This window comes from Xanthomonas sontii, assembly GCF_040529055.1.
GTDB lineage: Bacteria > Pseudomonadota > Gammaproteobacteria > Xanthomonadales > Xanthomonadaceae > Xanthomonas_A > Xanthomonas_A sontii.
In genome coordinates this window covers 4,451,769-4,506,736 of record NZ_CP132342.1, presented here as the reverse complement: position 1 = coordinate 4,506,736, position 54,968 = coordinate 4,451,769, and the positions used below count along the sequence as shown (strand labels likewise).

General features: G+C 68.9%; 58 protein-coding genes and 1 tRNA gene (2 of these 59 cut by a window edge). 27 read left to right on the top strand and 32 right to left on the bottom strand.

The window, feature by feature from the left end; genetic code table 11:
- The 3 genes in view from minD to RAB70_RS18965 are tightly spaced (at most 36 nt apart) and all read right to left on the bottom strand, a layout consistent with a single transcriptional unit that may run on beyond the window.
- Positions 1–180: the 5' end (the start) of a septum site-determining protein MinD gene (gene minD, locus RAB70_RS18975; protein ID WP_010340244.1), read on the bottom strand. 630 nt of this gene lie to the left of the window's left edge; the window shows 180 of its 810 coding nt (coding positions 1–180); the start codon lies at positions 178–180; the stop codon falls past the left edge of the window.
- Positions 181–216: 36 nt separating this feature from the next.
- Positions 217–978, bottom strand: coding sequence for a septum site-determining protein MinC (gene minC / locus RAB70_RS18970; protein WP_148828815.1), 762 nt, complete (start codon positions 976–978; stop codon positions 217–219).
- A gap of 2 nt (positions 979–980) precedes the next feature.
- Entirely contained in the window at positions 981–1,574 is a 594-nt protein-coding gene (locus tag RAB70_RS18965; RefSeq protein WP_010341204.1) for a GNAT family N-acetyltransferase, read from the bottom strand.
- 140 nt (positions 1,575–1,714) lie between these two features.
- Here RAB70_RS18965 and RAB70_RS18960 point away from each other — a divergent pair, with 140 nt between their 5' ends.
- The 4 genes from RAB70_RS18960 to RAB70_RS18945 all read left to right on the top strand — a co-directional run bounded on the left by RAB70_RS18960 (position 1,715) and on the right by RAB70_RS18945 (position 5,643).
- Positions 1,715–2,905 carry a sensor histidine kinase gene (locus RAB70_RS18960; protein WP_017916337.1) on the top strand — a complete coding sequence of 397 codons (1,191 nt, stop codon included), beginning with the start codon at positions 1,715–1,717 and terminating at the stop codon, positions 2,903–2,905.
- Positions 2,905–3,546 carry a response regulator transcription factor gene (locus RAB70_RS18955; protein ID WP_017907693.1) on the top strand — a complete coding sequence of 214 codons (642 nt, stop codon included), beginning with the start codon at positions 2,905–2,907 and terminating at the stop codon, positions 3,544–3,546. The genes RAB70_RS18960 and RAB70_RS18955 overlap by 1 nt, the downstream gene beginning before the upstream one ends.
- A 457-nt stretch (positions 3,547–4,003) precedes the next feature.
- Complete coding sequence (locus RAB70_RS18950) at positions 4,004–5,170, top strand: polyketide cyclase (RefSeq protein ID WP_017907694.1); 1,167 nt, start codon at positions 4,004–4,006, stop codon at positions 5,168–5,170.
- Positions 5,171–5,271: 101 nt separating this feature from the next.
- Positions 5,272–5,643 carry a DUF423 domain-containing protein gene (locus RAB70_RS18945; RefSeq protein WP_017907695.1) on the top strand — a complete coding sequence of 124 codons (372 nt, stop codon included), beginning with the start codon at positions 5,272–5,274 and terminating at the stop codon, positions 5,641–5,643.
- A gap of 125 nt (positions 5,644–5,768) precedes the next feature.
- Here the strand turns inward: RAB70_RS18945 and RAB70_RS18940 are convergent, their stop codons facing one another.
- The 12 genes from RAB70_RS18940 to RAB70_RS18885 form a co-directional block, all read right to left on the bottom strand.
- On the bottom strand, positions 5,769–6,299 hold the full coding sequence (locus RAB70_RS18940; protein ID WP_148828816.1) for a hypothetical protein: 531 nt from the start codon (positions 6,297–6,299) through the stop codon (positions 5,769–5,771).
- Positions 6,300–6,427: 128 nt separating this feature from the next.
- Positions 6,428–7,024, bottom strand: a complete 597-nt coding sequence (locus RAB70_RS18935) for a hypothetical protein (protein ID WP_148828817.1) — start codon at positions 7,022–7,024, stop codon at positions 6,428–6,430.
- Positions 7,021–7,830, bottom strand: a complete 810-nt coding sequence (locus RAB70_RS18930) for a M15 family metallopeptidase (protein WP_148828818.1) — start codon at positions 7,828–7,830, stop codon at positions 7,021–7,023. Before RAB70_RS18930 ends, RAB70_RS18935 begins: the two co-directional genes overlap by 4 nt.
- Before the next feature lie 82 nt (positions 7,831–7,912).
- Positions 7,913–8,731, bottom strand: coding sequence for an APH(3') family aminoglycoside O-phosphotransferase (locus tag RAB70_RS18925; RefSeq protein ID WP_148828819.1), 819 nt, complete (start codon positions 8,729–8,731; stop codon positions 7,913–7,915).
- Between the two features lie 249 nt (positions 8,732–8,980).
- Positions 8,981–9,574, bottom strand: a complete 594-nt coding sequence (locus tag RAB70_RS18920) for a hypothetical protein (protein WP_225851630.1) — start codon at positions 9,572–9,574, stop codon at positions 8,981–8,983.
- The gene (locus tag RAB70_RS18915; protein WP_148828820.1) at positions 9,571–10,896 is read right to left on the bottom strand and encodes an alpha/beta fold hydrolase; all 1,326 of its coding nucleotides are present in this window, start codon (positions 10,894–10,896) and stop codon (positions 9,571–9,573) included. Before RAB70_RS18915 ends, RAB70_RS18920 begins: the two co-directional genes overlap by 4 nt.
- 1 nt (position 10,897) lies before the next feature.
- Positions 10,898–11,074, bottom strand: a complete 177-nt coding sequence (locus RAB70_RS18910; protein WP_082143501.1) for a DUF4177 domain-containing protein — start codon at positions 11,072–11,074, stop codon at positions 10,898–10,900.
- Positions 11,071–11,250 carry an Arc family DNA binding domain-containing protein gene (locus RAB70_RS18905; protein WP_148828821.1) on the bottom strand — a complete coding sequence of 60 codons (180 nt, stop codon included), beginning with the start codon at positions 11,248–11,250 and terminating at the stop codon, positions 11,071–11,073. The genes RAB70_RS18910 and RAB70_RS18905 overlap by 4 nt, the downstream gene beginning before the upstream one ends.
- Complete coding sequence (locus RAB70_RS18900) at positions 11,247–11,537, bottom strand: hypothetical protein (RefSeq protein ID WP_148828828.1); 291 nt, start codon at positions 11,535–11,537, stop codon at positions 11,247–11,249. The genes RAB70_RS18905 and RAB70_RS18900 overlap by 4 nt, the downstream gene beginning before the upstream one ends.
- Before the next feature lie 13 nt (positions 11,538–11,550).
- On the bottom strand, positions 11,551–12,423 hold the full coding sequence (locus RAB70_RS18895) for an SPFH domain-containing protein (RefSeq protein ID WP_148828822.1): 873 nt from the start codon (positions 12,421–12,423) through the stop codon (positions 11,551–11,553).
- A gap of 342 nt (positions 12,424–12,765) precedes the next feature.
- Positions 12,766–13,392, bottom strand: coding sequence for a DapH/DapD/GlmU-related protein (locus RAB70_RS18890; RefSeq protein ID WP_148830050.1), 627 nt, complete (start codon positions 13,390–13,392; stop codon positions 12,766–12,768).
- Positions 13,382–14,533, bottom strand: coding sequence for an aromatic ring-hydroxylating dioxygenase subunit alpha (locus tag RAB70_RS18885; RefSeq protein WP_148830051.1), 1,152 nt, complete (start codon positions 14,531–14,533; stop codon positions 13,382–13,384). Before RAB70_RS18885 ends, RAB70_RS18890 begins: the two co-directional genes overlap by 11 nt.
- A gap of 194 nt (positions 14,534–14,727) precedes the next feature.
- On the opposite strand from RAB70_RS18885, the gene purT reads away from it, so the two are divergent.
- On the top strand, positions 14,728–15,915 hold the full coding sequence (purT, locus tag RAB70_RS18880; RefSeq protein ID WP_148830052.1) for a formate-dependent phosphoribosylglycinamide formyltransferase: 1,188 nt from the start codon (positions 14,728–14,730) through the stop codon (positions 15,913–15,915).
- Between the two features lie 79 nt (positions 15,916–15,994).
- Here the strand turns inward: purT and RAB70_RS18875 are convergent, their stop codons facing one another.
- The 7 genes from RAB70_RS18875 to RAB70_RS18845 form a co-directional block, all read right to left on the bottom strand.
- Complete coding sequence (locus RAB70_RS18875; protein ID WP_017912407.1) at positions 15,995–16,630, bottom strand: hypothetical protein; 636 nt, start codon at positions 16,628–16,630, stop codon at positions 15,995–15,997.
- A complete protein-coding gene (locus RAB70_RS18870; RefSeq protein WP_223875685.1) occupies positions 16,627–17,268 on the bottom strand; it encodes a hypothetical protein in 642 nt (213 codons plus the stop codon). The genes RAB70_RS18875 and RAB70_RS18870 overlap by 4 nt, the downstream gene beginning before the upstream one ends.
- 7 nt (positions 17,269–17,275) lie before the next feature.
- The gene (locus RAB70_RS18865; RefSeq protein ID WP_148830053.1) at positions 17,276–18,031 is read right to left on the bottom strand and encodes a PhnD/SsuA/transferrin family substrate-binding protein; all 756 of its coding nucleotides are present in this window, start codon (positions 18,029–18,031) and stop codon (positions 17,276–17,278) included.
- Positions 18,028–18,528, bottom strand: coding sequence for a PAS domain-containing protein (locus RAB70_RS18860; RefSeq protein ID WP_148830054.1), 501 nt, complete (start codon positions 18,526–18,528; stop codon positions 18,028–18,030). The genes RAB70_RS18865 and RAB70_RS18860 overlap by 4 nt, the downstream gene beginning before the upstream one ends.
- A gap of 10 nt (positions 18,529–18,538) precedes the next feature.
- Entirely contained in the window at positions 18,539–18,922 is a 384-nt protein-coding gene (locus RAB70_RS18855) for a roadblock/LC7 domain-containing protein (RefSeq protein WP_017909884.1), read from the bottom strand.
- A 292-nt stretch (positions 18,923–19,214) separates the two neighbouring features.
- The gene (locus tag RAB70_RS18850) at positions 19,215–20,447 is read right to left on the bottom strand and encodes an endonuclease/exonuclease/phosphatase family protein (RefSeq protein ID WP_148830055.1); all 1,233 of its coding nucleotides are present in this window, start codon (positions 20,445–20,447) and stop codon (positions 19,215–19,217) included.
- A 91-nt stretch (positions 20,448–20,538) separates the two neighbouring features.
- On the bottom strand, positions 20,539–21,300 hold the full coding sequence (locus tag RAB70_RS18845; protein ID WP_148830056.1) for an arginyltransferase: 762 nt from the start codon (positions 21,298–21,300) through the stop codon (positions 20,539–20,541).
- A 200-nt stretch (positions 21,301–21,500) separates the two neighbouring features.
- Between RAB70_RS18845 and RAB70_RS18840 the strand changes: the two genes are divergently transcribed.
- Complete coding sequence (locus tag RAB70_RS18840) at positions 21,501–22,106, top strand: EF-hand domain-containing protein (protein WP_148830488.1); 606 nt, start codon at positions 21,501–21,503, stop codon at positions 22,104–22,106.
- A gap of 366 nt (positions 22,107–22,472) precedes the next feature.
- Here the strand turns inward: RAB70_RS18840 and RAB70_RS18835 are convergent, their stop codons facing one another.
- The 3 genes from RAB70_RS18835 to RAB70_RS18825 form a co-directional block, all read right to left on the bottom strand.
- Entirely contained in the window at positions 22,473–22,994 is a 522-nt protein-coding gene (locus RAB70_RS18835; protein ID WP_148830490.1) for a putative signal transducing protein, read from the bottom strand.
- Positions 22,995–23,004: 10 nt separating this feature from the next.
- A complete protein-coding gene (tesB, locus tag RAB70_RS18830; protein ID WP_017908864.1) occupies positions 23,005–23,913 on the bottom strand; it encodes an acyl-CoA thioesterase II in 909 nt (302 codons plus the stop codon).
- 72 nt (positions 23,914–23,985) lie between these two features.
- Complete coding sequence (locus tag RAB70_RS18825; protein WP_148830493.1) at positions 23,986–24,765, bottom strand: enoyl-CoA hydratase/isomerase family protein; 780 nt, start codon at positions 24,763–24,765, stop codon at positions 23,986–23,988.
- A 34-nt stretch (positions 24,766–24,799) separates the two neighbouring features.
- Between RAB70_RS18825 and RAB70_RS18820 the strand changes: the two genes are divergently transcribed.
- A complete protein-coding gene (locus RAB70_RS18820; RefSeq protein WP_148830496.1) occupies positions 24,800–25,246 on the top strand; it encodes a copper chaperone PCu(A)C in 447 nt (148 codons plus the stop codon).
- A 217-nt stretch (positions 25,247–25,463) separates the two neighbouring features.
- Here RAB70_RS18820 and RAB70_RS18815 read toward each other — a convergent pair whose 3' ends face one another.
- Positions 25,464–25,871, bottom strand: a complete 408-nt coding sequence (locus RAB70_RS18815) for a thioesterase family protein (protein WP_017912417.1) — start codon at positions 25,869–25,871, stop codon at positions 25,464–25,466.
- Positions 25,871–28,870 carry an excinuclease ABC subunit UvrA gene (gene uvrA / locus RAB70_RS18810; RefSeq protein ID WP_148830495.1) on the bottom strand — a complete coding sequence of 1,000 codons (3,000 nt, stop codon included), beginning with the start codon at positions 28,868–28,870 and terminating at the stop codon, positions 25,871–25,873. The genes RAB70_RS18815 and uvrA overlap by 1 nt, the downstream gene beginning before the upstream one ends.
- A gap of 296 nt (positions 28,871–29,166) precedes the next feature.
- On the opposite strand from uvrA, the gene rplU reads away from it, so the two are divergent.
- The 3 genes from rplU to cgtA all read left to right on the top strand — a co-directional run bounded on the left by rplU (position 29,167) and on the right by cgtA (position 31,082).
- Complete coding sequence (rplU, locus tag RAB70_RS18805; RefSeq protein ID WP_010341170.1) at positions 29,167–29,487, top strand: 50S ribosomal protein L21; 321 nt, start codon at positions 29,167–29,169, stop codon at positions 29,485–29,487.
- A 12-nt stretch (positions 29,488–29,499) separates the two neighbouring features.
- A complete protein-coding gene (gene rpmA, locus RAB70_RS18800; RefSeq protein WP_010341169.1) occupies positions 29,500–29,760 on the top strand; it encodes a 50S ribosomal protein L27 in 261 nt (86 codons plus the stop codon).
- A gap of 266 nt (positions 29,761–30,026) precedes the next feature.
- Positions 30,027–31,082: an Obg family GTPase CgtA gene (gene cgtA / locus RAB70_RS18795; RefSeq protein WP_148830069.1), complete on the top strand. Its 1,056-nt coding sequence runs from the start codon at positions 30,027–30,029 to the stop codon at positions 31,080–31,082.
- Between the two features lie 121 nt (positions 31,083–31,203).
- On the opposite strand, the gene rpsT is transcribed toward cgtA, so the two are convergent.
- Entirely contained in the window at positions 31,204–31,476 is a 273-nt protein-coding gene (gene rpsT, locus RAB70_RS18790) for a 30S ribosomal protein S20 (protein ID WP_010341167.1), read from the bottom strand.
- A 116-nt stretch (positions 31,477–31,592) separates the two neighbouring features.
- On the opposite strand from rpsT, the gene murJ reads away from it, so the two are divergent.
- The 5 genes from murJ (at position 31,593) to ispH (ending at position 39,098) form a co-directional block, all read left to right on the top strand.
- Positions 31,593–33,185, top strand: coding sequence for a murein biosynthesis integral membrane protein MurJ (murJ, locus tag RAB70_RS18785; protein ID WP_148830070.1), 1,593 nt, complete (start codon positions 31,593–31,595; stop codon positions 33,183–33,185).
- 455 nt (positions 33,186–33,640) lie between these two features.
- Complete coding sequence (locus RAB70_RS18780; RefSeq protein WP_265530680.1) at positions 33,641–34,639, top strand: bifunctional riboflavin kinase/FAD synthetase; 999 nt, start codon at positions 33,641–33,643, stop codon at positions 34,637–34,639.
- 6 nt (positions 34,640–34,645) lie between these two features.
- Entirely contained in the window at positions 34,646–37,477 is a 2,832-nt protein-coding gene (gene ileS, locus RAB70_RS18775) for an isoleucine--tRNA ligase (RefSeq protein ID WP_148830073.1), read from the top strand.
- Positions 37,478–37,586: 109 nt separating this feature from the next.
- Positions 37,587–38,090 (top strand): signal peptidase II, encoded by a 504-nt coding sequence (gene lspA / locus RAB70_RS18770; RefSeq protein ID WP_017907394.1) that lies wholly within the window; start codon positions 37,587–37,589, stop codon positions 38,088–38,090.
- A 57-nt stretch (positions 38,091–38,147) separates the two neighbouring features.
- Positions 38,148–39,098: a 4-hydroxy-3-methylbut-2-enyl diphosphate reductase gene (gene ispH / locus RAB70_RS18765; RefSeq protein ID WP_017907393.1), complete on the top strand. Its 951-nt coding sequence runs from the start codon at positions 38,148–38,150 to the stop codon at positions 39,096–39,098.
- A gap of 185 nt (positions 39,099–39,283) precedes the next feature.
- On the opposite strand, the gene RAB70_RS18760 is transcribed toward ispH, so the two are convergent.
- Positions 39,284–39,985, bottom strand: coding sequence for a hypothetical protein (locus tag RAB70_RS18760; protein WP_148830074.1), 702 nt, complete (start codon positions 39,983–39,985; stop codon positions 39,284–39,286).
- Positions 39,982–40,938, bottom strand: coding sequence for a hypothetical protein (locus tag RAB70_RS18755; RefSeq protein WP_148830075.1), 957 nt, complete (start codon positions 40,936–40,938; stop codon positions 39,982–39,984). Before RAB70_RS18755 ends, RAB70_RS18760 begins: the two co-directional genes overlap by 4 nt.
- A gap of 120 nt (positions 40,939–41,058) precedes the next feature.
- On the opposite strand from RAB70_RS18755, the gene RAB70_RS18750 reads away from it, so the two are divergent.
- The 7 genes from RAB70_RS18750 (at position 41,059) to cyoD (ending at position 47,835) form a co-directional block, all read left to right on the top strand.
- A tRNA-Thr gene (locus RAB70_RS18750) sits at positions 41,059–41,134 on the top strand.
- Positions 41,135–41,389: 255 nt separating this feature from the next.
- Positions 41,390–42,208, top strand: a complete 819-nt coding sequence (locus RAB70_RS18745) for an HNH endonuclease (RefSeq protein ID WP_148829213.1) — start codon at positions 41,390–41,392, stop codon at positions 42,206–42,208.
- A 582-nt stretch (positions 42,209–42,790) separates the two neighbouring features.
- Entirely contained in the window at positions 42,791–43,144 is a 354-nt protein-coding gene (locus RAB70_RS18740) for a hypothetical protein (RefSeq protein ID WP_148829214.1), read from the top strand.
- A gap of 781 nt (positions 43,145–43,925) precedes the next feature.
- Positions 43,926–44,867, top strand: coding sequence for a ubiquinol oxidase subunit II (cyoA, locus tag RAB70_RS18735; RefSeq protein ID WP_010341159.1), 942 nt, complete (start codon positions 43,926–43,928; stop codon positions 44,865–44,867).
- Complete coding sequence (gene cyoB / locus RAB70_RS18730) at positions 44,867–46,867, top strand: cytochrome o ubiquinol oxidase subunit I (RefSeq protein WP_148829215.1); 2,001 nt, start codon at positions 44,867–44,869, stop codon at positions 46,865–46,867. The genes cyoA and cyoB overlap by 1 nt, the downstream gene beginning before the upstream one ends.
- Positions 46,868–46,870: 3 nt before the next feature.
- Positions 46,871–47,497, top strand: coding sequence for a cytochrome o ubiquinol oxidase subunit III (cyoC, locus tag RAB70_RS18725; RefSeq protein ID WP_148829216.1), 627 nt, complete (start codon positions 46,871–46,873; stop codon positions 47,495–47,497).
- Entirely contained in the window at positions 47,497–47,835 is a 339-nt protein-coding gene (gene cyoD, locus RAB70_RS18720) for a cytochrome o ubiquinol oxidase subunit IV (protein ID WP_010341155.1), read from the top strand. Before cyoC ends, cyoD begins: the two co-directional genes overlap by 1 nt.
- A 109-nt stretch (positions 47,836–47,944) precedes the next feature.
- Here the strand turns inward: cyoD and RAB70_RS18715 are convergent, their stop codons facing one another.
- Positions 47,945–48,400, bottom strand: coding sequence for a MarR family winged helix-turn-helix transcriptional regulator (locus RAB70_RS18715; protein ID WP_225851660.1), 456 nt, complete (start codon positions 48,398–48,400; stop codon positions 47,945–47,947).
- 126 nt (positions 48,401–48,526) lie between these two features.
- Between RAB70_RS18715 and RAB70_RS18710 the strand changes: the two genes are divergently transcribed.
- Positions 48,527–49,297 (top strand): SDR family NAD(P)-dependent oxidoreductase, encoded by a 771-nt coding sequence (locus RAB70_RS18710; protein ID WP_225851661.1) that lies wholly within the window; start codon positions 48,527–48,529, stop codon positions 49,295–49,297.
- 42 nt (positions 49,298–49,339) lie between these two features.
- Here the strand turns inward: RAB70_RS18710 and RAB70_RS18705 are convergent, their stop codons facing one another.
- Positions 49,340–50,158, bottom strand: coding sequence for a sigma-70 family RNA polymerase sigma factor (locus RAB70_RS18705; RefSeq protein WP_148829217.1), 819 nt, complete (start codon positions 50,156–50,158; stop codon positions 49,340–49,342).
- Positions 50,159–50,213: 55 nt separating this feature from the next.
- Between RAB70_RS18705 and RAB70_RS18700 the strand changes: the two genes are divergently transcribed.
- The 4 genes from RAB70_RS18700 to radA all read left to right on the top strand — a co-directional run.
- The gene (locus RAB70_RS18700; RefSeq protein ID WP_148829218.1) at positions 50,214–50,816 is read left to right on the top strand and encodes an ATP-dependent Clp protease proteolytic subunit; all 603 of its coding nucleotides are present in this window, start codon (positions 50,214–50,216) and stop codon (positions 50,814–50,816) included.
- Between the two features lie 133 nt (positions 50,817–50,949).
- Positions 50,950–52,839, top strand: coding sequence for a M61 family metallopeptidase (locus tag RAB70_RS18695; RefSeq protein WP_408068845.1), 1,890 nt, complete (start codon positions 50,950–50,952; stop codon positions 52,837–52,839).
- Between the two features lie 225 nt (positions 52,840–53,064).
- On the top strand, positions 53,065–53,601 hold the full coding sequence (locus RAB70_RS18690) for an adenylate kinase (protein WP_148829219.1): 537 nt from the start codon (positions 53,065–53,067) through the stop codon (positions 53,599–53,601).
- Between the two features lie 306 nt (positions 53,602–53,907).
- Positions 53,908–54,968, top strand: partial view of a DNA repair protein RadA gene (gene radA, locus RAB70_RS18685; RefSeq protein WP_017914782.1) — the 5' portion only. The gene runs 325 nt beyond the window's last position; the window shows 1,061 of its 1,386 coding nt (coding positions 1–1,061); its start codon is at positions 53,908–53,910; the stop codon falls past the right edge of the window.

Below are 54,968 nucleotides of genomic sequence, written 5' to 3'. Positions count from 1 at the left end.
GAAGTCGTACACCACGCGGCGCTCGCAGCCCATGATCAGGTCGAGGTTGCGCAGGCCCACGTCGAAGTCGATCACGGCGACCTTCTTGCCGCGTCGCGCCAGCCCGCAGGCCAGGCTCGCGCTGGTGGTGGTCTTGCCGACGCCGCCCTTGCCGGAGGTGACAACGATAATTTCAGCCAAAGGACTATCTCCTGATACGTTCGAGGTTGGGCCGCGTCAGTCTTGCGCGGCGATCATGATCTGGTCCTGCTCCAGCCAGACCTGGACGGCCTTGCCACGCAGTTCCTTGGGAATATCGTCCAGCACCTTGTAGTGGCCGGCAATGGCGACCAGTTCGGCGTGGAAATCGCGGCAGAAGATCCGCGCCTCGGTGTTGCCCTGGGCGCCGGCCAGCGCACGGCCGCGCAGCGTGCCGTAGATGTGGATGCTGCCGTCGGAGATCACCTCGGCGCCGGCGCCGACGGTGGCCACCACGGTCAGGTCGCAGTTCTCCGCATACAGCTGTTGTCCGGAGCGCACCGCGCTCTTCTGCATGCGCCCGGGTTGCGGCCGCGCCGCCGGAGCGGGCGGTGGCGGAGGCGGGGGCGGCGGCGAGACCGGTGCCGCTGCGGCGGCGGGCGCGCCGCCATCGAAGCGCTCGTACTGCGCACGGAACTTGGCCAGCAGCGGCAGACCCAGCGCCACCGACAGCTCCTCGATCTCGCGGGTGCCGTAGGCCAGCGCCACCGGCAGCACGCCGGCGTCGCGCAGCCCGTCCAGCAGCGCCTGCGCGGTGGCCACGTCCGGGGTCTGCGCCAGGCCGCCGAAATCGATGATCACCGCGGCACGGCCGAACAGCTTGGGCGCGCGCTGCACGCGCTCGCGCATCTCCTGGCTCAGCCGCGCCACGTCCAGCGTGCGCACGCGCAGGTTGGCGATGCCGACCTGGCCGATCTTCAGTTCGCCGGCCTGCTCGAAATCCAGATTCACCGACGACACGCTCAGGTCCCGGTCGGGCGCTGCGCCCGCTGCAGACGATGGGCGTGGCCGGCCCAGGGCAGGTCGGGCAGGGTGTCGCCGTAGGTTTCGCGCACCCAGGCGTAACTGCACAGATCCTTCAACAGCATGCTCGCACGCACCTCCACTTCGTTCATCGTGTTCTGGCCCACTTCGCGGAAACCGAAGCTGCCATGGAACAGCAGCGCCGCATCGGCGCCGTGATCCAGGAAAACCTCGCACGCCAGTTGCGGGTAGCGCAACTCGGCGTAGCTCTGCACGTCGGCGTAGAACGCCCGGCCGACGCCGCCGCCGCGGCGGCGGCTGGCCACCACGATGCGGTCGATATAGAAAAACTGCGGATAGCGCTCGCGGAACCAGGCGAAGTTGCTGCTGTCGTGGTCGCTGTCGCTGCCGAAGCCGACCAGGAAGCCGGCCAGGTTGCCGTCGCGCTCGGCGACGCGGAAGTACTCTGCGGTTTCGTAGAAGCGGTGCAGCTTGGCCGAATCCAGCGGCAGGATCGCCAGTCCGGCGTTGTTGTTCAGGGCCAGGACCGAATCGAGCTCGTGCTCGCGCACGTCGCGGATGACGATCGACATTGAGACTCCATTGCTGATGCGCGCGCGGCCCCGTGCGGACCGCAGGGGCGGATTATCGCACGCGCGACCCGGGGCGGCGAGCCGCCCCGGCATGACTTCCGTGGGAGTGCAATGCGCGCCGTTCATCCTAAGATGGCTGCATGTTGGGATATCTCAGCCATACCCGCGTCCTGCGCTATGCCGGCCTGTTCACCTGGGCCGTCATCTGCATGCCGTTGCTGTACCTGTACTGGGAGCCGGTCGAGGAATCGGGACGGATGCCCAGCGGCGAGGTGTGGCTGCTGCTGACCAGCTACCTGGGCTTCGGCGTGGTCTATTTCCTGCTGACCCGGCGCCTGCACAGCGGCGACGGCGTGCGTTGGTACGACCGCGGCATGCTGGTGCTGCTGACCATCTGCGCGCTGGCGGTCGGCTACCTGCACCGCTCGGGGCTGGGCAGCATCCTGATGATGGTCGCGGCCGGGGTGATCCCCTGGCTGCTGCCGGTGCGCGCCGGCGTGGCCTGGCTGCTGCTGAGCCAGCTGGCGGTGCTGCCGGTGTACCTGACCATCGGCTTCCCGCCGTTCGAGGCGCTGATGCAGTCGCTGCTGTACGGCGGCTTCTCCATGTTCATCTTCGTCACCAGCCTGGTCGCGCGCCAGCAGACCCAGGCGCGCGAGGAGCAGCGCCAGCTCAACGCCGAGTTGCGCGCCACCCGCGCGCTGCTGGCCGAAAGTGCCCGGGTCAACGAGCGCACGCGGATCTCGCGCGAACTGCACGACCTGCTCGGCCACCACCTGACCGCGCTCAGCCTGAACCTGGAAGTGGCCGGCCACATCACCGAGGGCCGCGCGCAGGAGCACGTGCAGCAGGCGCATACCCTGGCCAAGCTGCTGCTGACCGATGTGCGCGAGGCGGTCAGCCAGTTGCGCGACAGCGGCGCGATCGACCTGGCGGCGGCGCTGCGGCCGCTGGCCGAGCGGGTGCCGTCGCTGCAGATCCATCTGCAGGTGGAGGAGCCGCTGACCGTGGAGGATCCCGAGCGCGCGCACGTGTTGCTGCGCTGCACCCAGGAAATCATCACCAACGCGGTGCGCCACGCCCAGGCCGACAATCTGTGGATCGAGGTGCGCCGCGACGGCCCGCAGGTGGTGATCCAGGCGCGCGACGACGGCCGCGGTTGCGAGACCCTGGCCCCCGGCAACGGCCTGCGCGGCATGCGCGAGCGCCTGAGCCAGTACGGCGGCAGCCTGGACGTGGTGGCCGCGCCAGGTGCCGGCTTCCGCCTGCGCGCCGCGGTCCCCGGCGCCGCCACCCTGCTGCCGCCCGCCGTTCCCCAAGGAGTGTTGTGATGATCCGTGTGTGTCTGGTCGACGATCAAACCCTGGTGCGGCAGGGCATCCGCTCGCTGCTGGCGCTGGACGGCGGCATCGAGGTGGTGGCCGAGGCCAGCGACGGCCGCCAGGCGGTGGAGCTGATCCCGCAGGTGCTGCCCGACGTGGTGCTGATGGACATGCGCATGCCGTCGATGTCAGGGCTGGAGGCGCTGCAGACGCTGTCGCGCGCCGCCGCGCTGCCGCCGACCATCATCCTGACCACCTTCGATGACGACCAGTTGGTGCTGGCCGGGCTCAAGGCCGGGGCCAAGGGCTATCTGCTCAAGGACGTGTCGCTGGAGCAACTGGTCGGCGCGATCCGCACCGTGGCCGCGGGCGGCTCGCTGGTGCAGCCGGCGGTGACCCAGCGCCTGCTGTCCGGCCTGGAGCACATGCGCAACGACTTCGTCAGCCTGGACCGGCCCGACCCGCTGACCGACCGCGAGACCGAGATCCTGCGGCTGATGGCCAGCGGCTTCTCCAACAAGGAGATCGCCAACTCGCTGGGCGTGGCCGAGGGCACGATCAAGAATCACGTCTCCAACATTCTCTCCAAGCTCGGCGTGCGCGACCGGACCCGTGCGGTGCTGAAGGCGTTCGAGCTGCAGCTGGTCTGACCGAGCAGGATGCCCCCGCCCGGCGCCGCAGGTGGTCTGAACGAGACAGGATGACGGCCGGCGGAGGCGGATCGCGCGCACGCCGGCCGGGTCCCGTGTCACCGGAGGCCATGCAAACCGTGCCGGCATGACGTTGTCGGGCCTGTCGCACGCAGGCAAGTGGTCTGGCCTCGGCTAGGCGTGGCCCGGACACGTCCGGCTGTCCGAGAGTGCCGCCGTTGCTCGATTCGATGCGGGCAGGTCCTGAGTGCGCCCGCCTGTCCGCCGCCGCCGCCGGGACAATGGTCTGGTCGTCCCTGGCGCCGCGCACACCGGCGCTGCCGGCACCGCGCAAGGCCGTTGCGGCGCGGGGCGAAGCGGCATTCCGTGATGTGCTGACCACGGACAGCGAAGCCTGCTAGGATGGGCGCTTCGCTTCATCAACCCGGCCGTGGGATCGGCCCCGGAGACCTCCTGAATGACCCGTATTATCGAGTTCCTGATCGCCCTGGGGATCGTGGCTGGCCTGTTCGTCATTGTCGGCGTGGTGCTGCCCTCGGAGCGTCACATGTCCGAAAGCGTCGAGACCAATCGGCGCATGACCATCGTCTATGACACGGTCAACAGCCTGCGTCGGTTCAAGGACTGGAACCCCCTGGTGCTGCGCGACCCGCGCATCGAGCTGAAGCTCTCCGGCCCGGAATCCGGTGTCGGCGCGCGCCTGGACTACAGCTCCAAGGAGGGCTACATCGGCAAGGGTAGCTGGACCATCACCTCGACCGAGAAGAACAAGGACGTGGTCATCGCCATCGAGGACGAGACCAAGGGCAAGGACAAGACCACCACCTTCAAGCTCGAGTCGACCGGCAAGAACGGCCGCAACGTGAAGATCACCCAGGACTACACCGTCAAGTACGGTTGGGACCTGCTGGGTCGTTACGCCGGCCTGTACGTCAGCCGCCACGTCGGCGACGACATCAAGCTGGGTCTGTCGCGCCTGAGCAACGTGTTGGCCACCGTGCCGAACGTGGACTACCGCTCCGACGACACCCCGCTGAAGGATCTGAAGGTCGTCGACGTCCCGGCCGAGGACCTGCTGGTGGTCAACGCCGGCAACATCGACCGCGACAACGACTCCATCAAGAAGTCCATCAAGGACAACCAGGAGTGGATCAAGCGGGTGATGGACGCCAACGGCCTGGAAGCGGCCGGTCCGGTGCGCATCGTCACCACCGACTTCGGCTCGGACAAGTACGCGTTCGACGTCGCCCAGCCGGTCCGCAAGCGTGCCGGTGGCGCGCCGAAGGACGACGCCAAGAAGGATGAGAAGAAGGACGACAAGAAGGACGACGTGGCCGCCGCGCCGGTCGATGCCACCCCGGTTGCCGCCTCCGGCGAGCCGCTGAAGGTGACCATCCCGCAGGGCGCCCCGGTGACCTACCTGCGTACCGAAGCGCACCGTTCCGCCTTCGCCAGCTACACCGGCCACATGGCGGGTCTGGATGCGGCGCGCAATGCGCTGCGCGCCTGGGCCGCGACCAGCGGCTACGACGTGACCGACCGTCCGTACGAAGCCTGGAAGGGCGGCGTGGACAAGTCGTTCACGCCGGAAGGCACCTACGACATCTACTGGGCGATCAAGTAAGTCCTGCCCTGGTGGACGAGTGAACCGGAACGCGCCGCATCTTGCGGCGCGTTCTGTTTATGGGGCCGGCAAACGCTGCCGCGCTCCCGGAGGAAACCCTCATGCTGACGTTCGATCGCCGTACGCGCGGGCCGTTCTGGCTGTGCAGTGCCGGCGCGCTGCTGGCGGCCGTGTCCATCGGCCTGTCCGCCTATGCCTCGCACGGGGTGGCCGAGCCCCTGGCGCAATCGCACCTGCAGACCGCGGCGCTGTACGCCTTCGGCCACGGCGTGGCGCTGGCGGCGCTGGGACGCCGCAGCGAGCGCCTGCTCGGGCGCCTGGCGCTGTGTCTGTTGCTGCTAGGCACCGTGCTGTTCTCCGGCAGCCTGGCCGGCAACGCGCTGGCGCAGTGGCCGACGCGTCTGGCGCCGATCGGTGGCACCACGCTGATGCTGGGCTGGCTGCTGTGGGCGGTGGACGCGCTGCGGCGCTGAACTCAGGGCGGGCTTAAACTCGCAGTCCGGATCAGGCAACTGATGGCGGCGGTCGGGTGTGCGCCAGCACGCATCCTGGCGTCGCGCTGCCGCCCGTGGGCCTGGCGGCGGCGCTATGTGTCGCTTCAGTGTGCTGGCGGCACGGGTACGTCCGTGATGGCTGCTTCAGCGGTCGTGGACTCAGGTGGACGTATGCGGAACAACGGGTCGTCACTGAGCCTTGGCCGTTGCGACGACGGGAAGCGTCGCTCCTGCTGCAGCCAACGGTGGTACTGGAAGGTGCCTCGCGCGGCACTTAAGTAGACCAGCAGGATGATCACGCCCAGCACCATCCCATTGAGATTGCCGGACGCCAGCAAGATCAGTCGCGCCAGAATGCAGTACCCCACCAGCAGAAGCGCGGCGATCCTACTATGGCGATGCAGGCCGTAGGCGCACACCCCGATCAGCACGACGTCGATGCTGAAGAGGATGCCGCCGCCAACGCTGCCATTCGCGAATTGCATGATCGCGAAGATGAGGCTGATCGCAGCGCTCAGCCAGGCAACAATACAACCGACCGCGATCTTGCGTGTGATGGTATCGGGTGCTTTCGCCAGAGGTGGTGCGCTTTGTGCGCTCTGCGCTTGCGGCGTGGCATAGGGGTTTTCCGGCACGAGGCGACATCCTTGCGTTGGGCGAGACATCGTTATCGGCCAGCGCCGCAAAAAACTTCATTGTTGCAAAGTGTGCCGGTGCATCTCGATAGGGCTGAGTCGGCCGCAGTGCTCCTACGCCGCGGCTATTACTGGTCGCCGACCAGGTCCACCTGCGCCTTCAACCGCACCCACGCGTCCTGGCTGGGATCGTTGACCGTGACCTGCACGGTGTAGGTACCGAGCGGGTCGCTGTCCTCGAAACGCAGTTGCACCGACAGCGGCGCCAGTTCCAGCAGGCCGGCGGCGGCCGGTGGGCCGCCCATGCCCAGCGGCCGCATCGGGTCCTGCAGGGTGGTGTTGCCGTCGGGGCCGAGCACGCGCAGGCTCATCTGCGCATCGCAGGCGCCACCGTTGTTGGGGCTGGGCGCGCAGCCGGCGTACAGCAGCGCCACGCGCAGCAACTGGCCGCGCTGCACGCGCGCGATCGTGCGCAGGTTCGGCGCATGCGCGGCCTCGGTCTGCCCCCACTCCTGCGCGAACGCGCTGAAGTCGGCGTCGTCGGCGATCTGCAGTGCGGCGGCGAAGGCCTTGTCGTGGCCGCGCTCGGCGCTGTCCGGCAGCGCCTGGCCCTGCCGGTCGTGCCATTGCGCGGCGGCGCAGGTGGGCAGGGCCAGGGCCAGCAGGGTCAAGGCCCGCCAGGCGGCGGTGCCGGCGCGCGGCCGGCGGGTGTCGGAACGGGTCATGCGCAAGCGGCCTCCTGCCAGCACCAGTGCCAGGGTTCGTAGACGATGCCATGCGGGTTGTCGCGCGGATAGCTCATGCGGTAGCCGAAGGCGCCGGCGTGGTCGCGCAGCCAGGCGAAGGCCGGCGTGCGCTCGAAACTTTCCTCGGCCGGCGGCTCGCCGGGTGTGCCGATGTCCAGGGCGTGCCCGCTGTGGTGCTCGCTGAAGCCCGGCGCGGCATTGACCGCGAGGATCTGCTCCAGGGACTGCCCGCGGACGAACTTGCGGGCAAAAATGCCCAGCTGATACGCGTGGCTGCGATAGCCGGAGATCGCCTCCAGCACCACGCCATCGCGCGCGGCGGCATGGCGCAGCGCGTGCCAGGCGCGTGCGGCGCCGGCGCTCAGCCACAGCGGGCGTCGGTAGCGGTCGTCGCCGGCCGCGTGCAGGGTGGCCGGTTCCGGCTGCAGCGGCAGGCCGGTGCGTTGCGCGTAGGCGTCGGCGGCCAGGCCCAACTGGTCCAGTTGGGCCTGCAGCGCGTGCAGCGGCAACCAGGTCTCATCAGCCGCCATCGTGCCGCGTGCGGGCAGCGCGTCGAGGCGATCCAGGGCCGCGTCGATGCCGGGTTCGTGCATCAGTCGCGGCACCAGCGCGTGCAGTCCGTGTGCGTTCGCGGTCGCCAGGTAGCGCCCGTCGTGCTTGCGCCGCAGCAGCCAGGTCGCCTGCGCGAGCTGGCGCGCGTCGGCGTTGCTGCGCGCGCGCAGTCGCGCGGCCGGCAGCAGTTCAATGGTCTCGGTGTTGAGCAGCAGGCTGGGGACGGTGCGCATCGGCACAGGGTAGGGCCAAGCAGCGCGGGCGGCCAGTCGCGGGGCGATCCTGCCGCGTTGCACACGACGCGGCAGACGCGGCTCAGAAGAACTCGTCGAGCAACTGGTGGAACTGCAGCCGCGTGAGGTCCGGCGTGGCGATGCCGTACGCGGCGAAGAAGCGATCGGCGAGCGCCGGGTCGAATTCGTCCAGGCAACTGGCCAGGATCGCCAGGTCCTGGTACGGGTCGGCGACGCCGGCGCGGCCGAGGTCGATCACGCCGACCACGTGGTCCGGCGCGTCGAGCAGGATGTTGTCCAGCGAGTAGTCGCCGTGGCTCAGCACGCGTTCGTTGTCCAGCGGCAGCAACGCGGTCATCGCCTGCCACACCGCCTCCGCCGACCAGCCGGCACGCGCGGCGTTGAAGTCCTCGGTGTCGACCAGGCCCGCCTGCAGCCGGCGGTGCGCAGCGGCCAGGCGCAGCGGGTGAGTGGCGTTGAACGGACAGCTGTCGATCGGCGTGGCGTGGAAGCGGCGCAGGAACTCGGCCAGCGCCTGCGCGATGCGTTGCGCCTGCGCGGGCGCGTCCTGCAGCCATTGGTAGGCGGTCCTGCCCGGCAGCGCTTCGCTCAGCAGCCAGGCGCCGGCGGCGTCGGCCTCGAAATGCAGCACGCGCGGCACGCAGCCCGTTCCGCGCAGCCAGTGCAGCCGCGCGAACTCGTCCACCACGTCGTCGTGCGAGGCGCCGGTGCCGCGCTTGAGGTACAGGTCCGGCGTGCCGGTGCCGCCGAGCCGATAGACCATGGCGCCGGCTTCGCCGACCAGATTGCGGTGCCAGTGCAGGCCGTGCAGCCGCGCCGACAGCGTCGGCGGCAGCGCCGGTGCGGTGGCGGGAGTCTCGCGGGGCGCGGTGTGGTCCATCGGACCGATCCTTGAGGCGTCATGTGGAGGCGGCGGCGTCGTCGCCGTCGTCGCGACGCGCGCGGCTGGCGACGAAGACGCGCGTGGCTGGTGGCCCAGCATATATCGCTTCGCGTACGCCAGAACGCTCGACGCGGTGTGCTCCACGGATCGGGCGCGTCGCGCGGCGAGACCTTGCCGCAGCGCGCAGCATGTCGTGTCCTGCGCGGCAGGTCGCAGTAGCGGCCGACGCGGCGAGGTGCGCCGGACTCAGGCCATGCGGCGCGCCGTGCCGCGCGTGTCTTCGCCGCCGTGTGCTTGCGCCGCGAGCGTCTGCCATTCCTGCAGCACCTGCCTGGGGTGTTCGACGCTGAGCAGCAGCCAGCCGCCGGCGTGCAGCGGAACGGCCAGGACGCGATCGCTGGTGATCAGGCAGAACGCCTTGTGCCCGTCGCGGGTGCGGTAGTGGCCGGCATGGAAACCGGGGTAGCCGAAACCGAGCAGCTTCAAGGCCGGCTTGAAGCCGGTGTGCTCGGACAGCGCGATCACGCGCGCGTCCCCCAGGCGCAGCGCGGCCAGCGGTACGCGCTTGGTCAGGAACGTCGCACGCACTTCCACCAGGCCCTCGTGCAGCAGCACGCGCTGCCGCGCGAAGGTGGCGGTGCCGGCCACGCCGATCAGCGCCAGCAGCCCGAAATGCCACCACAGCGCACCGGGTCGCGCGGCGTGCAGCGCGAAGGCAGCGATCACGGCGGCGACGAGCAGCAGCGGCAGCCACAGCCACAAGGCCAGGCCCAGCCGATGCGCCGGCGCCACCGGATACCGCCGCGCCGGGGAGGGCGACGTGGATCGCAGCCGGCTCATGGTGCGGCGCCGTGGCTGGCGGGCAGGGCGCGCACCCAGGCGGCGACATCGGCGATCAGGGCCGGGTCGACGTGGCCGGGCGTGGCGTACTCGGCCGGTCCGGGGGCGCCGCTGCCGGCGATGCCCAGGTGGTTCAGCGCGGCGTAGCGGTGCAGGGTGGCATGCGGATCGTCGGCCAGCGCCTGTTGCCACCGTTGCCAGTCCGGCGCGGTGACCTGGAAATCGCGCTCGCCCTGCAGCCACAGCACCGGCATCGGCCCGAGCGCGCGGACGTCGGCGACCGGATCGACCTGTTCGATCGCGCGCCAATAGGTGGCGGGTACGTCCAATGGCGAATCGCTGCGCGCGACCTCGCCACTGCCGCGGACCTTGGCCACGCGGCGCTCGAGCTCGGCCAGCGCCACCTGCCGCTGCGGCGACGGTGGATGTTCCTGGCTCAGCAGGTAGCGGTTCTGCTCGATCAACAGGTCCAGCAGCGGTCGCGCCGGCGCCGCCCACAGCACGATGCCGGCGGTCTTGCCGGAGCGGCGTGCGATGCGGGCGGCGAGCATGCCGCCCTGACTGTGGCCCATCACCACGATGCGCGCAGGGTCGATGCCGGGCGTGCGCGCCAGCGCCGCCACCGCGGCGACGGCGTCGTCGGTGGTCTCGTCGTCCATGGTGAACCCCTGGTTGATGCGCCCGGCAAAGCTCTCCGGCAAGGCGAAGGTGCGCTTGTCGTAGCGCAGCACCGCGATGCCCTGCGTGGCAAGCCCGCGGGCGACGTCGAGGAACGGACGGTTCGGGCCGATGGTCTCGTCGCGGTCCTGCGGGCCCGAGCCGTGCACCAGGACCACCGCCGGGAACGGACCCTTGCCTGCCGGCAGGGCCAGCGTGCCCGGCAGCGGACCGACCGCAAACGCCTGTTCGCTGAAGCCGGCGTCGGCGGCGGGCGGCGTCGGTGCCGGCGGTGGTGCGGGAGTGAACAGCAGGCCGGCGATCCTGCCGTCCGCGTCGATCGACACATGCGCCAGCAGTGCGCCACGCTCGAACTGCAGGCGCTGTTCGATCACGCGCAGCCCGTGCTGCTCGCGTTCGCTGGCCGGGCCGCGCTGCTGCAGCGCGCCCAGTTGCGTGGACAGCGTGCGCCAGGCCTGGGCCAGCTTTTCGGGTGGCACCGCCTTGGCCATCGCCGGGGTGAACTCGGCCTCGACCGCGGCCAGGTCGCCGGCCTGCAGGCGATCCAGCAGCGCGCTGGCAGTCTGCTGCGGCGTCGCGGCCAGCACCGTGAGCGGAGCGAACAGCGCCGTCAGCACAGCCGCGAGGACCCGATGCCGGCGCATGTCAGCCCTCCCGCTTGAACAGCAGCAGCGGCTTGGTGCCCGGTAGTGCGATGACGTTGACCAGTTCCCAGCCGAGCTTGCCGTGCTTGTTCAGGTCGGCCTGCAGTTCGTCCAGTTTCAGACCCAGCATCAGCGTGGTCTTGGCCTCGACGGTGAGGTACTCCCAGCGCTTGCTCATGAGGTGCGTTCCTTGTCGTCGCCGGGCTTGGGCAGCCGGCCCGCCTTGCGCAGCGCGTCGCGCAACACGTATTCGATCTGCGCGTTGAGGCTGCGCAGTTCGTCGTCGGCCCAGCGCTGCGCCGCCGCCAGCACGTCGGCGTTGATGCGCAGCGGATAGGCCTTCTTCTCGCTCATGACCGCTCCCGCCGCGCGGCGTCGCTGCGTCGCAGGTGCAGCAGCATCGACACGATCAGCGCGTTCACCGTCAGCAGCAGTGCGATCGCCACCGCATAGACGCCGGCGCGCTGGCCGCCGGTCCAGTACAGCGCCGCCGCGCCGAGCAGGATCGCCAGGCCGATCAGCGCCCAGCGCAGGCCCAGCCCGCGCGCGCGGTCGTCGCCCTTGCCGCCGACCCAGGCGGCGATGACCAGGGCCGGCAGGCCGGAGAGGGCGAGCGCCAGCGGCGCGATGGCGGCGTGCATGGACATCGGCACCTCAGTACAGCGAGCCGGCGTTGACGATCGGCTGGGTGCCGCGGTCCGAGCACAGCACGGTCAGCAGGTTGCTGACCATGTGCGCCTTGCGCTCCTCGTCCAGCGCGACCACGCCGTTCTTCTGCAGTTCCGCCAGGGCCATCTCGACCATGCCCACCGCGCCGGCGACGATGCGCGTGCGCGCGGCGATCACCGCATTGGCCTGCTGCCGCTGCAGCATCGCCTGGGCGATCTCCGGGGCGTAGGCGAGGTGGCTGATGCGCGCCTCGATCACGTCCACGCCGGCCTGGGTCAGGCGTTCGTCGAGGTGGCGCTTGAGCTGTTCGCTGATCTCGTTGGGATGGCTGCGCAGCGAGATCTGCCCGTCCTCGTGCTGGTCGTAGGGATAGCTGGTGGCCATCGCGCGCAGTGCCGCCTCGGACTGGATGTGCACGAAGCTCTCGTAGTCGTCGACGTTGTAGACCGCCTCGGAGGCATCCATCACCTGCCACACGATCACCGCAGCGATCTCGATCGGGCTGCCGTCCAGCTCGTTGACCTTGAGCCGCCCGCTCTCGAAGTTGCGCACGCGCTGGCTGACCTTGCGCTTGCTGAAGAAGGGGTTGTTCCAGCGCAGGCCCGGGTCCTTGACCGTGCCCACGTAGCGGCCGAACAGGCTCAGCACCGCGGCCTGGTTCGGTTCCAGTGCGTACAGGCCGACCACCAGGAACAGCGCGACGGTCAGCACCGGGATCGCGACCAGCAGGGTCCACGGCATCGCCGACGGCTGCAGCACGCCGGTGGCGATGATCGCGCCGGCGCCGGCCACGAACACCAGGACCAGGCCCACGATCATCGGGATGCCGGGCAGGGAGGAACGGGGCTGCTCTTTCATGGTGGACGTCCTTGGGTGGTTGGACGGAAAGATATCAAATTGATATCAGGTTGCAAGAGGCGGGGAGTGGGGAATCGGGAATGGGGAATCGTGGAAGCGGGTTCATGGGGGCGGGCGGGTCTAGGGGAGCCGGCTACCCACCTGCGTGCGGCATCCGCTTTTGAGGACCGGGAAGGTGCTGAAGTCGCGCGGTATGCAGAGGCGGGCAGCCCGGGTGTCGACTTGGCGGGCGTCGGCGGTGTGCATCCATCGGCCGCGTGCCGTCACGCCGGGGGCAGCAGACCCAGCGCTTTTACGATTCCCCAATCCCGATTCCCGATTCCCGGCCGCCGAGGCGGCCACTCACCCGCCGAGAATCAGCACCGGGCTGCGGAAGCCGCTGAGGTGGTGGGTGCCGGTGGCGATGTCGCTGCGGTAGCGGCCGGGGATCTCGATCTGGCAGCGTTTGCCGATGCGCACGCCGGGGCCGATGTCGACCTGCCGGCCGAGCGTGGCCTGGGCGCCGATCTGCGCGTCGGCACCGAGCGTCACGCCGGCCTCGATCCATGCCGAGGCGCCGACCTTGACCGCCGATTCCAGCACCGCCGCCGCGCCGATCCAGGCGTTGAAACCGATGTCGCAGTGCGCATCGACGATGGCGCCGGCGCCGATCGCGCAGTTCTCGCCGACGCGCGCGCTCGCGGCCACCTGCGCGCCGCGGCAGATCAGCGGCGGCATCCTGAAGCCGCGCGCCTTCAGTTCGCCCATCAGCTCCTGGCGGCGGAAGTTGAGGAACTGCGCGCCCCAGGCGACGAAGGCGGTGGCGCCGGTGTCGGCCAGTGCGTGTAGGGCATCCAGGTCGAAGCGGTAGTCCTTGCCCTGGGCCACGTCCACCGGGTGCAGCACGCACTCCGGCGCCGCCTCGGCCCAGGCCGCCAGCGCCCAGCGCAGCAGCGCACCGCTGCCGACCACGTACTTGTCAGAGGACATGGCGGCCCTCCATGACGTCCATGTACCAGCGTTCGATCTGCATGTTGGCGTGCTCGTAGTCGCCCAGCACCGCGCGCGGGGCGCCGGCGCGCAGTCCCGACTGCACCTGCTCCATGATCTCGATGTCCTCGCGCAGTACCTTCTCGGCGCCGTGCAGGTGCCCGAGCAGCACCGCGTCGGAACCGGGATAGTGATGCTTCTTGCGCGCGGTGACGTAGTAGACCAGCAGGTCGGTGCGCTGCGCCGATACCGGCTGGTGGTGCTCGATGATGAAGGAATAGCCACCCGAGCCCGAGGCGATGTGCAGGTTCGGGTACAGCAGCCAGTTCAGATACCAGTCGTCGTTGCCGAAGCGTTCGACGTGCGCGTGCCAGGGGTAGTGCGCCATCGCCACCAACGGCTCGTTGAGCCCGCCGCTGCTGAAATCGCGCAGGCGCGCCAGATGCGCCTCGCGCGAGGCGCTGCCCTCGGCATGGTAGCGGCGCGCCTCGGCGACGCCGGCATCGTCCATCTGCACCTGGAACTTCACCTGCTGCGCCAGCGTGCGCGCATGCACGAACCGCGGGTGCAGCGCGTCGCGCAGGTTCTCGTAGGCCAGCTTCCAGTTGAAGTCGGCCTCGAAGGTCGCCACCAGCACTTCGTCGTCGAACTGTTCGGAAGCGGCGCGCAGCATCTCCAGCGCCTCCAGCGAGAACTGCGCCTCCAGCGGCATCGGCGCGGGCGACAGGTTCACGAACACCAGCTTGCCGATGCAGGCCACCGCGAAGCGGCGCAGCCGCAGGCAAGCGCGCGCCTCTGGGGCCAGGCGATAGGCATCGTCCTGGAACGGGATGTTGTCCACGCCGCCGTCGGCGCCGTAGCGCCAGCCGTGGTAGCTGCAGACCAGCGGACGCACGCCCTGCGGTTGCTGCTGCAGTGGGTTCTGCCGGTGCAGGCACAGGTTGTCGAAGGCCCGCAGTTCGCCGTCGATGTGCTGCACCACCACGTCCACCCCGCAGATCGAGCGGCGCACGAAGGCGTTGGGCTTGTCCAGCAGCATGCGCGGCGCCACGAACTGCCACAGCGGCTTCATCAGGAGCTCGCGCTCGCGCGCAAACCAGGCCTCGTCGATGTAGGCCTCGGCCGGCATTAGCGAGTGCATGAGCGCGCCTCGGCGGTGCGGCAGGGCGTGCCGTGGCGGTGTTCGGCGCTGTGTGCGTGCATGGCGACATCCCCAGTGACGCTGCGGAAGATAGCACCTCGCTGCGCGCCGACGATGGCGCGGCCGGTCCTGTGCCGGGGTGGGGCGCTGGCCCGGTAGAATACGGCTCCCCTCTTCGCGCAGGCGCCGCCGCCATGGTCACTCTGGGAACCCCGCTGTCCGCTTCCGCCACCCGCGTGCTGCTGCTTGGCTCCGGCGAGCTGGGCAAGGAAGTGGCGATCGAACTGCAGCGCTTCGGCGTGGAGGTGATCGCGGTGGACCGCTATGCCGACGCCCCGGCGATGCAGGTCGCGCATCGCAGCCACGTGGTCGACATGCTCGATGCGATGGCGCTGCGCGAACTGATCGCGCGCGAGCAGCCGCACCTGATCGTGCCGGAGATCGAGGCGATCCACACCGAGACCCTGGTGGCGCTGGAGCGCGACCTCGGCCAGCGGGTGATCCCGACGGCGCGTGCGGCGCGGTTGACCATGGACCGCGAAGGCATCCGCCGCCTGGCCGCTGAGACCCTGGGCCTGCCGACCTCGCCGTACCGCTTCGTGGACACGCCCGAGCAGTATCGCGAAGCGATCGCCGCGGTCGGCCTGCCGTGCGTGGTCAAGCCGGTGATGTCGTCCTCCGGCAAGGGCCAGAGCACGCTGCGCAGCGCCGCCGATATCGACGCGGCGTGGGAATACGCGCAGACCGGCGGCCGCGCCGGCGCCGGCCGCTGCATCGTCGAGGGTTTCATCGACTTCGAGTACGAAATCACCCTGCTGACCGTACGCCACGCCGGCGGCACCGCGTTCTGCGATCCGATCGGGCACTGGCAGAAGGACGGCGACTACCGCGAGAGCTGGCAGCCGCAGCCGATGTCGGCGCTGGCCCTGCAGCGCGCGCAGGACATCGCCCGCGCGGTCACCGACGATCTCGGCGGCTGGGGCCTGTTCGGCGTGGAGCTGTTCGTCAAGGGCGACGAGGTCTGGTTCAGCGAGGTGTCGCCGCGGCCGCACGACACCGGCCTGGTCACCCTGGTGTCGCAGGAACTGAGCGAGTTCGCCCTGCATGCGCGTGCGATCCTCGGCCTGCCGATTCCGGCGATCCGCCAGAACGGCCCGTCGGCCTCGTGCGCGCTGCTGGCGCACGGCGAAGGCGTGCCACGCTTCGGCAACGTCGATGCCGCCCTGCAGGCGCCGGACACTGCCCTGCGTCTGTTCGGCAAGCCCAGCGTGCACGGCCACCGCCGCGTCGGCGTGACCCTGGCCCGCGGCGCCGACATCGAACAGGCACGCCAGACCGCCCGCGACGCCGCCGCCGCCCTCACCATCGACCTGGACGCATAAAACGGCGAGCGCCCGGAAAGCGGGTGCCAAAGGGGACCCGCTTCCCCATTCCCCATTCCCGTTTCCCCATTCCCAGCTTCTAGGCCGGCGGCGCAAACCGTGCCGCCGCCAGGCGAATGCTCCACACCAGTTCGACCATCGCCAGGTTGTTGAGCAGGGCCTCGCCGCCCAGCACCAGCCAGTAGCCGGCGCCGTCGACCCAGAACGGCACGAACGACCAGTCCGGCAGCAATAACTGCGGCTCGCTGTAGAACGCCACGTAGCGGTGCGCGCCGTGCCAGCCGCGCGCGCTCTGGCGCTGAGCGAAGCCGGAGAAGTCGGCCGCGGCCACGCTCAGCGTGTCGGCCTGTTCCTGGTCCAGGCCGGCATGGCCCAGGCAGAAGCCACTGTCGGAGGCCAGCACCGCGCGGCGTTCGGCCGACAGCGGGGCGATCACATGCTGGGCGAAATCGTCCAGGCGGATTTCCGGGCCTGGTACCGCGCGCCGCAGCAACTGCACCCATTGCTGTTCGCGCGCCTCCTGCAGCAGCCGCTGTGCGTCGCCGCCCACGCGCTGGCGCCACTCCTGCAGCGACAGCGCGCCGTGCGCACCGAGCAGCAGTTGCAGCGCGCGCTGCAGGCGATCGGGTGTGGCGCTGGCGAAGCCGTGCAGCACGCCGTGCGGGGTCGGCATCAGCCAGGTCGGTTCGGAGTTGGTCGGGTCGGGGGCGGTCATCGCGGCGCACTCGCGCTGGAAAAGGACAGGGCGTCGACGTTGCGGCCACCCAGCGGCTCGCGCTGCTGCAGCCAGCGCGCGGTGCTGTCCCAGCGGTCGCCCAGGGCCAGCGCATGGCGGCGCAGTTCGCGCGTGGCGAGCATGAAGGCGAGCTTGTCCTGGCAACTGATGCAGTAGTCCAGGAACTCGCGCTCGCAGCGCGCCGCGGCGATCGGTGCGCCGTCGCACAGCGCGTCCACCACCTCGCGCACCATCCGCCGCGAATGGTCCGGGCTGGCCCGGCGCACCCGCGCCGGCACGTCGGCGGACGGCCGCGCCAGCACGCTCCAGCGCGTGGCCAGGGCGTTGATCGGCAGCAGCGCGTGGCCCTGGCTGTGGCGCTGGAAGGTCTCGGCCACGTGCGGCGCCAGATGCGCCGCGGCCATCTGCAGCGCCAGCTGGCGCAAGGCGACGTCGTGCCGCGGCAAGGCCACGAACAGGTCGGCCAGCACGCCCTGGGTCGGTTCGTTGTCGTGCAACTGCAGCGCGGCGTGCAGCCGCGCCAGGTGCGCGGCGGCGTCGCGCGGGTCGCGCAGCAGGGCGCGGGCATGGGTGCGCATCACCAGGCGTGCGGGATCGCGAGCGGGAAGCGTGGGCATGGGCGCCTCAGTCCAGCAAGGTGTCGATCAGGTCGATCATGAATTCGGCGTCCTCCGTGGCCATCGCCTCGAAGCCGCGTTCCAGGCCCAGCGCGTCGAGCACCGCCTGGTCGTCGCGATGCGCGGCATCGCCCAGCGCCAGCAGGGCGTCGCGCAGTACCGGCAGTTGCGGGCCCAGGCGCGGATGCGCCAGCAGCACGTGGCCGATGTCGCACAGCGCGCTTTCCACCAGCGGGCGCAATCGCGCGCGGGTCAGGCGCGACAGGCCGTGGTAGGCGGTGGCCAGGAACAGGCCGGCATCGGCTTCGCCTTCCAGCAGCAGCCGTGCCACCGCGGCGTAGCTGCTGGCCGGGCGCCAGGCGATGCGTTCCGGCTCCAGGTCGGCCGGTTCCAGCAGGCGCAGGCCGATCAGGCGTACGTCGTGGTTGGCGGTCAGGGCGATGCGGCAGCCGTAGGGCAAGTCTTCCACGCAGCGCGCCGGCGCCTCGGCCGCGGTCGCGATCACCACCTCGTCGGCGTGCCCGCGCGGCCTGACCAGCGGCAGGTAGCCGCGGTCGCGGATCAACGCGCTGGCGTCGAACGGGCTGGCGTACACCAGGTCGACGACGCTGTCGTCCAGCAACTGCCGCTGTTCGGCGGCATCGGCCGGCATCAGCAGGCGCAGGCCGAGGCCGGCGCGGCGCTGCAGCACCGTGCTGAGCAGGTACCAGCCGCCGAAGTACTCGGGCGCGAAGTCCGGCGCGACCAGGAACGTGCAGCTCATGCCAGCGGCTCCGCGCGTTCGTCCTGCAACCACTGCGCGTACAGCGGCTGCAGCGCGTCGATGCGCCGCCGCGACGGCTTGCGCCGCACCGAGGTGAAGCCGACCACGCGGCCGTCGCGGACGTTCGGCAACGCGGTGGCGTAGACCCAGTAGCAGGCGCCGTCGCGGCGCAGGTTCTTGACGTAGCCGTGCCACTTCTCGCCGGCCAGCACGGTGTCCCAGAGTTCGCGGAATGCGCGCCGCGGCATCTCCGGGTGGCGCAGGATGCAGTGCGGCGCGCCGATCAGCAGTTCGCGCGGCCAGCCGCTGAGCTCGACGAAGGCGTCGTTGGCGTGGGTGATGATGCCCTCCAGGTCGGTGCGCGAGACGATCAGGCGCCCGTCCGGGTAGGCCACCTCGCGTTCGCTCCAGTACACCGTGCGGCGGCTGCCGTCGTGGTAGCGCAGCTCGGCGCTGCGGTGCGGCTCGTGCGGCGCTTGCATCGGCGGCAGCGGCATGGCGGCGCCCCTACAGGATCTGTTGCAGCGCCTGCGCGGCGCGCTTGATGTCCAGGAACACCAGGCCGAGCTTGGCGCTGGGTTTGGCCAGCACGGTGAGCACCGCCTCGCGGCCGGCCGCACTCATGATCACGTAGCCGAGTTCGCCCTGGATCAGCACCCGCTCCAGCGCGCCGCGCGCCAGTTCGCGCGCGCTGCGCTCGCCCAGGGCGAGCAGCGCCGCGGACATCGCGCCGACGCGGTCCTCGTCCATGCCCTGCGGCATCGCCGAGGCGATCATCAGCCCGTCCAGGGAGATCAGCGCCGAGGCCTCGATATCGGCGGTGGCGCCATTGAGGCCTTCCAGCGCCTGTTGCAACTGTTGCGTTCGCATGCTCGCCATCCGCTTGCGCATCCCGACCGGGTGCGGGAGGCATTGGACCGCGTCGGCGCGGGTTTGCCCTTGATCTGGATCAAGGCCGATGGCGGTGCCCGGCGCAGGCGCTGCGTAGGAGGGGCGATCCGATGGGCGGCACCGCTGCCGCGAAGGGGGCAGGCCCTGCTCACACCGGCGCCGCCTCGCGGCCGGCGGTCAACGCGGCCGCGCGGGTGCAGGCCGCTCGCCAGGCGCCTGGCGCGCCGGTCAGGCCGCCTGTGGGGTGTTGCTAGGCGGCGCCATGCTGCGCGCCGCCCCGGTCCTCCTGCGCTTACCGCCCCGCGGCGACGTCGACCCAGACCAGGTGGTGGTCGCTGCCGTCGGCGATGGCGGCGGAGGCGTCATTGGAGGCCGGCCAGAACACGCCGCTGTCCAGGTAGCGGAAGTTGCGCGACGGCAACACGTAGTCCAGGCGCATGGTGCCGGCCTTGGGGCCGAAATCGCCGGTGACCTGCTGCGGTGGGCCGCGATGGTCGATGCCGGTGGCCGCGTAGGCGCGCGTTGTCTCCTCGCCGCCAGCGCTGTGCGGGGTGGGGTATTGCAGGACGCGCGGATGCGTCACCAGCGCGCGGATCGCGTCGTGGCGGCCGTCGCCGTCGATCACGTCGTTGTTGAGGTCGCCGAGCATCACGAACTGCGCATCGGCGGCCAGCCCGCCGCAGCGGCCGGCGTCGTCGCACAGCCAGCGCGCCTTGCCGCTGCCGGCATCGTCCAGGTACTCGCGCCACAGCCGCAGTTCGTCGTGGTTGCGTGCGGCGTTGCGCTTCTCCGCGCCGTCGAACACCGGCGGGGTCGGGTGCGCCACCAGCGCATGCAGCACGCCCAGCGGGGTGCGCACCGGCACGTCCCAGTGCGACTTGGACGACAGCCGCAACTGCGCCCACACCGCGTCGCTGTGGAAGAAGCGGCCGGTGGCCGGGTCGACCGGGCGCAGCGCGTCGGGCATCGCGCTCCATTTCAGCAGGCGGAAGCTGCGCACCGCCGCGGTGTCGATCGGGTACTTCGACAGCAGCAGCATGCCGTACTGGCCGGGATGCAGGCCGTAGCCCCAGGCGTCGTTGCCGCGCGCGCGGCCTTCGCCGCCGACATGGCCGTCGTTGTCCAGGTCCAGGCCGCTGGGCACGCCGGTGTTGACCGGGGCCAGGTAGCGGTAGGGATAGCGCAGCGCCGCGCCGCCGTGCGGTTGCGGCACCGCGAGGTAGCGCTGCTCGAACAGGTCGGCGGCGCGGTGCGCCTCGTCGTAGTCGAACTCGTTGAGCAGCACGATGTCCGGGCGCACCTGCTGCAGCACCGCGGCGATCTTGCGCGCCTGCGCGCTGTCGCCCTGCAGGGCGGCGATCAGTGCGCCGGGTTCGTCGGCATTGAGCGAGGTGTTGTAGGTGGCCAGGCGCAGCGTCCTGGCGGCGGGCGCGGCGGCGTCGGTCATCGGGGAGGACGTGGGAGCGGTGTGCGCGCAGGCGCCGCACAGCAGGGTCAGGGCGAGCAGGAGGAGGCGTGATGTCATGCGCCGATTTTCGCATGCGCGGCATGTCGGCACGATGGCGCCGCGACGTGCGGCGGCATCGGCTGGGCAGCGCGGTAGCGGTTGCCGTCGGCTAGCCGCCGAGCTGGCGCAGATAGTCGTCGAAGTCGCGCCAGTGGCGGCCGTCGTAGGCCTGCAGCGGCCGGAAGCGGCGTTTGTAGTCCATCTTCTGGTGGCCGCGGATCCAGTAGCCCAGATACAGGTGGCGCAGGCCCTCGCGTCGCGCCCAGGCGATCTGCTGCAGGATCGCCAGGGTGCCCAGGCCGCGCGCGCCGGCGTCCGGGTCGTAGAAGGTGTAGACCGCCGACAGCGCCTGCGCGGCGATATCGGTGACCGCTACCGCCAGCAGCGGCCCGCGCCGTCCGTCCGGCATGCGTTGCCGCAGCTCCAGGAAGCGCCCATGCGACCAGCGGCCGATCAGGAACTGGTCGAATTCGTGCGCGCCGTGATCGTCCATGCCGCCGCCGGGATGGCGGTGGCGCAGGTAGCGCTGGTACAGCGCCAGCTGTTCCTCGCTGCGCTCGGCGGCGACGATGCGGACCTCGACATCGGTATTGCGCGCCAGGCAGCGGCGCTGGCTGCGATCGGGCACGAACTCGTCGATCGGGATGCGCACCGCAACGCAGGCGCGGCAATGGTCGCAGTGCGGGCGATAGACCAGATCGCCGGAGCGGCGGAAGCCCCAGCTCAGCGCCAGCGGATACAGCGCGCCCAGGCGTGGATCGTGCGGGTCCAGCACCAGGTCGCGGGCCTGCCGCTCGGGCCAGTAGCCACACGCGTGCTGGCCGGTCTGGAACAGCCGCAGGTCGTCGCTGGCGTCGGAATGGATGGCCATGCGTCGAGCATAGCGCTTCGCCATCGCAGGGGCCGCGACTGTCCCGTCGATGAATGCGCCCGGCGGCGGGTCAACCGCGGCGGCGACGGGGCGTTGTCAGCAGGGAAGGCGCCGCGGTGCCGGCCCGCGATGCGGGCCGCTTGCGGCGCCGGACGCCTGCCGTCCTCGGCAGGTTCCTCATCATCCTCAGGGAGTGACCCATGAAGTCTCGCAACCCGCTGCTCGCCCTGGCCGTGCTGGCCGTGCTGGCCGGTACCGCCTACGCCGTTCCCCCGCCGCCGGCCGATCCCGCCGCGCCCGCCGATGCCGGCGGCATCGCCGCGCTCGACAAGAACGGCGACGGCGTCATCGACCGCAGCGAGGCCGCCGCCGATCCGCGCCTGGCCCAGCATTTCGACGCCATGGACAAGAACCACGACGGCAAGCTCAGCCGCGACGAGTGGCCGCGCCACGGCCGTCACGGCGGCCCGGGCGACCACGGCGTGCCCGGCGCGATGATGGCCAAGCTGGACACCAACAAGGACGGCCGCATCAGCCGCGCCGAAGCGCAGGCCGATCCCAAGCTCGCCGCGCGCTTCGACAAGATGGACGTGAACAAGGACGGCTACATCGACCGTGCCGACTTCGAACTGCGCGCCAAGCAACATCGCGATGCCTGGTTCACCGCGGCCGACACCAACAAGGACGGCATGCTCAGCCGCGCCGAGTTCGATGCGGCGCAGGCCAAGCGCTGGGCGCATCGCCCGGGCGGGCAGCGCGGTGGCGACGCACCGCCGCCGCCGATGCCGGCGCCGGACAGCAACTGAGCCATCCGCCGCGGCGGTGGCCGCGGCGTCACTGCACCAAGGCGCCGATCGACAGCGCCCCTGCGCCCCGCGCGCAGGGGCGTTCTTGTTTTTCCATCGGCCGAAACCTGCCGTCGCGTGCAGTGCAGTGCGGCGCAGGTGCAGCGCGGGACGTGCGTGGTCGCGCGGGGCGCGTCGGCAGCGTCGCGGCCGGTTGCGGTGGCGGTCTCCGCTACGGCGGACACCGCGCGCAGGATGCGATCGCCGTGCCGATCGGATTGCCGTCGCAGCGCCTGGTGTCGCGCCGTCGCGCAAGGACGATCATCGGCAGGGCGTCATCGCCAGAGGCGACGTCCACCGCATGCGTGGACCTGCGTTCGGCGCGGCTCAGTTGCCGCGCGGCGCCGGCTGCACGCGCACGCGCACTTCGTCGCTGCCGGTGTCCTGCGCCGGGGGCGTGGCCGGTTGCGTCGCGGGTGCCTGTGCCGGTGCGTTGATCGGCGCGCGGTTGTCGCGATGGCGCAGCACGGTGATCAGCGCCACCGCACCGATCGCCAGCAGCAGGGCGATGCGGATGCGCCAGGCCCAGCGCTTGCCGCCGTCCGCTTCCACCTGCGAGCGGAACTCGTTCAAGTAGGGCGCACGGCCCTGTTCCGGATCGCGGCGGGTGCTGTCGAGCAGGCCGGCGTCGCGCAGCAGTTCGCGTGCACGCGGCTGGTCGTCGGCGTGCACCACCCACACCGTGGGCTGCGCCTGCGCCGCGACCGGGTCGAGATAGCTGAACTGGCCGCTGCGCCGGGTCCGGTAGGAGCGGCCGTTGCTCAGGCGCACGTCGATGCCGGCGTCGCGCAGCAGGGCGGCGACGCCTTCGGCGGTTTCCACGCGTTGGCTGCTGAAGATCTGACGCATGTTCGTGTCCTCAGCGTTTTGCCGGCACCTGCGCCGCGGCGTCGGCGTCGGGGACCACGCGGATCAGGCCTTCCTGTGCGGTGCTGGCCACCAGGGTGCCGTCGCGGGTGAAGAACTGCCCGCGCGCCAGGCCGCGCGCGCCCTGCGCGCTGGGGCTGTCCAGCGAGTACAGCAGCCAGTCGTCGGCGCGGAACGGACGATGGAACCACAGCGCATGGTCGAGCGAGGCCATCTGCACGTTCGGCGTGTAATAGCTGATGCCGTGCGGGAAGGTGGCGGTGCCGAGCAGGTGGAAGTCGGAGGCGTAGGCGAGCAGCGCCTGGTGCAGTTCCGGCGCATCGCCGACCGGCTCGCTCAGGCGCAGCCACATCTGCTGGAACGGCGGACGCTTGGGCGGATTCAGTTCGTCGCGCGGATACACGTGGCGGAACTCGAACGGGCCGCCGCGCGAGAGCCAGCGCTGCACCTTGGTCGGCAGCGTCGCCAGCACGTCCGGGCGCGCCGCCGGAGTCGGCTCGATGTCTTCCGGTTGCGGCACTTCCGGCATCTTCAGCTGGTGGGTGGCGCCGTCCTCCTGTTCCTGGAACGAGGCCGCGCAGAAGAAGATCACCTTGCCGTGCTGGATCGCGGTGACCCGGCGCACCGAGAAGCTGCCGCCGTCGCGGGTGCGGTCCACGTCGTAGACGATGGGATGCTCGATGTCGCCGGCGCGCAGGAAGTAGGCGTGCAGCGAATGCACGCGGCGCGCGTTCTCCACCGTGGCCTGCGCCGCCGACAGCGCCTGGCCCAGCACCTGGCCGCCGAACACGTACTTGGTGCCGATGTCGCGGCTCTGGCCGCGGAACAGGTTGTCCTCCAGCCGCTCCAGCGACAGCAGCTCGATCAGTTCGGAGACGACGGGGGCGGGCTTGGCGGACAAGAGACGGGGCCTGGCGACGGACGTGCGCCGATTATAGCGGGCCGTCCGCGCCCGCCCGCGTGCCCGCTCCGCTCAGCCCTTGCCCAGCCGCGCCACCAGCGCGCGCAGTGCGGCCTGGGTGTCCGGCGCCTGCCAGTCGTCGATCAGCCGCTCCAGCCCGATGTGCTCGTCGGCCAGCGCCGCGCGCAGGTCGGCGCGGGCGATGGCACGGGTCTGCAGCATCGGCTGCCGCGGGCGCTTGAGCAGGTCCAGCAGCCAGGCCAGCGCGCGCGCCACCACCAGGTCGGCGTCGACCAGTTCGTCGACCAGGCCGATCTCCAGCGCGCGCTCGGCGCTGACCAGGTCGCCGCCGACCAGCAGGCGCTCGGCGCGGTGCGCGCCGACCACCCGCCGCAGCAGGCGCTGGATGCCTTCCGGGGCGACCAGGCCGACCTGGGTCTCGTTGAGGCCGATGTGCAGCGGATGCGCCGCATCGGGGCTGCGCGCCATCACCCGGTAGTCGCAGCACAGCGCCAGCACGCAACCGCCGGCCGGGGCGTGGCCGGTCAGCGCTGCGACCACCGGGATCGGGCTGGCGGCCAAGGCGCGCGCCGCGCCGAAGAACTGCTGCCAACTGCCCAGCAGCTTGGCGCGGTCGTCGCCATGGCTCAGCAGGTGCGGCACGTCCATGCCGGCGGAGAACAGGCGTTCGTTGCCCGACAGCACGATGCCGTGCGCGCCCTCGGCGCCGGCCTGCTCGATCGCCTGGATCAGGTGCCGGCACAGATCGGTGTCCAGCGCATTGACCGGCGGCCGCGCCAGGCGCAGTTCGCGGAGGGGGCCATGGTTGATCACGTCGATGAGCGTCGTCATGCTGCGGTCTGCTTTCGAAGAAGGAACCTCGGCGATGATAACCAAACCATTCGCTGGCGTATTGTTCGTGCTGTGTGCGGTTGCCGCCACTGCGTCGGCCGCGGAACCGGCGTGCGTCACTCTGGAGCAGGGCTGGGCGCGCTTGCCGCCGAATCCGGCGATGCCGATGACCGCCGGCTACGGCGTGCTCCACAACGGCTGTGGCAAGCCGGTCACGGTCACCGGGGCCAGCAGCCCCGCTTTCGGCGATGTGTCGTTGCATGAAACCACGCTGGTGGCCGGAGTCAGCCGGATGCGCGCGGTCGAGCGCGTGCCGCTGGCGCCTGGCGCCAGCGTGGAACTCAAGCCCGGCGGCATGCACCTGATGCTGATGCAGGGCAAGGGTGCGCTGACCGAAGGCCAGGTCGTGCCGCTGCAGTTGCAACTGGAAGGCGGCGGCAAGGCTGATGCGACGCTGACCGTGCGCAAGCAGGCGATGTAGGGGAGCCTCCTCGGGAAAAGGCGCCTCCCCTTGTCGTAGGAGCGGTTCTCGTCCCCTTTTGTGGGATCAGCCGCGACGGGCGAAGCCCAGCGTCGGCTGAGACCACCCGTCGTCGGGACTGAAGTCCCTCCCACAAGGAGCGCACGCCGCTCCTGCGTGGGCAGCGCCGCTGCGCTGCGGACTATGCGCCGGGCCACGCCCGGCGCAAGCGCAGGCCTCAGCTCGTCGCCTTGCGTACGGCGTCCGGCAGCGGCGCGCTCTTGCCGGTCTGGGTGTCCATCCACACCACCACCACGTGGCCGTCGGAGTACAGCCGGCTTTCGTCCTGCTGGTCGACGATGCGGTGGCCGATGGTCACGCTGCTGGTGCCCAGGCGCTCGACGAACAGTTCGACCAGGATGTCGTTGGGCCACACGATCGGTGCGCGATAGTTGACGTTGGTCGCCGCCACCACCGGGGCGATGCGATCGCTCATCGAGACGCCTTCCACGCCCAGCATCCAGCGCACGCGCGCCTCTTCCAGGTAGGAGATGTACTTGGCGTTGTTGACGTGGCCCATGCTGTCCATGTCGCGCCAGCGCACGCTGATCGGGATGCGCGCCAGGATCTTGTGTTCGCTGCTCATCAAACGTCCTTCTTCTTCTTGGTGCCGGTGCTGGTGGTGCTCTTGCTGACCTTGCCGCTCTTGGCGGCCACCGCCTGCTTCTTCGCAGGCTTTTCCGGCTTGACCTTGCGCGGCGGGCGCGCGTCGGGCTTGTTGGCCATCGCCGCCGGCTGCTCCGGGCGCGCGCTGGTGGAGGGCAGCATCCGCGCCAGGAACTGGCCGGTGTACGACTGCGGGCAGGCCGCCACGTCTTCCGGCGTGCCGGTGACCAGGATGGTGCCGCCGCGGTGGCCGCCTTCCGGGCCGAGGTCGACGATCCAGTCCGCGGTCTTGATCACGTCCAGGTTGTGTTCGATCACCACCACGGTGTTGCCCTCGTCGCGCAGCTTGTGCAGCACGCCCAGCAGCGCCTCGATGTCGTGGAAGTGCAGGCCGGTGGTCGGCTCGTCGAGGATGTACAGGGTGCGGCCGGTATCGCGCCGCGACAGTTCCTTGGACAGCTTCACGCGCTGCGCCTCGCCGCCGGACAGGGTGGTCGCGCTCTGCCCGAGCTTGATGTAGCTCAGGCCCACGTCGACCAGGGTCTCCAGCTTGCGCGCGATCGACGGCACCGGCTCGAACAGCTTCAGCGCATCCTCGACGGTCATCTCCAGCACGTCGTTGATGTTGAAGCCCTTGTACAGGATCTCCAGCGTCTCGCGGTTGTAGCGCTTGCCGTGGCAGACGTCGCAGGGCACGTACACGTCCGGCAGGAAGTGCATCTCCACCTTGATCAGGCCGTCGCCCTGGCAGGCCTCGCAGCGGCCGCCGCGCACGTTGAAGCTGAAGCGGCCCGGCGAGTAGCCGCGCGAGCGCGCTTCCGGCACCTGCGCGAACAGTTCGCGCAGCGGCGTGAACAGGCCGGTGTAGGTGGCCGGATTGGAGCGCGGGGTGCGCCCGATCGGCGACTGGTCGATGTCCACGACCTTGTCGAACAGGTCCAGGTGCTCGATCTCGCGGTACGGCGCCACGCTGTGCGAGGCGCCGTTGATCTCGTTCGCCGCCAGGGTGAACAGGGTGTCGTTGATCAGCGTCGACTTGCCCGAACCGGACACGCCGGTGATGCAGGTCAGCAGGCCGGCCGGGATGTCCAGGTCGACGTTCTTGAGGTTGTTGCCGGTGGCCCCGCGCAGGTGCAGGGTCATCTTCGGGTTGGCCTTGTGGCGCTTGGCCGGGATCTCGATGCGGCGCTTGCCGGACAGGTATTGCCCGGTCAGCGAGCGCGGCGCCTTCAGCAGGTCCTGCACGCTGCCCTGGCCGACCACCTCGCCGCCGTGCACGCCGGCGCCGGGGCCGATGTCCAGCACGTAGTCGGCCAGGCGGATCGCGTCCTCGTCGTGCTCGACCACGATCACCGTGTTGCCGAGGTCGCGCAGGCGGGTGAGGGTGCCGAGCAGGCGTTCGTTGTCGCGCTGGTGCAGGCCGATCGACGGCTCGTCGAGCACGTACATCACCCCGACCAGGCCGGCGCCGATCTGGCTGGCCAGGCGGATGCGCTGCGCCTCGCCGCCGGACAGGGTGTCGGCCTTGCGCTCGAGGGTCAGGTAATCCAGGCCGACGTCGACCAGGAAGCCCAGCCGTTCGGCGATCTCCTTGACGATCTTGCTGGCGATCTCGCCGCGCCAGCCGGGCAGGTCGAGCTGGCGGAAGAAGCTCAGTGCATCGTCGATCGGCAGCACCACCAGGTCCGGCAGCGGGCGGTCGGCGACGAACACGTTGCGCGCGGCCTTGTTCAGGCGCGCGCCCTTGCAGTCCGGGCACGGCCGTTCGCTGATGTACTTGGCCAGTTCCTCGCGCACCGCCGGCGATTCGGTCTCGCGGTAGCGGCGCTCCAGGTTGGGGATGATGCCTTCGAAGCGATGCTTGCGCTGGGTGCGGCCGCCGGCATCGGTGAAGTAGGTGAAGGTGATGGTCTCGTCGCCGCTGCCGTACAGCACCGCCTGGCGCACGCTCGCCGGCAGCGACTGCCAGGGCGCGTCGACGTCGAACTTGTAGTGCTTGGCCAGCGAGGCGATCAGCTGGAAGTAGTACGCATTGCGCCGGTCCCAGCCGCGTACCGCGCCGGCCGACAGCGACAGCTCCGGATGCACCACCACCCGCTCGGGATCGAAGAACTCGGCCACGCCCAGGCCGTCGCAGCTCGGGCAGGCGCCCATCGGCGCGTTGAACGAGAACAGGCGCGGTTCCAGTTCCGGCAGCGAGTAGTCGCAGACCGGGCAGCTGTACTTGGAGGAGAACAGGTGCGGCGCGGCCGCGGTGTCGTCCAGCGACTGCACCGACACCATGCCGTCGGCCAGCTTCAGCGCGGTCTCGAAGCTCTCGGCCAGGCGCTGCTTGATGTCCTCGCGCGGGCGGAAGCGGTCGATCACCGCCTCGATGGTGTGCTTCTGGCGCAGCGCCAGCGCCGGCACCGCGTCGATCTCGTACAGCTCGCCGTCCACGCGCACGCGCACGAAGCCCTGCGCGCGCAGTTGTTCGAACACCTGCGCATGCTCGCCCTTGCGCTCGCGGATCACCGGCGCCAGCAGCATGTAGCGCTGCTCCGGGTCCAGGGTCAGCACCTGGTCGACCATCTGGCTGACCGTCTGCGCCTCCAGCGGATAGCCGTGGTCGGGGCAGCGCGGCTGGCCGACGCGCGCGTACAGCAGGCGCAGGTAGTCGTAGATCTCGGTGATGGTGCCGACGGTGGAGCGCGGGTTGTGCGAGGTCGACTTCTGCTCGATCGCGATCGCCGGCGACAGGCCTTCGATGTGATCGATGTCGGGCTTCTCCATCACGCTGAGGAACTGCCGCGCGTACGCCGACAGCGACTCCACGTAGCGGCGCTGGCCCTCGGCGTAGATGGTGTCGAACGCCAGCGAGGACTTGCCGGACCCGGACAGGCCGGTGATCACGATCAGCTTGTCGCGCGGCAGGTCGAGGTCGAGGTTCTTGAGGTTGTGCGTCCGCGCGCCGCGGATGCGGATGTAATCCATCGCCATGAAGAGATTCCGGAATGTGCCGGCCGTGGCGGTGCCGCTGGCCAGTGTGGGGGCGGAAAGGGGACGGCAATCGATCAGCGTACCCAGCTTGTCAGGTGGGGGCAATTGCCGCAGATCCCAGCGCCGCCGGGCGCCGGCGGCTGGCTGGTTCAGGTAGCCGCGCCGGCCCGCGGGGCTTGACAGTCCGGGCCTGGGTGGGCTTGACCCTGCCGCGCGCGGCGGCTTACAATCCCGCTCCTGTCTGCCCGAAACGGCACGGCAGGAACGACCACAATAACTACAGAGGAAGTCTGGTCATGTACGCAGTACTGGTCACCGGCGGTAAGCAATACCGCGTCGCGCAGGGCGAAACGCTCCGCGTGGAAAAGCTCGAAGTCGAAGCCGGCAACGAGATCACGTTCGACAACATCCTGATGCTGGGCGACAGCGACGGCATCAAGATCGGCGACGCGCTGAAGGGCGCCGCCGTCACCGCCAAGGTCGTGGCCCACGGCCGCGCCGACAAGGTGCGCATCATCAAGTTCCGCCGCCGCAAGCACCACATGAAGCGTCAGGGTCATCGGCAGCACTACACCGAAATCGAGATCACCGGCATCGCCGGTGGCGACAAGAAGTAAGGAGCAGCAGTCATGGCACACAAAAAAGGCGTAGGTTCCTCGCGCAACGGCCGCGACTCCAACCCGAAGTACCTGGGCGTGAAGATGTTCGGCGGCCAGGCCATCGAAGCCGGCAACATCATCGTGCGTCAGCGCGGCACCCAGTTCCACCCGGGCGCCGGCGTCGGCCTGGGCCGCGACCACACCCTGTTCGCGCTGGTCGACGGCAAGGTCGAGTTCTCGGTGAAGGGCGCCAAGAAGCGCCGCACCGTGAGCGTGGTCACCGAGGCGTAAGTCGCCGGTGTCCAGGGCCTGCGCCGTGGCGCAGGCTTGCTGACGAAAGCCCCGCTTCGGCGGGGTTTTTGTTTTGCGGCTGGGAATGGGGAGTGGGGAATCGGGAATGGCAAAGGCGCCTCCCGTGAACTCGCCCTGTCCTGGTTGCGTCAGGCAATGCAGTGATGGAGTTTGCCGATCTGTGGCTGCGACATAGAATCGTCGCCGCGGTGGCGGCTCGCTTTTTCCATTCCCGATTCACCATTCCCCATTCCCGGTTGTTATCCATGAAACTCGTAGACGAAGCGGAAATCCAGGTCACGGCCGGCAATGGCGGCAATGGCTGCATCGGCTTTCGCCGCGAGAAGTTCATCCCGCTGGGTGGGCCTGATGGTGGCGATGGCGGCAACGGCGGCAGCGTGTGGCTGGTCGCCGACGAGAATCTCAACACCCTGGTCGACTTCCGCCACCAGCGCGCGTTCCGTGCGCAGCGCGGCGAGAATGGCATGGGCCGGCAGATGTACGGCAAGGCCGGCGAGGACCTGACCATCACCGTGCCGGTCGGCACCGTGGTGATCAACGTCGAGACCGACGAGGTCATCGGCGACCTGGTCGCGCATGGCGACCGCCTGCTGGTCGCGCAGGGCGGCAAGGGCGGCCTGGGCAACATGCATTTCAAGAGTTCGGTGACCCGCGCGCCGCGCAAGGCGACGCCGGGCGAGGAGGGCGAGGAGCGCACGCTCAAGCTGGAACTGAAGCTGCTGGCCGACGTCGGTCTGCTGGGCTTCCCCAATGCCGGCAAGAGCACCTTCATCCGTGCCGTGTCCGCGGCGACGCCGAAGGTCGCCGACTACCCGTTCACCACGCTGTATCCGAACCTGGGCGTGGTCAGCGTCGAGGCCTACCGCAGCTTCGTGATCGCCGACATTCCCGGGCTGATCGAGGGGGCCGCCGATGGCGCCGGCCTCGGTGCGCAGTTCCTGCGTCACCTGCAGCGCACCCGCCTGCTGCTGCACCTGGTGGATCTGGCGCCGATGGAGGGCGGCGTGGATGGCGTATCGCCGACCGAGCAGGTGCGCGCGATCGAGCGCGAGCTGCAGAAGCACGACCCGGAGCTGCTGGCCAAGCCGCGCTGGCTGGTGCTGAACAAGGCCGATCTGATGTTCGAGGACGAGGCGCGGGCGCTGGCCGACCAGGTCGTCGCCGAACTGGGCTGGACCCAGCCCTGGTACCTGGTGTCGGCGCTGGGTCGCGAAGGCACCTGGCCGATCATGAAGGACGTGATGGCGTTCTTCGACCGCCAGCGCGAGGAGGCGCTGGAGGCGGCCGCCAATGCCTCCTGAGCGTCGCGCCGTCCCGCGGCGCGCGGGGCAGGGTGACGCGCACACGAAAAACCCGGCCGAGGCCGGGCTTTTTCGTGGTGCTGCCGGAAGCGTGCGCGCTTCCGGCGTCGACGGCAGCCGATCAGGCGGCGGTCTTGATCGCCTTGATGCGGGCGCTCAGGCGGCTCTTGTGACGGGCAGCCTTGTTCTTGTGGATCAGGCCACGCGAGCTGAAACGGTCGAGGATCGGCTGGGCGATGGCGAAAGCGGCTTCGGCGCCGGCTGCGTCGTTGGCGTCCAGGGCCTTGATGACCTTCTTGACGGCGGTGCGCAGCATCGAACGCTGAGCCGTGTTGCGCGCGTTGCGCACGACGGTCTGCTTGGCGCGCTTCTTGGCGGACTTGATATTGGCCACGGTGGTGGTTTCCTGGAAAGCTGTGTGGTGGATAAAAACAAGCGGGAGAGTATGAAGCGTCCGAATATTCGCGTCAAGTCAATTGTCAAGAGGGCTGCCGCATGAGCCAGCCGCGCATGCTCCGCGGGCTGCTCTCGTTCAGCAGCATGACCATGGTCTCGCGCGTGCTGGGACTGGTGCGCGACCAGGCCATCACCATTTCCTTCGGCGCCAACGCCACCACCGACGCGTTCTGGGTGGCGTTCCGCATTCCCAACTTCCTGCGCCGGCTGTTCGCCGAGGGCTCGTTCGCCACCGCCTTCGTGCCGGTGTTCACCGAGGTGAAGGAAACCCGCCCGCACGCCGACCTGCGCGCGCTGATGTCGCGGGTGTCCGGCACCCTGGGCGGGGTGCTGCTGCTGGTCACCGCGCTGGGGCTGATCTTCACCCCGCAGGTGGCGATGCTGTTCAATCCTGGCGCTACCGACGACCCGGCCAAGTTCGGGTTGATCGTCGATCTGCTGCGGTTGACCTTCCCGTTCCTGCTGTTCGTGTCGCTGACCGCGCTGGCCGGTGGCGCGCTCAACAGCTTTCACCGCTTCGGCCTGCCGGCGCTGACCCCGGTGATCCTCAACCTGTGCATGATCGCCGGCGCACTGTGGCTGGCGCCGCGGCTGCAGGTGCCGATTCTGGCGATGGGCTGGGCGGTGCTGGTGGCCGGCGTGCTGCAGTTGCTGTTCCAGTTGCCGGCTTTGCGCGGCATCGACCTGCTGACCCTGCCGCGCTGGGGCTGGCGGCATCCGGACGTGCGCCGGGTGCTGTCCCTGATGGTGCCGACCCTGTTCGGCTCCTCGATCGCGCAGATCAACCTGCTGCTGGACACGGTGATCGCCTCGTTCCTGTACGCCGGCTCGCAGAGCTGGCTGTCGCAGGCCGACCGCTTCCTGGAGCTGCCGCTGGGCGTATTCGGGGTGGCCCTGGGCACGGTGATCCTGCCGGCGCTGTCGCGGCACCACGTCAAGACTGATCGCGCGGGCTTTTCCAGCGCGCTGGACTGGGGGCTGCGCACCACCTTGCTGATCGCGGTGCCGGCGATGCTGGGGCTGATGCTGCTGAGCCAGCCGCTGGTGGCGACCCTGTTCCAGTACGGCAAGTTCACCGCCTTCGACACGCGGATGGCGGCGATGTCGGTGTTCGGGCTGAGCTTCGGCCTGCCGGCGTTCGCCCTGCTCAAGGTGCTGCTGCCGGCGTTCTATTCGCGCCAGGACACGCGCACGCCGGTGCGCGCCGGCGTCGCCGCGCTGGTCGCCAACATGGCGCTGAACCTGCTGTTCCTGGCGATCCTGTACCAGTTGTGGGTGCCGGCGGAGCTGCGCGCGCAGGGCGTGCGCGCGGCGCTGGCGGCGGTGCCGGGCCTGCACCTGGCACTGGGCCTGGCCAGTGCGGTGGCCAGCTACCTCAACCTGTCGCTGCTGTGGCGCTGGCTGCGCCGCGACCAGGTCTACCAGCCCAAGCCGGGCTGGAGCGGCTACCTGCTGCGGCTGGGCGTGGCCTGTGCGGCGATGGCCGCGGTCCTAGCGCTGGGCCTGCACTGGCTGCCGGCGTTCACCACCATGGACAAGTGGCACCGGATCGGCAGCCTGTTGCTGCTGGTCGGCGGCGGCGGCGCGGTGTATCTGCTCGCCTTGCTGGCGCTGGGGTTCCGGCCGCGGGATCTGCGCGAGCATTGAAGCCGGGGTCCGGGGTCCGGGGTCCGGGGTCCGGGGTCCGGGGTCCGGGGTTCGGGGTTCGGGGTTCGGGGTTCGGGGTTCGGGCCCCGGGACCCGGGACCCGGGACCCGGGGCCCGGGAGTTTCCGCGAGTGCCAAGCGCTTGCGATTGCACTGTGGGAGGGGCTTCAGCCCCGACGGGCGTTCCGGGGAAAGCCCGTCGGGACTGAAGTCCCTCCCGCAGAAAGCGACTACTCTGTTTTTGATGATCGCTTTGCAGTGGGTTTGCTCCGCACGCCGATGCTGCCGTCCCGGGTCCCGGGTCCCGGGTCCCGGGTCCCGAGCTCCGAGCCCCGAGCCCCGAGCCCCGAGCCCCGAGCCCCGAGCCCCGAGCCCCGAGCCAAGCCCCCACCCGCTATACTCGACGGTTACGCATCATCGACCGGCGCTTCCAGCGCCGGCGCTTCGGACCGAGGAATGAGCAGGCTGTTTAGAGACGTCGAGGGCGGGACCCTGTTCCCGCAGGGAAGCGTGGTCTGCATCGGCGCCTTCGATGGCCTGCACCTGGGCCACCGCGCGCTGGTGCGGCAGGCGATCGCGCGCGCGCGCGAAGCGGGCGTGCCGGCGGTGGCGCTGAGCTTCGAGCCGCTGCCGCGCGAGTTCTTCGCCCCGGCCGCGCCGCCGCCGCGGTTGACCCTGGCCCGGGCCAAGGTGCAGGGCCTGCTCCAACTCGGCATCGACAGCGTCGGCCTGCTGCGCTTCGACCGGCGCATGGCCTCGATGAGCGCGGAGGACTTCGTGCAGCGCGTGCTGGTCGAGCGCCTGCGTGCGCGCGAGGTCTGGATCGGCCCGGCGTTCCGCTTCGGCCACAAGCGCGGCGGCGACATCGCGCTGCTGCGTGCGCTGGGCGCCCAGCATGGCTTCGCCGCCGACGAGATCGCGCCGGTGCACCTGCGCGAGGAGCGCATTTCCAGCACCCGCATCCGCGAGCTGCTGGTGGCCGGCGAGTTCGCCCATGCCGCCGAACTGCTCGGCCGCCCGTATGCGATCGGCGGCCGCGTGGTGCGCGGCAAGCAGCTCGGGCGCACGCTCGGCTATCCCACCGCCAACCTGCGGTTCGCCCGCACCCCGGCGCTGTCCGGCATCTACGCCACCTGGGTGCACGGGGTGGCGGCGCAGCCGTGGCCGTCGGTGTCCAGTTTCGGCACCCGCCCGACCGTGCAGGGCGTGGAGCCGCTGCTGGAAGCGCACCTGTTCGATTTCCAGGGCGACCTGTACGGTCGCCACATCGAGGTGGAGTTCGTCGCCAAGCTGCGCGACGAGGAAACCTTTGCCGATCTGCCGGCGCTGACCGCGCAGATGCACCGCGACGCCGCGCTGGCGCGGCAACTGCTCGCTGCGCCTGCTGGCGCGGGCCTGCCGCCCGTGCCCGCCGCCCCGCGCGCGGACCTCCCCCTGAAGACCACCGACCGGTAACTGCCCGTGACCCAGGACTACAAAGCCACCCTCCATCTGCCGGCGACCGAGTTCCCGATGCGCGGCGACCTGCCCAAGCGCGAGCCGGACATCCTGGCGCGCTGGGAGAGCGAGGGTCTGTACACGCGGCTGCGCGACAACGCCCAGGGCCGGCCGCTGTTCGTGCTGCACGACGGCCCGCCGTACGCCAATGGCGCGATCCACCTCGGGCATGCGGTCAACAAGATCCTCAAGGACATCATCGTCAAGTCCAAGTACCTGTCCGGCTACGACGCGCCGTACATCCCGGGCTGGGACTGCCACGGCCTGCCGATCGAGATCGCGATCGAGAAGAAGTTCGGCAAGGTCGGAGTGAAGCTGGATGCGGTGGAGTTCCGGCAGAAGTGCCGCGAATACGCCAACGCGCAGATCGACATCCAGCGCCGCGACTTCAAGCGCCTGGGCGTGATCGGCGACTGGGACAACCCGTACCGCACGCTGGACTTCCATTTCGAGGCCAACGAGATCCGTGCGCTGGCGCGGATCGTCGAGAACGGCCACCTGACCCGCGGCGTGAAGCCGGTGCACTGGTGCTTCGACTGCGGTTCGGCGCTGGCCGAGGCCGAGATCGAGTACGCCGACAAGCAGTCGCCGACGGTGGACGTGGCCTACACGGCCCGCGACGGCGCGGCGCTGGCCGCCGCGTTCGGCGCGACCCTGCCTGACGGCGCCGAAGTGGCGGTGCCGATCTGGACCACCACGCCGTGGACGCTGCCGGCCTCGCTGGCGGTGTCGCTGGGGCCGGAGCTGGTCTATGCGCTGGTCGAAGGCCCGGCCCGCGACGGCCGCCGTCGCTGGCTGGTGTTGGCCGACGCGCTGGCCGAGCGCGCGCTGCAGCGCTACGGGGTGGATGAGGTGGTAGTGCACGGCCGCGTCGCCGGCGCGGCGCTGGAACACCAGGTGCTGGCGCATCCCTTCTACGACGAGCGCGACGTGCCGGTGATCCTCGGCACCCACGTGTCCGACACCGACGGTACCGGCGCGGTGCACACCGCCCCCGGCCACGGCCAGGAGGACTACGTGGCGGTCAAGCCGTACGGGCTGCTGGAGCGCTACGGCGCGGCGCAGATCAACCCGGTGGATGCGCGCGGCGTGTACCTGCCGTCGACCCCCGCGGTCGATGGCATGGAGCTGGCCGGGCTGCACATCTGGAAGGCCAACGACGTCATCGCCGACCTGCTGGCCGCGCGTGGGCTGCTGCTGGCGCGTGCCAGCATGGTCCACAGCTATCCGCATTGCTGGCGGCACAAGACCCCGATCGCGTTCCGCGCCACGCCGCAGTGGTTCATCTCGATGGAGCAGGCCAACCTGCGCGCCGAGGCGCTGCAGGCCATCGAGGGCGTGCACTGGTACCCGGCCTGGGGCCAGGCGCGCATCGCCGGCATGGTCGCCGGGCGCCCGGACTGGACGATCTCGCGCCAGCGCACCTGGGGCGTGCCGATCGCGCTGTTCGTGCACCGCGAGACCGGCGAGCCGCATCCGCGCAGCACCGAGCTGATGCGCCAGGTCGCCGACCGCGTCGAGGAGGGCGGGGTGGACGTGTGGTACGCGCTGGACGCCGCCGAACTGCTCGGCGACGAAGCGGCCGACTACGAGAAGATCACCGACATCCTCGACGTCTGGTTCGATTCCGGCGTCACCCACGAGGCGGTGCTGACCGAACGCGGCCTGCCCAAGCCGGCCGACCTGTACCTGGAAGGCTCCGACCAGCACCGCGGCTGGTTCCAGTCCTCGCTGCTGACCGGCGTGGCGCTGGACCACGCCGCGCCGTACCGGCAGTGCCTGACCCACGGCTTCACCGTGGACGAGCACGGCCGCAAGATGTCCAAGTCGCTGGGCAACGGCATCGAGCCGCAGGACATCATGAAGACGCTGGGCGCGGACATCCTGCGCCTGTGGATCGCCTCGGCCGACTACAGCAACGAGATGTCGCTGTCGCAGGAAATCCTCAAGCGCAACGCCGACGCCTACCGGCGCCTGCGCAACACCGCGCGCTTCCTGCTCGGCAACCTGCACGGCTTCAACCCGGCCGTGCACCTGCGGCCGCTGCCGGAGCTGGTGGCGCTGGACCGCTGGATCGTGCACCGCGCCTACGAGGTGCAGGAGCAGATCAAGGCCGCCTACGCGCGCTACGACTTCGCCGCCATCGTGCAGGCGCTGCTGAACTTCTGCAGCGTGGACCTGGGGTCGCTGTACCTGGACGTGACCAAGGACCGGCTGTACACGATGGCCGAGGACTCGCTCGGCCGGCGCTCGGCGCAGACCGCGATGTTCCATGTGGCCGAGGCCTTCGTGCGCTGGATCGCGCCGATCCTGAGCTTCACCGCCGACGAGCTGTGGGGCTACCTGCCGGGCGCGCACCTGGGCAACGTGCTGTTCGCGACCTGGTACGAAGGCCTGGCACCGTTGCCGGACGACGCGGCGCTGAGCGCGGCCGACTTCGAGCAGTTGCTGGCGCTGCGCGAGCAGGTGGCCAAGGTGCTGGAGCCGATGCGCGGCAACGGCGTGATCGGTGCCGCCCTGGAGGCGGAGATCACCGTCGCCGCCGACGCCGCCACCGCGGCGAAGCTGCAGCCGCTGCAGGAAGAGCTGCGCTTCCTGTTCATCAGCGGCGACGTGGTGGTGCGCGAGGCCAGCACCGACGAGATCTTCGTCAGCGCCCAGGCCACCGAGAAGCCCAAGTGCGTGCGCTGCTGGCACTACCGCGCCGACGTCGGCGCCGACCCGGCGCACCCGGAACTGTGCGGCCGCTGCGTCAGCAACATCGAAGGACCGGGCGAGGAGCGCCGCTGGTTCTGAGTGCCGTCCCCGGCCACGCGGCTTGCGCGTCGCCGGGGCCGGCGGCGACGCCGTGGCTGCGGCGCCGGCCATCCTTCCCTTCCTTCTTCGCCCAAGGCGGACTTCCCGCATGACCGCACGACCCAACCCTTCCGCCCTGATCTGGCTGCTGCTGTCGGCCGCGGTGATCGGCCTGGACCAGTGGAGCAAGGCCTGGGTGCTGTCCAGCCTGCCCGAGTTCACCGCGGTGCCGGTGATCCCCGGTTTCTGGAACTGGTACCGCACCTACAACACCGGCGCGGCATTCAGTTTCCTGAGCCAGGCCGGCGGCTGGCAGCTCTGGTTCTTCACCGCGCTGGCGGTGGGCATCAGCGCCCTGCTGGCCTGGTGGCTGGCGCGCACCCCGCGCGGCGAGTGGCGCAGCGCGCTGCCGTACGCGCTGGTGATCGGCGGGGCGATCGGCAACGTGATCGACCGGCTGATGCACGGCCACGTGGTCGATTTCATCCAGTGGTACGTGGGCGAGCACTACTGGCCCTCGTTCAACATCGCCGACTCGGCGATCGTCGCCGGCGCCATCGGCATCGCCCTGTTCGGCGTGTTCGACGGCAAGGCGAAGCGAAAAGCGGGATAATCGGTGCCACTCTCCCTGTCGAAGCGCCTGGCCCCCTGCGGCCGGCGGATCTAGCCAATGGATGTCCTGCTCGCCAACCCCCGCGGCTTCTGCGCCGGCGTCGATCGCGCCATCGAGATCGTCAAGCGCGCCATCGAAACCCTGGGCGCGCCGATCTACGTGCGCCACGAGGTGGTGCACAACCGCTTCGTGGTCGACGACCTCAAGCAGCGCGGCGCGATCTTCGTCGAGGAACTGGACGAGGTGCCCGACGGCAACACGGTGATCTTCAGCGCCCACGGCGTGGCCCAGGCGGTGCGCCAGGAGGCCGAGCGGCGCGGGCTGAAGGTGTTCGACGCGACCTGCCCGCTGGTCACCAAGGTGCATTTCGAGGTGGCCCGGCACTGCCGCGCCGGCCGCGACGTGGTGCTGATCGGCCACGCCGGCCACCCGGAGGTGGAAGGCACGATGGGGCAGTGGGACCGCGAATGCGGCACCGGCCGCATCTACCTGGTCGAGGACATCGAGCAGGTCGCCACGCTGGACGTGCAGCAGCCGGAGAACCTGGCCTACACCACCCAGACCACGCTGTCGGTGGACGACACCCGCGGCATCATCGAGGCGCTGCGCGCGCGCTACCCGGCGATGCAGGGCCCGAAGAACGACGATATCTGCTACGCCACCCAGAACCGCCAGGACGCCGTGCGCGACCTGGCCAAGGAGTGCGACCTGGTGCTGGTGGTCGGTTCGCCGAACAGTTCCAATTCCAACCGGCTCAGCGAGCTGGCGCGGCGCGACGGGGTGGAGTCCTACCTGATCGACGGCGCCGACGAGATCGATCCCGCCTGGATCGCCGGCAAGCGCCGCATCGGTCTGACCGCCGGCGCCTCGGCGCCGCAGGTGCTGGTGGACGGCGTGATCGCGCGGCTGCGCGAACTCGGCGCCGATGGCGTGTCGGAACTGGCGGGCGAACCGGAGTCGATGGTGTTCGCCCTGCCGAAGGAATTGCGGTTGCGGCTGGTCGACTGACGGGGGCGTTCGGTCGCGTGTTCGTACGCTGGATGGGCGTATCTGTCGCGGCGCGCGTAGGAGCGGCTGTCAGCCGCGACGGGCGATCCCGGTAGAGCCTGTCGCGGCTGATCCTCGAAAAGGGGACAAGAGCCGCTCCTGCGAGATGACGTGATGGGGTGCTGTCGCGTGGCAAGCGCCACGGCTTACTGGCGCTGCATGCCGCGCGGCCGTCCCTGTGCATCGAACTCGATGCCCACGCTGACGCGATCGCCTTGCACGCCGTCCGGCATCCAGCGCAGGCGGCCGCGCCGGCCCACCAGCACGTACACGTGATCCACCTTCTTCGGCTCGGCCTGTAGCGCCTCGCCCTGTTCCTGCAAGGCCGTGGCCACCCGGTAGGCGCCCTCGAAATCGATGTCCTGCAGCGCGGCGGTGTCGGTGGCTGGCTTGAGGAACGGCCCGAACATGCGCGGATTCACTGGCGCATCCTTGTGCCAGGCCTCGTCGTGGAAGCTGTATTCGTCCACGTGGTCCGGCTGTGCGGGGTCCAGCAGTTCGAGTCCGATCCGGTTGTCGTAGAAATGCACGGCATGGAACACGCGCAGGTCGTGGCCCTGCAGGTCGGGCAGGTCCGCCAGCGCCTGCCGGGCCGCGCGCAGCCGCTGCGGGTCGAACAGCAGGTTGCCGCGTGGTGCCGGCGTCGGCGCCGGCTCGGTGTCGGCAGCACGGGCAGTCGGGGTCGGCACCGCCAGCGATTGCGGCTTGGAGGGGGACTGCAGGGCAGCCCCTGGGCCGGCCGCCTGCAGGGTGGCGCGGACGGTGTCCCAGGCGCCACCGGCGAAGGCGAGGCCGCCGAGCAGCACCACCACGCCGGCGAAGACCAGTGGGGTGGGCGGCGTCTTCATGGCAGCTCCAGGTCGGCGCGGGTGGGGTGTTGCGGGTCGTACAGCACCGACACCGTGTCGCGCGGCAACTGTCCGACGTCGAGCAGCGACACGAACCGCCGCATCGTCGCCTCGTGCGGGTTGCCTGACGCGTCCTCGAACGCCACGCGGAACTCCACCTGCGGCTGCTCGTTGAGGGTGGTGCCGGTCTGGCGCACGTCCAGCACCCGCGCCCGCGCGCGCAGGCCGCGGTACTTCAGGGTCTCGTCGGTGGCGTTGTGGCGGATCACGCGCAGGATCACGCGCAGCGCCAGCACGTAGCCGTTGAGCACCAGTGCGCTCATCAGCAGCGGGTGGTTGAAGGACAGGAAGGTCCAGCCCAGCCCGCGGTTCTGCAGGCGCCAGGCCAGCACGTAGGCCGCACCGACCAGGACCACCAGCAGCACGGCGCCGGCCGCGCGGCGCCACAGGCTGGCGCGGTCCAGGGCCGGCTCGGCGTCCTCCAATACCAGGTTCGGCGCGGCGCCCGGGGTGGTGCTCAGCCGCAGCGGCACGGTGCGCCCGCTCTCGAAGCGGCGTTGCGCCGGCTTGCGGTCCACGATCAGCAGGGTGTCGCGGATGGGCGTGCCGGACAGGTTGTCAAAGGCCAGGGTCAGCGACAGCTGCGGCCAGCCCTTGACCTCGACGCCGGTGGGGGCGGCGCGTTCGATCAGTGCCTCGCGGCGCACGCCATGGGCGAGGAGGTGGCGCACGCGGTGCAGGGCGCGCCCGGGCATGAGCAGCAAGGTGTCCAAGTAGGCGTAGAGCAGGTGCAGCCACAGGCCCAGCGACAGCGCCAGCAGGGTCAGCGCCCATGCGGGCGTGCTGGGCTGGGCCAGCACGCGTGGCCAGTCGCTGGCGAAATAGAGGATGCAGGGGAAGGGGATGGCGAAAAACAGCAGGAACGCGAGCCAGAACCAGGCGAACAACTTCACGATGAGCAGGGGGAGGGGGACGACGGGGGCGGGAGGGTAACCCATCGATTGCGGCGCTCGCGCGAAGGCCCGGGCAGCGATTGACCCCGGCCCGGGCCGACGCCTAGAATTGCCAGTTCCGCCGGAATAGCTCAGTCGGTAGAGCGGCGCATTCGTAATGCGTAGGTCGCAGGTTCGACTCCTGTTTCCGGCACCAGTTGCATGAAAAGCCCCGGCCTTGGCCGGGGCTTTTCTTTGTGTGGTGTTGGAACTCATTGACTGGAAAGGGATTTGCGCCGAACTAGGTGCTTGCCAGCTTCATTGCCGCTTGGCACGGATGGTTCGCGTTCTTGAGGTGCATCCGAGGAACTGCCAGCAATTCGGCTTCGGGGGAGCTTTATGGCGTGCATCACCAGCAGTACTATTTAATCGGCAGCGCTAGAGTTGATCCGCGATCAGAGGGCCAGGACGTATGCCTGCTAAAGCGATTTGGCGACCGGCAAAGGCCAAGGACTATCCCGCTCTTGGCGTATGCGTCTATTGTGGCGCGACAGAGCAGTTAGAGAACGAGCACATTTTGCCAGAGAGCCTCTCGGGCGACGCGCTGGTTCTACCGAAATCAAGTTGTAGGCAATGTGCTGTGATGACAAGTGCCTTTGAGGGACGTTACACAAAGCAGTGCATCCGCATCTTCCGCGAAGTTATTGGCGCTCCGACAAAGAGGCCAAGAGAGCGCAAGGACCACATAGGGCTTTGGCTCGCCGATAGGGAGGACGGAGAGATTCGTCCATTGGGGCGCAAGCAAGAATTTGACGTCGAAACTGCCCCGGCAGTCTACATCGCACTCACTATGCCACTTCCAACGATCATCAGTGGCGTGGAGGATACTCCGGCGCTTGAGTTTCAATTGTGGGCTTGGGGGAGTTTTGATCCAAGACTCTTCACTGAATTCCAAGGAGGGGGCAGTATTCATCTCGCTTCTATTCATCCTGAGTCGTTTTTGAGGATGCTTGCGAAGATTGCACACTGTTTTGCAATAGCCGAGCTTGGCGTCGGTTCGTTCGCGCCGCTCTTGCTTGACATCATCAAAGGTAAAGAGCTTTTGTCTAACCGGCTGATCGGTTGCTGGCACGAGGATGTACCGCCGAGCGATGCACTTCACGAGATTCGGGTCGATTGGGTGGATGGGGAGGCGGGGCGAATACTTGTTTGTTCACTTCGATTGTTCTGTGCGACAGGGTCGCCACGCTACTTGATAGTCGTGGGTAGTGAGATGATCAAGCATGATTGATATGTCCTGGGAGTAATCGATGTGTTGTACTTCGAGCCGTGGGTAGGGGAGGATTATCAGGCAGGCGGGAACCTGCGGTGTCGCTTGCTGCTTCTGGGCGAGTCTCACTATGGAGTCGCTGAGGACTATCTGCCTAGCTTCACCATTTCTTGCGTCAAAGAGTTAGGTGTCGAGCAGGGTGGGCACTTGTTCTTCAATCGAGTGCAGAAGACGATTCAGGGGCCAAGTGCGCCCACCTTCGATGTGGCTGCAAGGTCAGCGTTTTGGGAAGGCGTGGCGTTTGCGAATTTCATACAGGAGTTTCCTGGTTCAGCCCACAATGTTCGGCCAACTACGTCTCAATGGAAGGCTGGGCGATCTGCTTTGCCTCAGCTGCTGGGAATGCTCAAGCCCGACTACATGGTCGTGTTTGGTAAAGGCGTTGGCCATTGGCTTCCGGATGTTAATTGCGCTTGCACAGTCATTCGCCATCCATCTTCTCGCGGCTTTAGTCCGTCTACGTGGCATCCGGTTGTGCGAAAGGGCTTGGATACCTACATGGCAGGCAGATGAGATGCGTTGGATCTTACTCGGGGGATAAGTGTGTCTGTTGATAAAATCTTGTGGGAAAAGCTCGTTGAGCTTGCGAGATCCCGTTCCTTGGCAACCTATGGGGATGTTGCCCCGTTGGTCAGTTTGGACATGGGCAGAGAAGAAGATCGTGAGGAGATTGCACGAAGACTTGGCGACATTGTTATCTTCGAGCATGCGAATGGGCGTCCAATGTTGACCGCACTGGTGGTTCACAAGGGGGGCGACAACAACCCCGGTGAGGGATTTTTCTCAGCTGCTGAGGGAATTGGGGCCTTTAGCGGGTCCCGGCAGCAGATCAAAAGGCTTACCTTCTGGGTCAATCAAGTGACGCTGGTTCACAACTATTGGTCTGGAAGCGCTTAGTCCCTATTCAAAGTTGAGATTGGTTGCGGACGATCCCCATCTAATTGGCGCCTCGCAACCTGTCCTAAATTAGTCTCATCGCCACTTGGACCACGATCAATGTGGTCGCCGGTTATGCTAATCGAATCGTCGTGCGGCATAGCCCCACCCACGAGCGCCCTACGAACCAGGGCGATCAAGTTCGCGGACTGATTCTGTGTTCAGCGCGCTGAGCAAAGCTTGGATGGTGCTGATCGTGGGGAGGCGTCATAAATTAGAACTCAGTCCAACAGTTGACGATTGATCGTGTTCGGAACCAAGTCCGCCAAGATTTTGCTGAATACGTTCAGTCGGATTTTTCAGTGCTCCCGAAGTTTCAAGTCCAGTACCTGCACAGACGGAACGCTTCTTGACAAGCACCTCAAAATCTGCGTCTTAACGGTGCGTCAGTGCCCTGATCGCATTCGATCAATTTCCCGTGGCTGCTGCTCCTTGGGAGCATCGAGATCTACGTGCTGACAATGGAGCTTTGGTGGCGCTTTGTGCGACGCAGGTTCGTGCGCGCAGCGGCCTGCGACGCCGTGTCGCAGGCGGGTGCGGCAATGTGTCGCACATAAAAACGCGGCCTGGCGCCCGCCCGGGCTTGTCAATGACTTCCGGAGTTGCCGCACGGCAGCATAAAATGCATCGTTGATCGCGCATGCCGGCCCGGATGCCGCGGCGGACGCGGGACAGCCCTCTCTACGGCGCCCCGCCTCCCGCTTCCGCGCGGTCCGCATCCCCTACGCAATTGGATCGTTCGATGATTCCGTTGAAACAACTCCGGCGCTCGCTGCGCTCCGGTCTGTTGCTGCTGGCCGCGCTGCTGCTGGCCGGCTGCAACTCGGCCATCCTCAACCCCAAGGGTCAGATCGGCCACGACGAGAAGACGCTGCTGATCACCTCGGTGGTGCTGATGCTGCTGGTGGTGATCCCGGTCATCGTGATGACCCTGGCCTTCGCCTGGCGCTACCGCGCGTCCAACACCAAGGCCCGCTACGAGCCGAACTGGTCGCACTCCACGGCGATCGAGGTGGTGGTGTGGTCGATCCCGTGCATGATCATCCTGGTCCTGGCGGTGCTGACCTGGCGCTCCTCGCATGCGCTGGATCCGTACAAGCCGCTGGATTCCAAGGTCAAGCCGATCACCATCGAGGCGGTGGCGCTGGACTGGAAGTGGATGTTCATCTACCCGGAGCAGGGCATCGCCACGGTCAACGAGATCGCGTTCCCGGTCGACACGCCGCTGAACTTCAAGATCACCTCCGACACGGTGATGAACTCGTTCTTCATCCCGCACCTGGGCACGCAGATCTACGCGATGGCCGGCATGGAGACCAAGCTGCACCTGATCGCCAACGAGCCGGGCGAGATGTTCGGCCTGTCGGCCAACTACAGCGGCCACGGCTTCTCGAAGATGGGCTTCGCCGCGCATGCCACCGACCGCGCCGGTTTCGACGCGTGGGTGGCCAAGGTCAAGGCCTCGCAGAAGACCCTGGACCAGGCCGAGTTCCAGGTGCTGGCGGCCAACCGCAACGACAAGGCCGCCTACCCGGTGACGTACTACGCCTCGGTGCAGGACGGCCTGTTCAAGTCGTTGATCGACAAATACATGATGGGCAAGGGCCACAAGATGGAAGGCCACGACGCTCATCCGGCATCGGCTGCTGAGCCGGTCGCCATGTGCACTTCTGGAGACAAGTGATGCTAGGCAAACTCACGCTCGAGGCGGTTCCGTACCACGAGCCGATCATCATGGCGGCCCTTGGCGGCGCCGGCCTGCTCGGCCTGCTGGTGGTGGCCGCGGTCACCAAGTACAAGCTTTGGGGCTACCTCTGGAAGGAGTGGTTCACCTCGGTCGACCACAAGCGCATCGGCGTCATGTACATCGTGGTGGCGCTGATCATGCTGCTGCGCGGCTTCGCCGACGCGGCGATGATGCGCACCCAGCAGGCGATCGCGCACGGCGGCAACGAAGGCATCTTCCCGCCGCACCACTACGATCAGATCTTCACCGCGCACGGCGTGATCATGATCTTCTTCATGGCCATGCCGTTCATGACCGGCCTGTTGAACCTGATCGTGCCGCTGCAGATCGGCGCGCGCGACGTGGCGTTCCCGTTCCTGAACTCGCTGAGCTTCTGGCTGTTCGTGGCCGGCGCGGCGCTGGTCAACATCTCCCTGGGCGTGGGCGAGTTCGCGCAGACCGGCTGGCTGGCCTACCCGCCGCTGTCCGGGCTGGAATACAGTCCAGGCGTCGGTGTCGACTACTACATCTGGGCGCTGCAGATCTCGGGCCTGGGCACATTGCTCACCGGCATCAACTTCTTCGTGACGATCATGCGCATGCGCGCGCCGGGCATGACCCTGATGCGCATGCCGATCTTCACCTGGACCGCGCTGATCACCAACATCCTGATCATCGCCGCGTTCCCGATCCTGACCGTGGCGCTGGCGCTGCTGGGTGCGGACCGCTACCTGGGCACGCACTTCTTCACCAACGACGGTGGCGGCAACGCCATGATGTACGTCAACCTGATCTGGATCTGGGGCCACCCGGAGGTCTACATCCTGATCCTGCCGGCGTTCGGCATCTTCTCCGAGCTGATCGCCACCTTCAGCCGCAAGCGCCTGTTCGGCTACACCTCGATGGTGTACGCGACCTCGTGCATCGGCGTGCTGTCGTTCATCGTGTGGCTGCACCACTTCTTCACGATGGGCTCGGGCGCCAACGTCAATGCCTTCTTCGGCATCACGACGATGATCATCTCGATCCCCACCGGCGTGAAGATCTTCAACTGGCTGTTCACCATGTTCCGCGGCCGCGTGCACATGACCGCACCGGTGCTGTGGACCATCGGCTTCATCATCACCTTCGTCATCGGCGGCATGACCGGCGTGATGCTGGCGATCCCGGCGGTGGACTTCGTGCTGCACAACAGCCTGTTCCTGATCGCGCACTTCCATAACGTGATCATCGGCGGCGTGGTGTTCGGCTACCTGGCGGGCCTGACCTACTGGTTCCCGAAGGCGTTCGGCTTCAAGCTCAACGAGAAGCTGGGCAAGGCCTCGTTCTGGTGCTGGATCATCGGCTTCTTCATCGCCTTCATGCCGCTGTACGTGCTCGGCTTCATGGGCATGACCCGGCGTATGAACAGCTACAACCATCCGGAGTGGGCGCCGTGGCTGATGGTGGCCGCGGTGGGTGCGGCGATCATCGGCACCGGCATCTTCCTGAACCTGGTGCAGATCGGCTACAGCATCTGGAAGCGCAAGGAGAACATGGACCTGACCGGCGACCCATGGGATGGCCGCACCCTAGAGTGGGCGACCTCCTCGCCGCCGCCGTTCTACAACTTCGCGGTGCTGCCGCACATCGACGACCGCGACCAGTTCTGGGAAGACAAGCTCAAGGGCAAGGGCTGGCCGCGTCCGGCCAAGTACGAACCGATCCACATGCCGCGCAACACGGCGGCGGGCTTCTGGATCGGCGCCTTCAGCATCGTCATGGGCTTCGGTCTGACCTGGCACATCTGGTGGATGGCGGTGATCGGCCTGGTCGGCATGATCGGCAGCTTCATCGCGCGCACCTTCGATGACGACATCGATTACTGGGTCCCGGCGGAGGAAGTGGAGCGCATCGAGAACGCGCGCTTCGCCCTGCTGGAACAGCAACACGCGGCCAACGCCGCAAAGGCGGTCTGAACCATGGCTTCCACGACGCTCGATTCCCACGCCGCCCACGCGGGCGGCCACGACCACGACCACGAACACCACGACGCGGGCGGCAACACCGTCTTCGGGTTCTGGGTCTACCTGATGAGCGACTGCCTCATCTTCGCCGGCCTGTTCGCCACCTACGCGGTGCTGGCCGGCGCGACGATGGACGGCCCGACCGCCAAGGAACTGTTCGACCTGAAGTTCGTGCTGGTGGAAACCTTCCTGCTGCTGTTCAGCAGCCTGGGCTTCGGCCTGGCGATGATCTCGGCGAACAAGCGCAGCATGGGCGGCCTGTACGGCTGGCTGGCAGTCACCGCCGCGCTGGGCCTGGGCTTCCTGGGCATGGAGCTCTACGAGTTCCACCACCTGATCGAAGAGGGCGCCGGCCCCGGCCGCAGCGCGTTCCTGTCGGCCTTCTTCACCCTGGTCGGCACCCATGGTCTGCACGTGGCCTCGGGCCTGCTGTGGATGACCGTGCTGGTGATCCAGATCGCGAAGAACGGCCTGACCCCGCGCAACATGACCCGCCTGGCGTGCCTGAGCCTGTTCTGGCACTTCCTGGACGTGATCTGGATCGGCGTGTTCACCATCGTCTACCTGCTGGGAGCGCTGTAATGGCCAACCATCATTCCTCCGACACGCACGCCGAGCACGGCCACGGCGGCGGCCTGAAGTCCTACCTGGTCGGCTTCGTGCTGGCGGTGATCCTGACCGTGATCCCGTTCGGCATGGTGATGAGCGGGGCGTTCCCGCGCGGCGTCACCGTCATCGTCATCGCGGTGCTGGCCGCGGTGCAGATGCTGGTGCACTTGATCTACTTCCTGCACATGGACCGGTCGGCCGAACAGCGCTCCAACGTGCACGTGGGCCTGTTCTCGCTGCTGATCATCGGCATCGTGGTGGTCGGCTCGCTGTGGGTGATGCACAACCTCAACGTCAACATGATGCATTGAGGCGCGCACCGCCTCGGGTTCGCGAAGGCCGCCTCCGGGCGGCCTTTTGCGTTCTACGGTCCGGTGCGGCCGCCCTGGAAGGTGCAGATGGCCGATGGGCGCGCCGCCGTCAGCTGCGGTCCGAGCCGAGCGTCGCGGAGAGTTTCAGCAGGACCTGCGCGTCTTCCGCGCTGAGGCGATCGAGCAGCCGCGTTCTGACCGCGGCGGCGTGGATCGGCCGCGCCGCGGCGATCTTCTCCCGGCCCAGGGCGGTGATGGCCACCTTCACCACGCGCGGTTCTGCGTCGCTGCGGCGGACCAGGCCGCGCGTCTGCATCCGGGTGAGCTGATGCGACAGCCGGCTCTTGTGCCACCCCATGGAATCGGCGAGCGCCTGCTGGCGCAGCTCGCCCTTGCCCAGGTCCACCAGCCGCGACAGCACACCGAAGTCGCTGCCGGTCAGGCCGGCGTGGTCGGCCAGGTCCTTTTCGACGGCGGCCATCACCGTCTGGCCCATCTGCTTGAAGGCGTGCCAGATCGCCAGTTCGCCTGCGGAGAGTTGTGCGTGCTTCATGCGGGTCACCATAGGCGGCGCTGGTTGACATGGCAACCCGAACGGCGTATCTCTAGGTTGACACGACAACCTTCGCGTGGCCGCTGGCAGGCGTGCGATGCCAGCCGGGCGGACACGCGGTTCCTGGAGGCGATGGCGATGTCCGCAATGACGTTCGCAGGTGTGGATGTGGTGGTGACCGGCGGCAGCGACGGCATCGGGTTCGGCCTCGCGCGGCGCTTTCTGGCCGCGGGCGCAAACGTGCTGGTCACCGGCCGCGATGCAGGCAAGCTCGATCACGCGGCCCAGGCCGCTCCCGGCCTGCAGACCCTGGTCAACGACATCGGGGTCGCCGATGAGCGCGAGCGACTGGCGCAGTACCTGCGAGCGCGGCATCCCGGGCTGCGCGTGGTCGTCAACAACGCCGGCATCCAGCGGCGTGTCGCGCTCGCCGACGACCAGGCGCCCTGGGCCGAGCGCCAGCGCGAGATCGACATCCTGTTCGCTGCCGTCGTGCATCTGAACCATTTGCTGGTCCCGCTGTTGCTGCAGCATGGCGAGCCTGCACTGATCGCCAATGTCTCCTCAGGCGGCGCCTTCGTTCCGCAGCCGTTCGCCCCGGTCTACAGCGCCTGCAAGGCCGCGCTCCACAGCTATACGCGCAATCTCCGCTTCGCGCTTGCCGCGACGCCGGTCAGGGTCGTCGAGATCATTCCGCCCGCGGTCCGCACCGCGCTGGCGGGCCCGGGCATGGCCCATGGCGCGGACCTGGACGACTTCTGCGACGCCATCTTCGCCGGCCTCGCGGCGGGGCAGGCCGATGAGCTCGGCTTCGGAATGACCGATTCGGCGGAGTTTCGGCAGCGTCTCGACGTGGAGCGTGCCGTGTTCGATGGATTCTCCGGGCGTTTTCCCGTTCGCAGGTACTGAAGCGACGGCGCCGGTGCAACCGGCGCGCCGGGGTTGTCCCGCTCACGCCATGCAAGGCGCGTCGGTGAGTTCGCACAACGGCAGCCAGGTCGGCACGCCGTCGCTGTTGCGGATCAACAGGCCCAGTTGCCCATGTTGCTGCAGCGGCTGGGCGTAGACCGGCGCGATGCCGGGTGCCGCGTGGGCGGGCGCCGCCGCCGTTGCCGGGAAGGCGCTGGCCAGCAGGGTCTGCGGCCGCGCCGCACGCAACGTGGCGACCAGTCCGGCCGGATCGCCGTGCCGCAGGGCGTGGCGGCACAGCGCCAGCAGGCAGGCGTCGTCGTCGTGCGGGTGCGCGCGCGTCGGTTCAGTGGCGTCCTCGATCGCTGTACGCGCGCGCTGCAGCAGGCGCCGCAGGTACTGGCGCGAGGCGCTTTCGCTGCGCGCTGACAACGCCGCCAGGTCGGCATGGCTGAAGTCGAAGGCCTCGGCGAGCAGCAGCATCGCCACGTCGCCGGCCGGCAGCGTGCGCACCAGCGCTACCAGCGCGTGCGTCACTGCCGCGCTGTGGAGGGCGTGGCGCTCCGGCCCGTCCGGATCGTCGGTGACGGACACTGCGTGTTCCTGTGCGATGCGCTCCAGCAGGACCCGGTAGCGGCTGCGGCGGCGCAGGCGGTCGATGCACAGATGGCGCAGCACGGTGGTCAGCCAGGCGTCGCGGCCGCTGGCCGGCAGCGGTCCCTGTGCGGCGCGCAAATAGGCCTCCTGCACGAGATCCTCGGCGTCCTGGCCCTGGCCAAGCCAGCGATGCGCCAGGGCCAGCAACTGGCGGCGCAGCGCCTCGCCGTCGGCCGGCGTGGGCGTGTCGGTCGGAGATGTCACGTCGCGGCCCCGTCGTTCGTTGGGAGGGACACCCACCATACATGGAGACAGGCCGATGCTGCGTTCCGACGAAACGTCCCCCGCCGCGCCCTCCGCGCAGTCGCCGTCCGCCGCCTTCCTCGAGGAAAAGGCGTTCCGCGCGCGGACCCTGCTGCTGTTCGGCACCATCACCGACGCCAGCGCCTACCAGACGGTACGCCATCTGCTGGCGCTGGATGCCGAGTCCGATGCGCCGATCGCGATGATCGTGTCCTCGCCGGGCGGGCATCTGGAATCCGGCGACGCCATCCACGATGCGCTGCGCTTCATTTCCGCACCGGTCGACATGATCGGCTCGGGTTGGGTCGGCAGCGCGGCCACGCACGTGTTCCTGGGCGTGCCGCGCGAGCGCCGGGTGTGCCTGCCGCAGACCCGGTTCCTGATCCATCAGCCCAGCGGCGGCGCCGGCGGCCCGGCCAGCGACATCGCCATCCAGGCCAGCGAGATCCTCAAGGCGCGCGCCCGCATCGCCAAGGTCATTGCCCGCGAGACTGGCCAGCCGCTGGAGCGCGTGGAGACCGACATCGAGCGCGACTGCTGGATGTCGGCGCAGGAGGCGATGGACTACGGCCTGATCTCGCGCATCGTCGAGCGGCGCAGCCAACTGGCCGGGCGCTGAGGGCTCCGGCCAATGCGGCAGGCGCCGTGCGCGGCGATCGCCGCGGGCATGACCTATGGCATGGCACGCGGCGGCGGCGCAGGCATAGCATGGGAGTTTGCCTGTCCGCTGTCGTTCGCCCTCTGGAGACCCCATGAACAAGTCCACCGCCTGGATGGCGCCGTTGCTGCTGGCCGCCACTGTCGCGTTCCAGGCCACGGCGCAGACCGCACCGCCGCGCGACGTGCCCTTCGCCGGTACGTTGAAGATCGATGTCGATGCCACCGATCTGGCGCACCGTATCTTCCGCGTGCGCAGCACCATCCCGGCCACGCCGGGGCCGATGACCCTGCTGTATCCGCAGTGGATCCCCGGCAACCATTCGCCGACCGGTCCGATCGACAAGCTCGCCGGGCTGACGATCAAGGCCAACGGCAAGGTGTTGCCGTGGACGCGCGACCAGTTCGACGTCTATGCGTTCAAGATCGACGTGCCCGCCGGCGTCAGCGAGATCGTCGCCGAGTACCAGTTCCTGTCCTCGCAGGGCGACGGCCAGGGCCGGGTGATGATGACCCCGGAGATGCTCAACCTGCAGTGGAACACCACCGCGCTGTATCCGGCCGGGGTGTACGCGCGCAACATCAAGGCGCAGGCCAGCGTGACCCTGCCGGCCGGCTGGAGCTACGCCACCGCGCTGGAGACCGCCACGCGCAGCGGCGATACGGTGACGTTCAAGCCGATCGATTTCGACGACCTGGTCGATTCGCCGATGTTCGCCGGCAAGTACTACAAGCGCATCGTGCTGGACGACAAGGGCAAGGCGCCGGTGGCGCTGAACGTGTTCGCCGACAAGCCCAAGTCGCTGGAGGCCAAGCCCGACCAGATCAAGGCGCACGTGGCCCTGGTGCAGCAGATGGACAAGCTGTACGGCGCGCGTCACTTCGACCACTACGAGTTCCTGCTGGCGCTGACCGACAAGCTCGGCGGCATCGGCCTGGAGCATCATCGCTCCAGCGAGAACAGTGGCCCGCTCGACTACTTCACCGAGTGGGACAAGAGCTGGGAGATGCGCGACCTGCTCGCGCACGAGTTCAACCACTCCTGGAACGGCAAGTACCGGCGCGGCGCCGACCTGGCCACGCCCAACTTCAACGTGCCGATGGGCGACAGCCTGCTGTGGCTGTACGAGGGCCAGACCCAGTTCTGGGGCGAGGTGATCGCCGCGCGCGCAGGGCTGTGGACCCAGGACCAGGCCCGCGACATGCTGGCCAACGTCGCCGCGGTCTACCAGCGCGGCCGTCCCGGCCTGGCCTGGCGCGCGCTGCAGGACACCACCAACGACCCGACCATGTCGATGCGCCGGCCGCGCGCCTACCGCAGCTACCAGTTGAGCGAGGACTACTATTCCGGCGGGCAGATGGTCTGGCTGGAGGTCAACGCCAAGCTGCGCGAGCTCAGCGGCGGCAAGCGCTCGCTGGACGATTTCGCCAAGGCGTTCTTCGGCATGCACGACGGCGCCTGGGACGTGAACACCTACACCTTCGACGACATCGTCGCCACGCTCGATGGGATCGCCAAGTACGACTGGGCGAGCCTGCTGCGCAGCCGTCTCGATGAGCACGGGTCGCTGGTCGGCGGGATCGAGGCCAGCGGCTGGAAGCTGGTCTATACCGATCAGCCGAACGCGGCCAGCAAGACCTCCGAGGCGCGCAACAAGAACCTGGACCTGAGCTACTCGCTGGGCCTGAGCCTGGACGAGCAGGGCCGGGTGCAATCCGTGCTGTGGGACAGCCCGACGTTCAATGCCGGCATCATCGCCGGCAACCGCGTGGTCGCAGTCGGCGGCCGCGAGTACAGCGCCGAGGCGCTCAAGGACGCGGTCACCGCGGCCAAGGGCGGCAGCACGCCGATCGAACTGCTGGTCAAGCGCGGCGACCGCTACGACACCTTGCGCATCGCCTACTACGGCGGCCTGCAGTATCCGCACCTGGAGCGCATCGCCGGCACGCCGGATCGCCTGAGCGAGTTGTACAAGGCGCGTTGAGGGCGGCGAGCGCGATCGCCGCCCGGCGCTTCGGTGTGCCGGTGCGCGGTGCGGCGACGGCGTCGTCGTACTGGCGCGTGTCGCTTGCGGCGCTTGCGCGCGCGATGCTCATTGTTTGGTCGCCACCGATGGCGCAGTCCATGCGAAGCCGTTCCTGCAGCGAGCGCAGCACCGTGCGGGAGCGGCCGAGGTGGCCGATCTTCTTTGCGGGGACGAGGTCAGGCGGTGAAAATCAATGTGGTCGGCACCAGCGCAAGCGGGAAAAGCACACTCGCCAGGCTGATCGCCAAGGAACTTGCGATTCCCTATGTCGAAATGGACAGACTCTACTGGCGCCCGGACTGGCAGGGGACCCCGGACGATGTGTTCCTGAAAGAGCTGGAGCGTGCGTTGGCCGCCTCTGCCGACTGGGTGCTGGATGGCAACTCCAACCGGACGCGCCCCGTGAAATGGCGCGACGTGGACCTGGTGGTGTGGGTGGACTATGGATTTTTGCGCACGCTGTTCCAGGCTGTCGCCAGAGCGTTCAAACGGGCCTGGCACAAACAGGAGCTGTGGCCCGGTACGGGAAATCGCGAGAGTTTTCGCCGCGCATTCTTTAGCCGGGAGTCCATCATCATCTGGATGCTCAAGACCTGGCGCAGCAACCGCGCGCGCTACCAGGCCGATCTGCACAACCCGCAGTACGCGCATATTCGCTTCGTGCGCATTAGGCGACGGGAGCAGGCGCAACACCTGCTTGCTGCCTTGAAGGCGCGCTGACGGCCTCCCTGCCGCGACAAGCGAAGAGGACATCGTCCCGGGCAGAATCGGTCTGACCCGACGTCGGCGCCACAGGCTGCCTCCTGCTGCCGCCTGGCGGCCGTGCGCGGGCGGCTTGGGTCACCAGTCGCGGGGAAACGCAGCAGCGCCCGCCGTACATCGTCGTCGCTGCCGAGTGCGCGACGTCTTCCCGGCGCCGCGTTACACGCTGGGGAAGCGAATGCGATGCGGTGCCTGGCGCCGCGTCGCGGACGCTGAGACCGCCAGCCACTATGCTGATGCATTGTCTGAGCGGACCAGAAGCAGATGGCGAAAGCGAAAACGGCCTATGTCTGCGGCGAGTGCGGCGCCGAATACAACAAATGGCAGGGTCAGTGCACCGAATGCGGCGCCTGGAACTCGCTGAGCGAGATCGTGCTGGAGAGCGCGGCCACGGCCAAGGCGCCGGCCGCGGCGCGGCGCAGCGGCTGGGCCGGCAAGGCCGAGACGCCGAAGATCACCGCGCTCAAGGACGTGGAGCATCGCGACCAGGCGCGCGTGTCCACCGGCATCGGCGAGTTCGACCGGGTGCTGGGCGGCGGCCTGGTCGAGGGCGCGGTGGTGCTGATCGGCGGCGACCCCGGCATCGGCAAGTCGACCCTGCTGCTGCAGGCGCTGGCGAAGATGGCCGGCACGCTGCCGGTGCTGTACGTGACCGGCGAGGAATCGCTGGGCCAGGTCGCCGGCCGCGCGGTGCGCCTGGACCTGCCGCTGGACGGCCTCAACGCGCTGGCCGAGACCGGCATCGAGCACATCCTGCAGCACGCCAGCGCGGCGCGGCCCAAGCTGATCGTCGCCGACTCGGTGCAGACCCTGTGGACCGAGGCGCTGACCGCCGCGCCGGGTTCGGTCAGCCAGGTGCGCGAGAGCGCCGCGCGCCTGGTGCGCTATGCCAAGGAGACCGGCACCGCGGTGTTCCTGGTCGGCCACGTCACCAAGGAGGGCGGCATCGCCGGCCCGCGCGTGCTCGAGCACATGGTCGATGCGGTGCTGTACTTCGAGGGCGAGAGCGGCAGCCGCTTCCGCCTGCTGCGCGCGTTCAAGAACCGCTTCGGCGCGGTCAACGAACTGGGCGTGTTCGCGATGGGCGAGAAGGGGCTGAAGGAAGTCTCCAATCCGTCGGCGATCTTCCTGTCCGGCGGCAGCGCGCACCAGCCCGGCAGTTGCGTGATGGTCACCCGCGAAGGCACGCGGCCGCTGATGGTGGAAGTGCAGGCCCTGGTCGATGCCTCGCCGCTGTCCAATCCGCGGCGCGTGGCGGTGGGCCTGGAACAGAACCGGCTGGCGATGCTGCTGGCGGTGCTGCACCGCCATGGCGGCATCGTGGT

Bases quoted from the DNA above. Each gene is read 5' to 3' on its own strand.
- RAB70_RS18900 (WP_148828828.1), bottom strand. From the start codon at position 11,537: ATGCACGCCGCCATCGCGCCGCTGGCGCTCGCCCTCTCCGGCCTGCCG.
- cyoB (WP_148829215.1), top strand. From the start codon at position 44,867: ATGCTAGGCAAACTCACGCTCGAGGCGGTTCCGTACCACGAGCCGATC.
- cyoC (WP_148829216.1), top strand. From the start codon at position 46,871: ATGGCTTCCACGACGCTCGATTCCCACGCCGCCCACGCGGGCGGCCAC.
- RAB70_RS18885 (WP_148830051.1), bottom strand. From the start codon at position 14,533: ATGCACTCGCTAATGCCGGCCGAGGCCTACATCGACGAGGCCTGGTTT.
- RAB70_RS18910 (WP_082143501.1), bottom strand. From the start codon at position 11,074: ATGAGCAAGCGCTGGGAGTACCTCACCGTCGAGGCCAAGACCACGCTG.
- RAB70_RS18835 (WP_148830490.1), bottom strand. From the start codon at position 22,994: ATGCGTCAGATCTTCAGCAGCCAACGCGTGGAAACCGCCGAAGGCGTC.
- RAB70_RS18850 (WP_148830055.1), bottom strand. From the start codon at position 20,447: ATGACATCACGCCTCCTCCTGCTCGCCCTGACCCTGCTGTGCGGCGCC.
- cyoA (WP_010341159.1), top strand. From the start codon at position 43,926: ATGATTCCGTTGAAACAACTCCGGCGCTCGCTGCGCTCCGGTCTGTTG.
- lspA (WP_017907394.1), top strand. From the start codon at position 37,587: ATGACCGCACGACCCAACCCTTCCGCCCTGATCTGGCTGCTGCTGTCG.
- RAB70_RS18920 (WP_225851630.1), bottom strand. From the start codon at position 9,574: ATGAGCCGGCTGCGATCCACGTCGCCCTCCCCGGCGCGGCGGTATCCG.
- RAB70_RS18925 (WP_148828819.1), bottom strand. From the start codon at position 8,731: ATGGACCACACCGCGCCCCGCGAGACTCCCGCCACCGCACCGGCGCTG.
- RAB70_RS18710 (WP_225851661.1), top strand. From the start codon at position 48,527: ATGTCCGCAATGACGTTCGCAGGTGTGGATGTGGTGGTGACCGGCGGC.
- rplU (WP_010341170.1), top strand. From the start codon at position 29,167: ATGTACGCAGTACTGGTCACCGGCGGTAAGCAATACCGCGTCGCGCAG.
- RAB70_RS18895 (WP_148828822.1), bottom strand. From the start codon at position 12,423: ATGAAAGAGCAGCCCCGTTCCTCCCTGCCCGGCATCCCGATGATCGTG.
- RAB70_RS18935 (WP_148828817.1), bottom strand. From the start codon at position 7,024: ATGACCCGTTCCGACACCCGCCGGCCGCGCGCCGGCACCGCCGCCTGG.
- RAB70_RS18820 (WP_148830496.1), top strand. From the start codon at position 24,800: ATGATAACCAAACCATTCGCTGGCGTATTGTTCGTGCTGTGTGCGGTT.
- RAB70_RS18905 (WP_148828821.1), bottom strand. From the start codon at position 11,250: ATGAGCGAGAAGAAGGCCTATCCGCTGCGCATCAACGCCGACGTGCTG.
- RAB70_RS18915 (WP_148828820.1), bottom strand. From the start codon at position 10,896: ATGCGCCGGCATCGGGTCCTCGCGGCTGTGCTGACGGCGCTGTTCGCT.
- murJ (WP_148830070.1), top strand. From the start codon at position 31,593: ATGCTCCGCGGGCTGCTCTCGTTCAGCAGCATGACCATGGTCTCGCGC.
- RAB70_RS18945 (WP_017907695.1), top strand. From the start codon at position 5,272: ATGCTGACGTTCGATCGCCGTACGCGCGGGCCGTTCTGGCTGTGCAGT.
- RAB70_RS18745 (WP_148829213.1), top strand. From the start codon at position 41,390: ATGCCTGCTAAAGCGATTTGGCGACCGGCAAAGGCCAAGGACTATCCC.
- RAB70_RS18860 (WP_148830054.1), bottom strand. From the start codon at position 18,528: ATGCCGCTGCCGCCGATGCAAGCGCCGCACGAGCCGCACCGCAGCGCC.
- RAB70_RS18845 (WP_148830056.1), bottom strand. From the start codon at position 21,300: ATGGCCATCCATTCCGACGCCAGCGACGACCTGCGGCTGTTCCAGACC.
- RAB70_RS18825 (WP_148830493.1), bottom strand. From the start codon at position 24,765: ATGACGACGCTCATCGACGTGATCAACCATGGCCCCCTCCGCGAACTG.
- RAB70_RS18815 (WP_017912417.1), bottom strand. From the start codon at position 25,871: ATGAGCAGCGAACACAAGATCCTGGCGCGCATCCCGATCAGCGTGCGC.
- RAB70_RS18760 (WP_148830074.1), bottom strand. From the start codon at position 39,985: ATGAAGACGCCGCCCACCCCACTGGTCTTCGCCGGCGTGGTGGTGCTG.
- RAB70_RS18700 (WP_148829218.1), top strand. From the start codon at position 50,214: ATGCTGCGTTCCGACGAAACGTCCCCCGCCGCGCCCTCCGCGCAGTCG.
- RAB70_RS18870 (WP_223875685.1), bottom strand. From the start codon at position 17,268: ATGCCCACGCTTCCCGCTCGCGATCCCGCACGCCTGGTGATGCGCACC.
- RAB70_RS18865 (WP_148830053.1), bottom strand. From the start codon at position 18,031: ATGAGCTGCACGTTCCTGGTCGCGCCGGACTTCGCGCCCGAGTACTTC.
- RAB70_RS18930 (WP_148828818.1), bottom strand. From the start codon at position 7,830: ATGCGCACCGTCCCCAGCCTGCTGCTCAACACCGAGACCATTGAACTG.
- RAB70_RS18875 (WP_017912407.1), bottom strand. From the start codon at position 16,630: ATGACCGCCCCCGACCCGACCAACTCCGAACCGACCTGGCTGATGCCG.
- RAB70_RS18840 (WP_148830488.1), top strand. From the start codon at position 21,501: ATGAAGTCTCGCAACCCGCTGCTCGCCCTGGCCGTGCTGGCCGTGCTG.
- cyoD (WP_010341155.1), top strand. From the start codon at position 47,497: ATGGCCAACCATCATTCCTCCGACACGCACGCCGAGCACGGCCACGGC.
- RAB70_RS18965 (WP_010341204.1), bottom strand. From the start codon at position 1,574: ATGTCGATCGTCATCCGCGACGTGCGCGAGCACGAGCTCGATTCGGTC.
- RAB70_RS18950 (WP_017907694.1), top strand. From the start codon at position 4,004: ATGACCCGTATTATCGAGTTCCTGATCGCCCTGGGGATCGTGGCTGGC.
- rpmA (WP_010341169.1), top strand. From the start codon at position 29,500: ATGGCACACAAAAAAGGCGTAGGTTCCTCGCGCAACGGCCGCGACTCC.
- RAB70_RS18960 (WP_017916337.1), top strand. From the start codon at position 1,715: ATGTTGGGATATCTCAGCCATACCCGCGTCCTGCGCTATGCCGGCCTG.
- RAB70_RS18855 (WP_017909884.1), bottom strand. From the start codon at position 18,922: ATGCGCAAGCGGATGGCGAGCATGCGAACGCAACAGTTGCAACAGGCG.
- purT (WP_148830052.1), top strand. From the start codon at position 14,728: ATGGTCACTCTGGGAACCCCGCTGTCCGCTTCCGCCACCCGCGTGCTG.
- ispH (WP_017907393.1), top strand. From the start codon at position 38,148: ATGGATGTCCTGCTCGCCAACCCCCGCGGCTTCTGCGCCGGCGTCGAT.
- uvrA (WP_148830495.1), bottom strand. From the start codon at position 28,870: ATGGCGATGGATTACATCCGCATCCGCGGCGCGCGGACGCACAACCTC.
- cgtA (WP_148830069.1), top strand. From the start codon at position 30,027: ATGAAACTCGTAGACGAAGCGGAAATCCAGGTCACGGCCGGCAATGGC.
- RAB70_RS18890 (WP_148830050.1), bottom strand. From the start codon at position 13,392: ATGTCCTCTGACAAGTACGTGGTCGGCAGCGGTGCGCTGCTGCGCTGG.
- RAB70_RS18955 (WP_017907693.1), top strand. From the start codon at position 2,905: ATGATCCGTGTGTGTCTGGTCGACGATCAAACCCTGGTGCGGCAGGGC.
- RAB70_RS18780 (WP_265530680.1), top strand. From the start codon at position 33,641: ATGAGCAGGCTGTTTAGAGACGTCGAGGGCGGGACCCTGTTCCCGCAG.
- RAB70_RS18715 (WP_225851660.1), bottom strand. From the start codon at position 48,400: ATGGTGACCCGCATGAAGCACGCACAACTCTCCGCAGGCGAACTGGCG.
- RAB70_RS18695 (WP_408068845.1), top strand. From the start codon at position 50,950: ATGAACAAGTCCACCGCCTGGATGGCGCCGTTGCTGCTGGCCGCCACT.